This window comes from Pseudomonas sp. 13B_3.2_Bac1 (genome assembly GCF_025466205.1).
Taxonomy (GTDB): domain Bacteria; phylum Pseudomonadota; class Gammaproteobacteria; order Pseudomonadales; family Pseudomonadaceae; genus Aquipseudomonas; species Aquipseudomonas fluorescens_H.
This window is the reverse complement of record NZ_JANLOG010000117.1, coordinates 57,006-114,267: the sequence shown is the minus strand read 5'-3', so window position 1 is coordinate 114,267 and position 57,262 is coordinate 57,006. Positions and strand designations below refer to the sequence as shown.

Here is a 57,262-nt window from a genome sequence, read left to right as displayed (position 1 = left end):
GCTTGCGCAGACGACCCACCGGTACGTTCAGGGTGCCGGTAACCTTGGTCGGGCTCAGCTCCTGCATGCTGATGTCGCGGTTGTTCGGCACCAGTTTGACCCAAGGGTTGTGCTGGCTGATCAGCCCTTCGATGTCGGCGATCGGCACGTCTTTGTTCAGCTTGATGGTCAGCGCCTGGCTGTGGCAACGCATGGCGCCGATGCGCACGCAGATGCCGTCGACCGGGATCGGGCTCTTGAAGCGGCCGAGGATCTTGTTGGTCTCGGCCTGGGCCTTCCACTCTTCGCGGCTCTGGCCGTTCGGCAGTTCCTTGTCGATCCACGGGATCAGGCTGCCGGCCAGCGGTACGCCGAAGTTTTCGGTCGGGTACGCGTCGCTGCGCATGGCTTCGGCCACGCGACGGTCAATGTCGAGGATCGCGCTGGCCGGGTCGGCCAGTTGATCGGCGACAGCGGCGTGAGTCGCGCCCATCTGCTTGATCAGTTCACGCATGTTCTGCGCGCCGGCACCGGAGGCCGCCTGATAAGTCATGGCGCTCATCCACTCGACCAGACCGGCCTCGAACAGACCGCCCAGGCCCATCAGCATCAGGCTGACGGTGCAGTTGCCACCGATGTAGTTCTTGGTGCCCGCGTCCAGTTGCTGGTCGATGACCTTGCGGTTGACCGGGTCGAGAATGATCACCGCGTCATCGTTCATGCGCAGGCTGGACGCCGCGTCGATCCAGTAACCCTGCCAGCCGGCTTCGCGCAGCTTGGGGAATACTTCGCTGGTGTAGTCGCCGCCCTGGCAGGTCAGGATCACGTCGAGGGTTTTCAGCTCTTCAATGCTGTAAGCGTCCTTGAGCGGAGCAATGTCCTTGCCCACGGACGGGCCTTGGCCACCGACATTGGAAGTGGTGAAAAACACCGGCTCGATAAGATCGAAATCCTGCTCTTCCAGCATCCGCTGCATGAGCACGGAACCGACCATGCCGCGCCAACCGATCAGACCTACACGTTTCATCGCAACTACACCTTCTTGAAAAGTGGGCCGCTGCTTTGTATTGAATTTCGCAGCGGGCCCGAGAGATTACAGATTCCGCAGCGCGGCGACTACTGCGTCACCCATTTCCTGCGTTCCGACTTTGGTACAACCGCCCGAATAGATGTCGCCGGTGCGCAAGCCTTGATCCAGCACCACGCTGACGGCTTTCTCGATGGCATCGGCCGCATCGTGCAGATTGAAGCTGTAACGCAGCATCATCGACACCGACAAAATGGTCGCCAACGGGTTGGCAATGCCTTTGCCGGCGATGTCCGGCGCCGAACCGTGGCAAGGCTCGTACATGCCCTTGTTGTTCGAATCCAGCGAGGCCGAGGGCAGCATGCCGATCGATCCGGTAAGCATCGAGGCTTCGTCGGAGAGGATGTCGCCAAACATGTTGTCGGTGACGATCACGTCGAACTGCTTCGGCGCGCGCACCAGTTGCATGGCGGCGTTGTCGACGTACATGTGGCTCAGCTCGACTTCAGGGTAATCCTTGGCGACCTGCTCGACCACTTCACGCCACAGTTGGCTGGATGCCAGCACGTTGGCCTTGTCCACCGAGCAAAGTTTCTTGCCACGGACCATGGCCATGTCGAAACCGACACGGGCGATGCGGCGGATTTCGCTTTCGCTGTACGGCAGGGTGTCGTAGGACTGACGCTCGCCGTTTTCCAGGGTGCGGGTGCCGCGTGGCGCGCCGAAGTAGATGCCACCGGTCAGCTCACGGACGATCAGGATGTCCAGACCGGCAACGATTTCCGGCTTCAGGCTCGAAGCATCAGCCAGTTGCGGGTAGAGGATCGCCGGACGCAGGTTGCCGAACAGGCCCAGTTGCGCACGGATTTTCAGCAGACCACGCTCAGGGCGGATGTCACGCTCGATGGTGTCCCATTTCGGGCCGCCCACTGCGCCCAGCAGGACGGCGTCGGCAGCACGGGCACGGTCGAGGGTTTCGTCGGCCAGTGGCACGCCGTGCTTGTCGATGGCCGCGCCACCGATCACGTCATGGCTCAGCTCGAAGCCCAGGCTGTACTTGTCGTTGGCCAGCTCCAGCACCTTGACCGCTTCGGCCATGATTTCCGGACCAATACCGTCGCCTGGGAGAATCAGAATCTGCTTGCTCATGCTTTCCTCATGTCATCAGTCGGAGCGCCCGCAGGCGCGCCCGGAAAAATTCTTAGCGCTCGGCCCACAGTACCAATACATCTGTACTGAACGAGCCATCGGCATCAATCTCAAAATATTCGCGCACTTCGTTGCCCATCGACTGCTGCAACTGGCGGATCGCCGCGCGCATCACTTCGGGTGTGCGCATGCGCTCGACCCAACTGCTGTATTCCAGACGCAGGCGCTGACGACTGGTGCTGCGGGTATGCAGCCCGGCCTCGCTGACCTGCCGCAGCCACTCGCCGGCGGAATAATCGCGCACGTGGCTGGTGTCGCGCAGCACTTCGACGCTCTGCAGGTAAGTGTCGAACAACGGGCTGCCCGGTGACAACACGTCGATGAACGCTGCCACGCCACCCTGCTTCAGCACCCGCCGCACTTCACGCAGGGCCACCCCGAGGTCGCTCCAATGGTGCGCCGAATAACGGCTGAACACGTAATCGAATTCGCCATCGGCAAACGGCAGGCGCTCGGCGGCGCCGTTGACCGTGGAGATATTGGCAAAACCGCGATCAACGGCTGCGGCGGCGACCACATCGAGCATTTGCTGCGACAGGTCGTAGGCCACCACTTCTTTCACCAGCGGCGCCACATGAAAACTCACATGACCGGCACCGCAACCCAGATCCAGCACCCGAGCCGCGTCCTGCCCCGCCAGTTCAGCCTGGAGCAGCGCAAATTCAGCGCCCTGAGCGTGAACGGCGCTGCTCAGGTAGGCGGCGGCCTGTTCACCGAATTGCTTTTGTACAACCTGGGTGTGCTGGGCGGTGCTGGTCATAGTCATTTCCTGGCATTTGTGTTGTTTGAGCTGCCGCCTTCGCGAGCAAGCCCGCTCCCACATTTGAAATGCATTCCCCTGTGGGAGCGGGCTTGCTCGCGAAGAGGCCAGCCCTCACTACATCAATCTCGAATCAATTATGCGTCGCGAAACAACCACGGCTGGCTCACACGATGCTTGGCTTCAAACGCCGCAATCGCATCGCCGTCCTGCAAGGTCAGGCCGATATCGTCCAGACCATTGAGCAGGCAATGCTTGCGGAACGCGTCGATCTCGAAGCTCAACACCTTGCCATCCGGACGGGTCACGGTCTGCGCCTGCAGATCGATCTGCAACTGGTAGCCCGGATTAGCCTCGACCTGCTTGAACAGCTCATCCACTTCAGCGTCGCTCAAGATGATCGGCAGCAAGCCGTTCTTGAAGCTGTTGTTGAAGAAGATGTCGGCGTAGCTCGGCGCGATGATGCTGCGGAAACCGTATTCTTCCAGCGCCCACGGGGCGTGTTCACGGCTGGAGCCGCACCCGAAGTTCTCACGGGCGAGCAACACGCTGGCGCCTTGATAACGCTCGGCGTTGAGCACGAAGTCCTTGTTCAGCGGGCGCTTGGAGTTGTCCTGATACGGCTGGCCGACATCCAGGTAGCGCCACTCGTCGAACAGGTTCGGGCCGAAACCGGTGCGCTTGATCGACTTCAAGAACTGCTTGGGAATGATCTGGTCGGTGTCGACGTTGGCACGATCCAGAGGCGCGACAAGACCAGTGTGCTGGGTAAAAGCTTTCATGCTGCGCTCCTTTTAGATCAATTCACGAACGTCGATGAAACGACCGTTCACCGCCGCCGCAGCGGCCATGGCCGGGCTCACGAGGTGGGTACGGCCACCGGCGCCCTGACGGCCTTCGAAGTTACGGTTGGAGGTCGAGGCGCAATGCTCGCCGGACTCCAAACGGTCCGGGTTCATCGCCAGGCACATCGAGCAACCCGGCTCACGCCATTCGAAACCGGCTTCGAGGAAGATCTTGTCCAGACCTTCGGCTTCCGCCTGCGCCTTCACCAGACCCGAGCCCGGTACGACGATTGCCTGCTTGATCGTCGAAGCGACTTTGCGACCCTTGGCGATCACTGCCGCAGCGCGCAGGTCTTCGATGCGCGAGTTGGTGCAGGAGCCGATGAACACGCGATCCAGCTGAATGTCGGTGATCGCCTGATTGGCGGTCAAACCCATGTATTTCAAGGCGCGGACGATCGAATCGCGCTTGACCAGATCCATCTCTTTGGCCGGATCCGGCACGTTCTGATCAACGGCCAACACCATTTCAGGCGAAGTGCCCCAGCTGACTTGCGGCTTGATCTGCGCAGCGTCGAGTTCAACTACGGTGTCGAACTTGGCATCAGCGTCGGAAACCAGGTCTTTCCAGGCTTCAACCGCCTGATCCCACTGCGCGCCTTTCGGCGCGAACGGACGGCCCTTGACGTACTCGACGGTTTTTTCATCCGCGGCCACCAGACCGACGCGGGCGCCGGCCTCGATGGACATGTTGCAGATGGTCATGCGGCCTTCGACGGACAGATCGCGAATCGCGCTGCCGGCGAATTCGATGGCATGGCCGTTACCGCCGGCGGTGCCGATCTTGCCGATCACTGCGAGGACGATGTCCTTGGCGGTCACGCCGAACGGCAATTGGCCTTCGACGCGCACCAGCATGTTCTTCATTTTCTTCGCGACCAGGCACTGGGTGGCGAGCACGTGCTCGACCTCGGAAGTGCCGATCCCGTGCGCCAAGGCACCGAAAGCGCCGTGGGTCGAGGTGTGCGAGTCGCCGCAGACCACGGTCATGCCCGGCAAGGTTGCGCCCTGCTCCGGGCTGATCACGTGGACGATGCCCTGACGGATGTCGTTCATCTTGAACTCGACAATGCCGTACTCATCACAGTTGTCATCGAGGGTCTGAACCTGCAAACGCGAGACCTGGTCGGCAATCGCTTCGATGCCGCCCTTGCGCTCGGGCGTGGTCGGTACGTTGTGGTCCGGGGTCGCGATGTTGGCATCGATGCGCCAAGGCTTGCGCCCGGCCAGACGCAGGCCTTCGAAGGCTTGCGGCGAGGTCACTTCGTGGATGATGTGACGATCGATGTAGATCAGCGCCGAGCCATCGTCGCGCTGTTTGACCAAATGCGAATCCCAGAGCTTGTCGTAGAGCGTTTTGCCGGCCATCAGACGGTTCCTCATCAGCTTGTTTCTATGCCTTGGGCTTATCAATAACCCTTTGGCTTGTGAGGCCGATCCTATGGCGTTACATTAAATAACTCAAATTCATATTTTTTATGCTTTGGATAACCAACTGGAATACGAACCATGGATCTGGCCAACCTCAATGCTTTTATCGCTATCGCCGAGACCGGCAGCTTCTCCGGCGCCGGGGAACGCCTGCATCTGACGCAGCCGGCGATCAGCAAACGCATCGCCGGACTGGAGCAACAACTGAAGGTGCGGTTGTTCGATCGACTCGGTCGTGAAGTCGGCCTGACCGAGGCTGGGCGCGCCCTGCTGCCCAGGGCATACCAGATTCTCAACGTGCTGGACGACACCCGCCGCGCCCTGACCAACCTGACCGGCGAAGTCAGCGGCCGGCTGACCCTGGCCACCAGTCACCACATCGGCCTGCACCGCCTGCCGCCACTCTTGAGGGAATTCACCCGTCGCTACCCACAAGTGGCGCTGGATATTCAGTTTCTCGATTCGGAAGTGGCCTACGAGGAAATTCTCCATGGCCGCGCTGAACTGGCAGTCATCACCCTGGCGCCAGAGCCACACACGCTGGTCAAAGCCACGCCGGTGTGGGACGACCCGCTGGATTTTGTGGTGGCGCCGGAGCATTCGCTGATCAGCAACGGCGCGGTGAGTCTGGCGGATATTGCCGGTCATCCGGCGGTTTTTCCCGGAGGCAACACCTTTACTCATCATATTGTCCAACGTTTGTTCGAAGCCCAAGGGCTGACGCCGAACATCGCCATGAGCACCAACTACCTGGAAACCATCAAGATGATGGTCTCCATCGGTCTGGCCTGGAGTGTTCTGCCACGCACCATGCTTGATGAACAGGTCGCGCGCATACCTTTGCCGGGCATACAGCTCAGTCGCCAGCTAGGCTATATCGTGCACACCGAACGGACGCTGTCGAATGCAGCAAGGGCCTTCATGGCTTTGCTGGATGCGCAAATCGATCTGCCAGGGACTCCGGGCTAACTTGTGCTACTCCTACAGAGCCGCTGTCCCTGTGCCTAACGCCACCATCAGCTCAAGGCCCGTTAACAATGCCCAAATCTGTTGACCGAATTCCGCCGATGCCGCGTATTCAGGCCATTGATCCGCGACGTTCCGAGCAGAGCTGGGAGAGTGCGCCGCAATTGCTCGCCGCGCTCAACGGCGCCCGGCTCGGTGCCTGGTATTGGGACATCGAGCGCGGGCAGATCAGTTGGTCCCGGGGCACCCAGGCGCTGTTCGGCTTCGATCCACGGCAACCGCTGCCGCAGGATCTGGAATACCTCGACCTGCTGCCGCCCGAGGACCGGGCGAAAACTGTCAGGGCATTCCACGCGGTGATTGCCGGAGCACCGCTGGAACAGGCGATGCACCACCGTATCCGCTGGCCCGACGGCAGTCTGCACTGGCTGGAAATCAGCGGCAGTCTGCTACCGGACAAACAGGGGCGTCCTCGAATGATCGGGGTGATTCGTGAAATCACCCACCAGCGCCAACGCGAGCAGGCTCTGAGCAGCTCGGAGAAACGTTTCGCCACACTCTTTCACCTGTGCCCGAACATGGTGCTGCTGACGCGCCAGGAAGACGGTCTGATCACCGAGGCCAACCAATATTTCGAAAGCCTGTTCGGTTGGCCGGTACAGAGCGCCATTGGCCGCACCACCCTGGAACTGGGCCTGTGGGTGCACCCGGAGCAACGCGCAGAACTGGTGAAAAGGACCAAGGCCAAGGGCGAACTGATCAGCATGGAAGTGCAGTTCCGCGCCAGCAACGGGCAGATTCATGACGGCATCCTCAGCGCGCAGAAGGTCGAACTCGAAGGCCAGCCGTATCTGCTCAGCACGTTTCTCGACACCACCGAACGCAAAGCCGCCGAACACGCCTTGAAAGACAGCCAGGAACGCCTCGATCTGGCGCTGGACTCGGCGCAGCTGGGCACCTGGGACTGGCACATCCCCAGCGGCATGCTCTATGGCTCGGCACGGGCCGCGCAACTGCACGGGCTGGAGCCGATCCCGTTTCACGAGTCGTTCGAAGAGTTCTTTGAAGGCGTGCCCGGCGAAGAACGCGACAGCATGCGCGACGCCTACCGCAGCCTGCGCGAAGGCCCGGCGGGCAATTATCAGCTGACCTACCGCGTGCAATTGCCGGATGGCAGCTCACGCTATCTGGAAAGCCGCGCCCGCCTCTATCGCGACGAGAACGGCGCGCCGCTGCGCATGGCCGGGACCTTGCTGGACATCACTGATCAGGTCGAGCGCGAGCAACGTCTGGTGGCCTCGGAAGAGAAATTCGCCACGTTGTTCCAGGTCAGCCCCGATCCGATCTGCGTCACGCGCCAGGACAGCGGCGAGTTCATCGAAATCAATAACAGCTTCACCCAGACCTTCGGCTGGAGCGCCGCCGACGTGATCGGCCGCACCGCCGAAGACATCGGCCTGTGGGACGCCTCGGCGAAAAGCCTGCAACGCATCGAGCGGGTGATCCGCGAACAGGGCCTGAGCAATGTCGCGATCATCGTCCAGCACAAGGACGGCCAGTCGCTGACCTGTGTGATTTCCAGCCGACAGATCAGCGTTGGCAATCAGCCGTGCATCGTCACCACTTTGCGCGACATCACCCAGCAGCAGCGCTCCGAAGCCGCACTCAAGGCCAGCGAAGAGAAATTCGCCAAGGCGTTTCACTCCAGCCCCGATGCGATCACCATCACCGAGCGCGACACCGGGCGTTATCTGGAGGTCAACGACGGTTTCTGCCGCCTCACCGGCTATCGCGCGGAAGAAGTGGTGGGCAAAACCGTGTACCAGATCGGCATCTGGGCCGAAGAGAAACAACGCTCGGCGCTGTTTGCCGAACTGCAGATCAAGGGCCGCGTGCATCATCAGGAAATGCTCGGGCGCAACAAGCGCGGCGAACTGCTGACCGTGGAAGTGTCGATCGAACCGATCACCCTCAACGAAACCGCGTGCCTGCTGCTGACCGCCCGGGACGTCAGCCTGCTGAAAAATGCTGAAGCGCAGATCCGTCACCTGGCCTATCACGACCCGCTGACCAATCTGCCCAACCGCGCCCTGCTGATGGATCGCCTGAGCCAGCAGATCGCCCTGCTCAAGCGCCACAATCTGCGCGGCGCGCTGCTGTTCCTCGATCTTGACCACTTCAAGCACATCAACGACTCGCTCGGCCACCCGGTCGGCGACACGGTGCTGAAAATCGTCACTGCGCGGCTTGAAGCCAGCGTGCGCATGGAAGACACGGTGGCACGTCTCGGCGGCGATGAATTCGTGGTGCTGCTCAGCGGTCTGGAAGGCACTCGTAACGAGGTCAGCGCACAAGTGCGGGAACTGGCCGACACCATTCGCGAACTGCTGTCGGAGCCGATGTTCCTCGACGGCCAGCGCCTGCAAGTGACGCCGAGTATCGGCGTGGCACTGATTCCCGATCACGGCTCGACCCCGACCGATCTGCTCAAGCGCGCAGACATTGCCCTGTACCGCGCCAAGGACTCCGGGCGCAACACCACGCAGATGTACCACAACACCATGCAGAAAGCGGCCAGCGAACGGCTGCGCATGGAGACCGATCTGCGTCTGGCGTTGTCCCGTGGCGAATTCAACGTGCACTACCAGCCGCAGGTCGATGCGCGGGACAACCGCATCATCGGCGCCGAAGCCCTGGTGCGCTGGAATCACCCGGAACTCGGCGCGCAATCGCCCACCGAGTTCATCAAGGTGCTGGAAGACAGCGGCCTGATTCTGGAAGTCGGCACCTGGATCCTCGACGAGGCCTGCGAAGCGTTCAAACAGCTGATTGCCTTGAAACTGGTTGACCCGTTCAATTTCAGCCTGTGCGTGAACATCAGCCCACGCCAGTTCCGCCAGAACGACTTCGTCGAACGCATCGAACACAGCATGAGCAGCCACGGCCTGCCCTGCTCGCTACTTAAACTGGAGATCACCGAAGGCATCGTCATCCAGAACCTGGAAGACACCATCAGCAAAATGCGCCGCCTGAAAAAACTCGGCGTGAGCTTCGCCATGGACGATTTCGGCACCGGCTATTCATCGCTGACCTACCTCAAACGCCTGCCGGTGGACACCCTGAAAATCGACCAGTCATTCATCCGCGACGCGACCACCGACCCCAACGACGCCGAGATCATCCGCGCCATCGTCGCCATGGCCCGCAGCCTGGAACTGGAGGTGATTGCCGAAGGCGTGGAGACGCCGGAGCAACTGGCGTTCCTGCAGGGGCTGGGTTGCCATCTGTATCAGGGCTATCTGCACAGTCGGCCGGTGGCGTTGGAGGCGTTGAAAAAGATGCTCGAATGACGAGCACAAAAAAAGGGCGCCGGTGGCGCCCTTCTTTTTTGCTCGGCCTTATTGCAGAGCCGGCTTTTGCGCTCCGCTGATCGGGATGCGCTTGGCTTTCGCTTCTTCCGGGATCACCCGCAACAGGTCGATGCTCAGCAGACCATTGCTCAGATCGGCGGCCTTGATCTCGATGTGATCGGCCAGGCGGAAGGACAGCTTGAAAGCACGCTGGGCAATGCCTTGATGCAGGAAGGTCACGCCCTCGTTGGCATCACGCTTGCCGCCACTGATGGTCAGCACACCCTTCTCGACTTGCAGCTCCAGGTCTTCTTCCTGGAAACCGGCTGCCGCTACGACGATGCGGTATTGATCGTCACCGTGTTTTTCCACGTTGTAGGGTGGGTAGGTGCTGCCTGGCTCGTTGCGCAGCGCGGTTTCGAACAGATCGTTGAAACGGTCGAAACCAACCGAGGAACGGAACAGTGGTGCCAGGGAAAATGCAGTACTCATGGTTCAAATCTCCTGAAAACAATCAGCAAGGTTTTTTGACTCCGCGACCCGAATTCGGCATCGCGTACCCCTTAGATAGGGACCGCCAAAATGATTTCAAGAGATTATTTGAAGATTTTTTTCAGGCCGCTTCGGCGACCGGCAAGCCCAGTAAACGCGAGACTTGATCCGGTTCTGTCTCACGACGCAGCACGGTAAACAGCTCGGTGGCCTCGGGATAATTGCGCGTCAGCATCGCCAGCCATTGCTTCAAGCGACCCGGCGATTGGCGTGCAGTCATCTGCGCCTTGGCTTGCAGCCAGAAGTCCTGAATCAGCGGCAGCAGCTCGGCCCAGCTCATCTCGACCACTTCTTCACCGGCGCGCGCGGCAGCGATCTGCCGGGCCAGATCCGGGCGTGACACCAGACCGCGACCGAGCATGATGTCTTCGACGCCACTGATCTCGCGGCAGCGGCGCCAGTCCTCGACGCTCCAGATATCACCGTTGGCGAACACCGGCACCTTGACCACGTCCTGCACCCGCGGAATCCACTCCCAATGCGCCGGCGGCTTGTAGCCATCGACCTTGGTCCGGGCGTGAACCACGATGTGCTCGGCGCCGCCCTCGGCCAGCGCAGTGGCGCAGACCAGCGAACCGTCCGGGCTGTCGAAGCCCAGGCGCATCTTCGCGGTGACCGGGATATGTGCCGGCACAGCGCGACGCACGTGTTCGACGATGCTGTTGAGCAGTTCCGGCTCCTTGAGCAGCACTGCCCCGCCCCGGGATTTGTTGACGGTCTTGGCCGGGCAGCCGAAGTTCAGGTCGATGACTTCCGAGCCGAGCTCGCAGGCCAGCGCCGCGTTTTCCGCCAGGCACACCGGATCGGAACCCAACAATTGCACACGCAGCGGCACGCCGGAACGGGTGCGGGCGCCGTTGAGCAACTCCGGGCCGAACTTGTGGAAGTAGGCCGGGGTAAGCAACTGATCGTTGATCCGAATGAATTCGGTCACGCACCAGTCGATGCCGCCAACGCGGGTCAGCACGTCGCGCAGGATGTCGTCGACCAGCCCCTCCATGGGCGCCAGGGCAATTTGCATGGGGAAAACACTACTCAGGAAGAAAAAACGTGCCGCAGTTTACTGGATATCGCGCAAATCCGCAGAACAACACTCTTTCCTGTGGGAGCGAGCTTGCTCGCGAAAGCGGTGTATCAGTTGATGCAACCGTCACTGGCCCACCGCTTTCGCGAGCAAGCTCGCTCCAACATTAGAGCTGCACTGTTTCTGGATTTTGGATCGCCGGGCCATAACCCTCGATGAACTCCGCCGGCATGCGCTTGGGCTTGCCGGTAGACAGTTCGATGCAGACGAACGTGGTTTGGGCGCGCAGTAAAGTGGCGTTGTCGCTGGGGCGGATCAGCTGGAAGTGGCGGGTCATTTTCAGGCGCTGATCCCAATCGACGATCCAGGTCGCCAGTTGCAGTTCGTCGCCTTCGTAGGCCGCCGCCAGGTAATCGATTTCGTGGCGCACCACGGCCATCGCCCGGTCCAGGCGCCGGTACTCGACCAGATCCAGCCCCAGCCGCTGCGAGTGGCGCCAGGCGCAGCGTTCGAGCCAGGTCACGTACACCGCGTTGTTCGCGTGGCCCAGCCCGTCGATGTCCTCGGCGCCTACTTGCAGATCAATGGTGAACGGCGTTGCCCGATCCCAGCCCATGCCCCACTCCCGGTCAGATTATTCAACCGGGGCAGTGTAACGGATGTCAGGCCGATTGCCGCGCCTGAAGGCTGCGCCCCGCCAACAGTGATAACACCCCATCAACCACCCGAGGGTCGGCCAGCACTCGCTGGTGGCCGCCGCTTTCCAGGCGCAGCAGACGACTGTCGAACCATGATTCGTGGATCAGTTGCGATTCCTTGACCGAGACGAAGGTGTCGTCCTCGGCATGCACGATCAGGCCCGGCATATCCAGTTGATAGTGCGCGACATCGAGGGTCGCGGCACGCATGCCGACGTCCTGCTCGACCTGGCGGATGAACGCCGAGCGCGCCCGCGGTGGCATGCCGACATAGCGGGCAAAACCGCGCAGCACGCCGAGGATCCGCGCGGGAGCTGCGATGCTGACGAGGGTTTCGGTGCGCAGGCCCAGTTGCACGGCAAGCATGGCGCTGGCGCCGCCCATCGAGTGGCCGATGACGGCTTGAAGAGGTGGCAGTTCCGCAGCGGCTTCGAGCATGGCGCGGGCGAACAGCACGACATTGGCCTCGCGCCCCGGTGAGCGGCCGTGGGCCGGGCCGTCCAGCGCGACAACGGTGTAACCGGCCTCGACCAGCGCGGTGATCAACGCTGCAAACTGCGTGGGTCGCCCTTCCCAGCCGTGCATCAACAGTACCGCCGGTCCCTGGCCCCAGCGCAGCGCCGAAAGGCCGAAACGCAGCGTGATGCGTTCGGCGCTCGCCAGCAGCGGCAGCTCCCAATCGCGCAGCGGCAGCGAACGTGGCGTCATGAACGCCTGACGCATTTTGCTTGCTACCCGTTGCGGTGCAATCCAGCCCAAGGTGCCATTAACGCCACGAACCCACTTCAACGTGTTCATCGCTCTCTCCTCAGGCGAGTTGCCTTCAGGTCAACGCACCGCCGACTTGGCAGCGCGCAGCAATCGATCGGATAAATCGCCCGGGCCCAGCGCGCGTGCCAACGCCAGACCACCCACCATCAACGCCACATCGGCCAGCGCTTTGTCGGTGTCCTCGGGGCTGGACGCCAACTGCGCAATCATCAGTTCCAGGTGTTCGTTCAGCGCGATGCGAAACGACTCCGGCAAACGTCCCAACTCGCCGATCGAAGCCGGAATCGGACACGCGGCGTCGCTGGAATCCCGATGCTTGCGCGACAGGTAGAACGCAGCGACCAGGGCGCGACGCTCTTCGCCGGTCAGCTCGGAGTCCATGTCGGCAATCAAGTCGCGTCGACGTCCCAGCAATTGCTTGAACGCCTCGAGCATCATGGCGTCCTTGCTTTCGAAGTGCGCATAGAAACCTCCGACGGTCAGGCCTGCAGCGCCCATCACTTCGCCCACGCTGGGATCTGCTGGGCCACGCTGGATCAGTGCGGCGCTGGCAGCCTTGAGGATGCGTTCGCGGGTTTGAGCTTTTTTATCGTTCATCGTTGCCTCCGAATATTACGACTAGAATATTATTCGCATAATAATATTCTGCAAGTCGAGGATATGACCGCTGGTCTGAAGCACAGTGTAAGGAAAAAGGAGATTTGGCCAAATGCCAGACAAACAAAAGGGCCATTCAATAATTGAATGACCCTTATAAATCCCGCAGAGCGGGTAATCGTGGCGTCCCCTAGGGGACTCGAACCCCTGTTACCGCCGTGAAAGGGCGGTGTCCTAGGCCACTAGACGAAGGGGACACAAACCCTTCTATACAGCTGATCAGTGCTGAGATCTGATCTGATTCAAGGCCGGTGTGGCCAGACCTTGAACTGTAAATTGGTGGAGCTAAGCGGGATCGAACCGCTGACCTCCTGCATGCCATGCAGGCGCTCTCCCAGCTGAGCTATAGCCCCGGATTTTTCGCCTCGCGGCGGAGTGACATCTTGCAACATCACTTCTGTAAAACTGGCGTCCCCTAGGGGACTCGAACCCCTGTTACCGCCGTGAAAGGGCGGTGTCCTAGGCCACTAGACGAAGGGGACGCAAACCCTTCTATACAACTGATCAACGCTGAGTGTTGATCGCTTCGGAGCCGGTGTGGCCAGGCTTCGAAGTGTAAATTGGTGGAGCTAGACGGGATCGAACCGTCGACCTCTTGCATGCCATGCAAGCGCTCTCCCAGCTGAGCTATAGCCCCTCATCGTTGATGTCATCGCTGAGGACGGGGCGAATCTTAAGGGCGTATCGAAAGCCTGTCAAACTTATTTTTGAAAAATTTCAAAGTTTTTTGTCGGCATAACAATCACTTACCGCCCTCCCCCCGAAAATCCGGGGGAAAAACGCCGAAGGCCGGAATCAAACGATCCCGGCCTTCGGTGGTTACTGCAGAGTCAGACGTGCTCAGGCAATCGCGCCCAGCAGCTTTTCCCACTCTTTGTTTTCTTTCTTCGACACACCGCCCAGCAGATCGATCGCCTGGCGCAGACGGAAACGGGTCAGGTCCGGGCCGAGGATTTCCATTGCATCGAGCACCGACACCGAACTGGCCTGCCCGGTGATCGCGGCAAACATCAGCGGCATCGCGTCACGCAATTTCAGCTCGAGGGATTCGACCACTGCCTGAATCGTTGCGGTGATGTTGTCCTTCTCCCACTGCCGCAGGCTTTCCAGCTTCCACAGGATCAACTGCATCAGCTGACGCACCTGATCACCCGAGAGCTTTTTCGACTCGAACAGCTTGGCATCCGGGTTCACGCCACCGGCAAAGAAGAAGCCGCCCAGCGGTGCAACCTGACTGAAGGTTTCCACGCGACCCTGCACCAGCGGTGCGATCTTCATCATGTATTCGGAGTTGAACGCCCACTTCTGCACGCGTGCGGCGAACTCTTCCACCGGCAGGTCACGCAGCCACTGGCCGTTGAGCCACGACAGTTTCTCGATGTCGAAGATCGGCCCGCCGAGCGACACGCGCTTGAGGTCGAAGTTGTCGACCATTTCCTGCAGCGAGAACTTCTCGCGCTCGTCCGGCATCGACCAGCCCATGCGACCGAGGTAGTTGAGCATCGCTTCCGGCATGAAGCCCATGCGCTCGTAGAACGTCACCGAGGTCGGGTTCTTGCGCTTGGACAGCTTGCTCTTGTCCGGGTTACGCAGCAGCGGCATGTAGCACAGCTCCGGCTGCTCCCAGCCGAAGTATTCGTACAGCAGAATCAGTTTCGGCGCCGATGGCAGCCATTCTTCGCCGCGCAGCACGTGGGTGATGCCCATCAGGTGGTCGTCGACCACGTTGGCGAGGAAGTACGTCGGCAAGCCGTCGGTCTTCATCAGCACTTGCATGTCCATGCGATCCCACGGGATCTCGACATCGCCACGCAGCATGTCCGGCACCACGCAGACGCCTTCGGTCGGCACTTTCATGCGGATCACGTGCGGTTCGCCAGCCGCCAGGCGGGCCGCGACTTCTTCCTTCGACAGCAGCAGCGCGCGGCCGTCGTAACGCGGGGTTTCGCCACGCGCCATTTGTTCGGCGCGCATCTGGTCCAGTTCTTCAGCGGTGCAGAAGCATGGGAACGCATGGCCCATGTCGACCAGTTGCTGGCAATACTTCTGATAGATATCGCCACGCTCGCTCTGCCGGTACGGACCGTGCGGGCCGCCAACGTCCGGGCCTTCGCTCCAGTCGATCCCCAGCCAGCGCAGGGCGTCGAAGATCTGCTGCTCGGACTCGCGGGTCGAACGCAACTGGTCGGTGTCTTCGATGCGCAGGATGAACTCACCGCCATGCTGCTTGGCAAAGCAGTAGTTGAACAATGCGATGTAAGCGGTACCTACGTGGGGGTCCCCGGTAGGCGATGGCGCGATGCGAGTGCGGACGGTGGTCATGGCATGTCTCGAAAAGAATGAAAAGCAAAGAACAATCAAGCCGCGAATGGTAACAGGCGACACCCGCCCCGCTCCAGCGGACAGGGCATTTAAGCCAAGTTTGCGTCTGTAACGCCCATAGACCGTGGTGACGGGCCGAATATCAGCCATTGGCATTTACCGTTTATCGGCTGTATGCCAGATTCAGCCGCAGAGAACTTTCCTTACAATTCCTCGACTACAGTTTGCCTCATGCCTGCCCAACTCAAGCGTCGCCTGTTTATTTTCCTGCTGCTGGTTCTGTTGATTGCCGGGGGCTTCTTCGCCCATTGGTTTTTCAAGGGCCGGTTTTATGAAAGCACTGATAACGCCTATGTCCAGGGCGAGATCACCCGCGTTTCCAGCCAATTGAGCGCACGCATCGACGAAGTGCTGGTGCAGGACAACCAGCATGTGGAAAAGGGCCAGTTGCTGGTGCGCCTAGAACCCGCTGATTTCCGCCTGGCCGTCGATCGCGCCAATGCCGCCCTCGCCACTCGCGAAGCTGAGCGTTTGCAGGCACAGAGCAAGTTGACTCAGCAGGCCAGTCTGATCGCCTCCAGTGACGCACAAGTCGCCGCATCGCAGGCCACGCTGGGCCGCTCGCAGGTCGACTTGTCGCGCGCCGAAACCCTGCGCAAACCCGGTTACGTTTCCGAGGAGCGGGTGACCACCCTCTCCGCTGACGCCCATATCGCCCGCTCGCAAGTGGCCAAGGCCCAGGCCGATGCACAGAGCCAGCGCCAGCAGGTCAACGCACTCACCGCCGAGATCAAACGCCTCGACGCGCAGATCGCCAACGCCCGCGCTGATCTGGCGCAAGCCGAACTCAACCTGACCCGCAGCGAAATCCACGCGCCGATCAGCGGCCTGGTCGGCCAGCGTGCCGCACGCAATGGCCAAGTGGTGCAGGCTGGCGCGTATCTGCTGTCGATCGTCCCCGATGAAGACATCTGGGTGCAGGCCAACTTCAAGGAAACTCAGATCGGCCGCATGCTCCCCGGACAAAAAGCCGAGCTGACCTTCGACGCCTACAGTGACACGCCGATCGAAGCACGGGTCGACAGCCTGTTCGCCGCCTCCGGTGCGCAGTTCAGCCTGCTGCCGCCGGACAACGCCACCGGCAACTTCACCAAAGTCGTGCAGCGGATTCCGGTGAAACTGACGTTCAAGGCCGACAACCCGCTGCACGGCGAGATCCGCCCGGGCATGTCGGTCACCGCCACCGTGAATATCAAAGACGCCCCAGACAATGGCCGGTGATTCGCTGATCCGCCCGGTCGGCGAACCGACCCGGCGGGACTGGATCGCGGTGATGAGCGTGATGCTCGGCGCCTTCATGGCAGTGCTCGACATTCAGATCACCAACTCTTCGCTCAAGGACATCCAGGGCGCGCTGTCGGCGACGCTGGAAGAAGGCTCGTGGATTTCCACCTCGTACCTGGTCGCGGAAATCATCATGATCCCGCTGACCGCGTGGCTGGTGCAGCTGCTCTCAGCGCGACGCTTGGCGGTATGGGTGTCGCTGGGTTTCCTGGTGTCATCGCTGCTGTGCTCGATGGCCTGGAGCCTCGAAAGCATGATCGTCTTTCGCGCCATGCAGGGTTTCACCGGCGGCGCGCTGATTCCGCTGGCGTTCACCCTGACGCTGATCAAACTCCCCGAACACCACCGCGCCAAAGGCATGGCGATGTTCGCCATGACCGCGACCTTCGCCCCCTCCATCGGCCCGACACTCGGCGGCTGGCTCACGGAAAACTGGGGCTGGGAATACATTTTCTACATCAACATCCCGCCGGGGCTGATCATGATCGCCGGGCTGATGTACGGGCTGGAAAAGAAGGAAGCGCACTGGGAACTGCTGAAAAGCACCGACTACACCGGGATTCTCACACTGGGTGTCGGCCTCGGTTGTCTGCAGGTTTTTCTTGAAGAGGGCCACCGCAAGGACTGGCTCGAATCGAACCTGATCGTGACCTTGGGCAGCGTTGCCCTGCTGAGCCTGATCACCTTCGTCATCGTGCAGATTTCCAAACCCAATCCGCTGATCAACCTCGGCATTCTGCGCAATCGCAACTTCGGCCTGTCGAGCATTTCCAGCCTCGGCATGGGCGTCGGCTTGTATGGCTCGATTTATCTGCTGCCGCTGTACCTGGCGCAGATCCAGAACTACAACGCCCTGCAGATCGGTGAAGTGATCATGTGGATGGGCGTGCCGCAGCTGTTCCTGATTCCGCTGGTGCCGAAGCTGATGAAGTTCGTGTCGCCGAAGTGGCTGTGCACCCTTGGCTTTGGCTTGTTCGGGCTGGCGAGTTTTTCTTCGGGGGTGCTCAACCCGGATTTCGCCGGGCCGCAGTTCAATCAGATCCAGATCATCCGCGCGCTGGGTCAGCCGCTGATCATGGTCACCATTTCGCTGATCGCCACGGCGTACATCCTGCCGCAGGACGCGGGGTCGGCGTCGAGCCTGTTCAACATCCTGCGCAACCTGGGTGGTGCGATCGGCATTGCCCTGCTCGCCACGCTTTTGGATGCGCGGACCAAGACCTACTTCGATTATCTGCGTGAGTCGATTGTGCCGACCAACCCGCAAGTGGCCGAACGCATGGCCTCAATGACCGACCGGTTTGGCAGCGACACCGCGGCGCTGGGCAAGATGAGCGAGATCGTGCATCAGCAGGCGCTGATCATGGCCTATAACGATGCGTTTCACTTTGTCGGGATTGCGCTGGGGATCAGCATGCTGGCGATTTTGTTGACCAAAAAATTGCCGGCGGGGTTGAAGGCTGGGGAAGCTCACTGATTTTTGTGGTGTCTGGACCGGCCTCTTCGCGAGCAAGCCCGCTCCCACAAGTTTCTTTGGTGATCACACATTTTGTGTACACCATCAATCCCTGTGGGAGCGGGCTTGCTCGCGAAGAGGCCCGGTCAGACGATGAAGATCAAACCGCCAACAGCCGCTCGCGAAGTTTGGCAATCTCATCGCGCATCTGCGCCGCCGCCTCAAACTCCAGATCCCGCGCCAGTTGATACATCTTCTCTTCCAGCGCCCGAATGCGCTTGGTGATTTCGCTCGGCGAGCGCAGTTCGGCTTCGTACTTGGCGCTTTCTTCGGCAGCCTTGGCCATGCCCTTGCGCTTCTTGCTGCGCGAGCCGGGCACGGTGGCGCCTTCCATGATGTCGGCGACGTCCTTGAACACACCCTTCGGGGTGATTCCGTTTTCCAGGTTGAAGGCGATCTGCTTATCGCGACGACGCTCGGTCTCGCCAATCGCCCGCTCCATCGAGCCAGTGATGCGATCGGCGTAGAGAATCGCCCGGCCATTGAGGTTCCGCGCCGCCCGGCCGATGGTCTGGATCAGCGAGCGCTCGGAACGCAGGAAGCCTTCCTTATCCGCGTCGAGAATCGCCACCAGCGACACTTCCGGCATGTCCAGACCTTCACGCAGCAGGTTGATCCCCACCAGCACATCGAAGGTGCCCAGACGCAGATCACGAATGATCTCGACCCGCTCGACCGTGTCGATGTCCGAGTGCAGATAACGCACGCGCACACCGTGGTCGGCGAGGTAATCGGTGAGGTCTTCGGCCATGCGTTTGGTCAGCGTGGTGACCAGCACCCGCTCCTCGACCGCCACGCGTTTGGTGATTTCCGAGAGCAAGTCGTCAACCTGGGTCAGCGCCGGGCGCACTTCAACCTGCGGGTCGACCAGACCGGTCGGACGCACCACTTGCTCGACCACGCGCCCGGCATGCTCGGCCTCGTAGTTGCCCGGGGTCGCCGAGACGAAAATCGTCTGCGGGCTCACCCCTTCCCACTCGTCAAAACGCATCGGCCGGTTGTCCAGTGCCGAAGGCAAGCGGAAGCCGTATTCGACCAGGGTTTCCTTACGCGAACGGTCACCCTTATACATCGCGCCGACTTGCGGCACGCTGACGTGGGATTCGTCGATCACCAGCAAGGCGTCGGCCGGCAGATAGTCATACAGCGTCGGCGGCGCGGCACCGGCCGGGCGCCCGGACAGGTAGCGCGAGTAGTTTTCGATGCCGTTGCAGTAACCCAGTTCGAGGATCATTTCCAGGTCGAAACGGGTGCGCTGTTCAAGGCGCTGGGCCTCGACCAGTTTGTTGTTGCTGCGCAGGTATTCGAGGCGCTCCTGCAACTCGACTTTGATGTGCTCGATGGCGTCGAGCAGGGTCTCGCGCGGCGTCACGTAGTGACTCTTCGGGTAAAACGTGAAGCGCGGCATCTTGCGGATGACTTCGCCGGTCAGCGGGTCGAACGCGGAAATGCTCTCGACCTCGTCATCGAACAGCTCGATGCGGATCGCTTCCAGATCGGATTCCGCCGGATAGATGTCGATCACATCGCCGCGCACCCGGAACGTCGCCCGGGCAAAATCCATGTCGTTGCGGGTGTATTGCAGATCGGCCAGACGCCGCAGCAAGGCGCGCTGATCGAGTTTGTCACCGCGATCGACGTGCAGCACCATCTTCAAATAGGTTTCCGGGCTACCCAGACCGTAGATGCACGACACCGTGGTGACGATGATCGCGTCTTTGCGCTCGAGCAACGCCTTGGTCGCGGACAGGCGCATCTGCTCGATGTGGTCGTTGATCGACGCGTCCTTCTCGATGAAGGTGTCGGACGACGGCACATAGGCTTCGGGCTGGTAGTAGTCGTAGTAGGAAACGAAATACTCGACCGCGTTGTTCGGGAAGAACGCCTTGAACTCGCCATACAGCTGCGCGGCAAGAGTCTTGTTCGGCGCCAGCACCAGGGTCGGGCGCTGAACCTGCGAGATGACATTGGCGATGCTGAAGGTCTTGCCCGAGCCGGTCACACCGAGCAGCGTCTGGTGCGCCAGCCCAGCCTCGATGCCCTCCACCAATTGGCGGATGGCTTCAGGCTGATCGCCGGCGGGCTCGAAGCGGGTGACTAGCTGGAATTCGGACATACACACCTCTGGGATCGCGGCTCGCGCAGAAAACAGCCGAGCCACGGGGATGACCGCAAACGACCGTTGTCGCCCAAGGAAAAACGAAGATTGTGCTCAATGTGGAGCCGATTGCCTCGCCTTTCAAGGCAAACGTCCTACATCCGGTAAAGTCTCTGACAGAGTCAATCGACTAACGGTCAAGAAATAATCGGAAAAACTTGCCTGAAAAGCTTAATCGCCTGTCGCCATTGCTCAGTGATGGCCTCTATACTAGCTCCCCGTTTGTGCACCGCTCTAGTGCATTCGGCTGGAGCGCGACACGTCCCTCCACTCTCCATTCAGAGCCGCCGTAATAATGAGCCTGTTCTCCGCTGTCGAAATGGCACCCCGCGATCCAATCCTGGGCCTCAACGAAGCATTCAACGCCGATACCCGGACCACCAAGGTCAACCTGGGTGTAGGTGTTTACTGCAACGAAGAGGGGCGAATTCCCCTGCTGCGCGCGGTGATCGAAGCCGAAACCATTCGCGCTGCTCAGCACGCCTCCCGTGGCTACCTGCCGATCGACGGCATCGCGGCCTACGACCAGGCGGTGCAAAAGCTGCTGTTCGGTAACGACTCGCCGCTGATCGCTGCCGGTCGCATCGTCACCACTCAGGCTGTCGGCGGTACCGGCGCACTGAAAATCGGTGCCGACTTCCTCAAGCAACTGCTGCCGAACGCCGTCGTGGCGATCAGCGACCCGAGCTGGGAAAACCACCGCGCGCTGTTCGAAACCGCTGGTTTCCCGGTGCAGAACTACCGTTACTACGACGCCGCCACCCACGACGTGAACCGTGCCGGCATGCTCGAAGACCTCAACGCCCTGCCGAACGGCTCGATCGTGGTGCTGCACGCCTGCTGCCACAACCCGACCGGCGTCGACCTGAGCCCGGCTGACTGGAAAAACGTTCTGGAAGCGGTCAAGGCCAAAGGTCACGTGCCGTTCCTCGACATGGCTTACCAGGGTTTCGGCGACGGCATCGACGAAGACGCGGCGGCTGTGCGCCTGTTCGCTGAATCGGGCCTGACTTTCTTCGTCTCGAGTTCGTTCTCCAAGTCGTTCTCGCTGTACGGCGAGCGCGTTGGCGCCCTGTCGATCGTCAGCGAATCGAAAGAAGAAAGCGCGCGCGTGCTGTCGCAGGTCAAGCGTGTGATCCGCACCAACTACTCCAACCCGCCGACCCACGGTGCAAGCATCGTCGCCGCCGTGCTGAACAGCCCGGAACTGCGCGCGCAGTGGGAAGCGGAACTGGCAGAAATGCGTCTGCGCATTCGCGGCATGCGCGAGCAGATGGTTGCTCTGCTGGCCGAGAAAGCCCCGCAGCGTGACTTCAGCTTCGTCGGCCGTCAGCGCGGCATGTTCTCCTACTCCGGCCTGACCACCGAACAGGTGCACCGCCTGCGTAACGAGTTCGGCATCTACGCCCTGGACACCGGCCGCATCTGCGTCGCGGCACTGAACCAGAGCAACATCAAAGCGGTCACGGATGCGATCGTTCAGGTCATCTGATTGCGCCTGGCAATGAAAAACGGGAAGCCTTGGGGCTTCCCGTTTTTTATTTGTCCGAAGGAATGCAACATTCCCTCTAAACTGCACACAAATCTGAATTGTGGGAGCGGGCTTGCTCGCGAAAGCGGTGTATCAGCCAAAGATCATGGCGACTGACCCGACGCTTTCGCGAGCAAGCCCGCTCCCACAGGTTTCGTATATATCCAGGAATTCTGTGAGAACCCAAATGAAAAACGACAACCTGCGCGCCGACCGAGACGATCTGGATGACTTCATCCCTCGCACCACGGCCAAGCGCGACAAGAGCCTGGTGCTGCAAGTCGCAGCGGGCGTGTTCCTTGGTGGCCTGGCCTTGTGGCTGGTGCAACTGGCCGCCACCGCGGCTTATGCCAAGCTGATGCTCGGCACCATCACTTTCGGCGGTTAAGCCAGTTCCGTCGCACGTTGACTGGCTGCGTCGTCATAGGCGACGTACAGCGATTCGGCGATCTGGCTTTTGATTGCCTTGGTGCTTTCCAGGCCGAGCACGAAACCTTCGGCCTTGCCGCCGGCGCGGTTCAACTCCTCAGCGGTGCTGGCCTGGGTAATCGCGTCGAAGAGTTTCTCGGCGTGCGGGCCGACGCCTTTGGGCAGGCTGATTTGCGCGATGCTCATACGAACACCTCGCGTGAAGGAGAAATCAGAACGGTTTGAATCATGGCGCGTACCTTTTGGCGAATGGCCGGCAGCGCGTGTGACCACTTCCGGGCAGCCATGGTAGACCTGTGAGGCGGTTCTGGTAATCGCTAATCGCTGACAAAGCACCGTCCGTCCTGCTCAAACCAGAAATTTTATATCCCGTGCTTGACTTCTCTTTTTGAATCAGTAACATACGCACCAATTCCGCAATAGCTCAGTTGGTAGAGCAAATGACTGTTAATCATTGGGTCCCTGGTTCGAGTCCAGGTTGTGGAGCCAAATAGCAAAGCCCCTGAATCGAAAGATTCAGGGGCTTTTTTGTGGGCGATGGAAAATCTGCTGCGAAACGAAAAGGGCCGATCTGTCTCACAACAGATCGGCCCTTTTCATGCATTCAGCGATCAGACGTGTTCGCTGCTCTTCACTTGGGGCTTCGGCGTACCGTGACCGTGGTCATGATCGGCATCGACCTCGATCACCGGCACTTCCTTGCCATCGCAATCATGCAGCTTGCCGTCGCTGAAGTAATCGCCTTCACGCAGCGCCGCCAGGTCGCGATAACGCAGGGTGCGCTCTTCTGCAGCGGCGAACACCGACTGCTGATCCGAGTTGCCGGCAGTGAAGTGGTTGAAGGTCAGGTTCAGCACAATCGCCATGATCGCCGACGAGCTGATGCCCGAGTGGAAAATGGTCGCGAACCAGCTCGGGAAATGATCGTAGAAGTTCGGTGCGGCAATCGGGATCATGCCGAAGCCGATCGAGGTGGCGACGATGATCAGGTTGACGTTGTTGCGGTAATCGACCTTCGACAGCGTGCGAATCCCGCTCGCCGCCACCGTCCCGAACAGCACGATACCGGCGCCGCCCAGCACCGAAGTCGGCACCGCCGCGATCACCCGGCCCATGAACGGCAGCAGGCCGAGAATCACCAGAAAGATCCCCCCGGTGGCCACCACATAACGGCTCTTGATCCCGGTCACCGCCACCAGCCCGACGTTCTGCGCGAACGCGCTCTGAGTGAACGAACCGAAGATCGGCGCAAACATGCTCGACAGCATGTCCGCGCGCAGGCCGTTGCCCAGGCGTTTGGAGTCGACTTTGGTGCCGATGATCTCACCGACCGCGAGAATGTCCGCCGAGGTTTCCACCAGGGTCACCATGACCACGATGCACATCGACAGGATCGCGGCGAAGTGGAAGGTCGGCATGCCGAAGTGAAACGGCGTCGGAAAGCCGAACATCGGCCCTTGGGCGACACCGGAGAAATCCGCCATGCCGAGGAACACCGCGAGAATCGTGCCGATCACCATGGCCAACAGGATCGACAGACGCGAGATGGTCGAGCTGCCGACCTTGCTCAACAGCAACACCAGCACCAGCGTCACCGCCGCCAGACCGATGTTCTGCATGCTGCCGAAGTCCGGCGCATGGCTGTTGCCACCCATGGCCCAACGCGCGGCCACCGGCATCAGCGTCAGACCGATGGTAGTGATCACGATGCCGGTTACCAGCGGTGGGAAAAACTTGGTGATTCGCGAGAACACCGGGGTGATCAGCAAGCCGATCAACGACGCGGCAATCACCGCGCCCAGCACAGACTGGAAGCCGCCCTCCCCGCCACTGCTGACGATCGCGACCATGGTCGCCACACCGGAGAACGACACACCCTGCACCAGCGGCAACTGACAGCCAAAAAACGGTAGACCCAGGGTTTGCAGCAGTGTCGCCAGCCCCCCCGCAAACAATGAAGCAGCAATCAACAAACCAATGTCCGCCGGCGACAGCCCGGCCGCCTGGCCGATGATCAGCGGCACCGCAACGATACCGCCGTACATGGTCAGAACATGTTGCAGGCCGTAAGCCATATTCGCGCCGACCCCGAGATTTTCGTCCTCGGGCCGTTGGTGTGAAACATGGGGCGTTTTCATGTGGGGGGTTCCCTGGTTTTTGTTATGCGCACACTGTATTCAATACTCGTGACAAATGTCCATAGAGTTGTATACAACTTATCGGTCACATAATGGATAGGTAGCCACCCAAGCTTCTATCTCGCCCCCCCCATCTCCCACAAATCCGGCAACACATCCCCTCCTGCCCCCGGTTTTTATCGCACTAGGCTGAAGTGTTCATGGCGACCAGCGGTGTATCGGCGCTGTTTTTTATACATATAAAGTATGCATAATGAAGTCATTCGAAATTCAGTACGACAAAAGCAAGAACGCAGCCAACAAACTCAAGCATAGAGGCGTCAGCCTTGCCGAGACCGAGCCGGTCTTTCATGACGAACGCGCGCTGACGATCGAGGACAACGACCATGACGAACAGCGCTGGATCACCCTCGGTCTCGATGGCAAAGGACGTTTGCTGGTGGTTGCGTACAGTTATCGCGAAGCCAACGTCGTACGAATCATTTCTGCACGTGTCGCCACACCGAGCGAGCGTTGCGCTTATTTTCTGGAGGCTTGAACGATGAAAGACGAATACGACTTCTCGCAGGGCAAACGCGGAGCCTTGGCGCCCACCAAGGGCAAGACCCGCATCACCATCATGCTCGATGACGCGGTCATCGAAGCTGCCCGCAGCGTGGCGGAAAACGAAGGGTTCGGTTATCAGACCGTGATCAATAACACCCTGCGCCATGCCCTGCTGGAGGCTGGCAGCAAAAAGCAGGAAGCCGAGCCGCCCCACTCCGGGCAATTCAAGAAAGGCATCACCGCCGCCGACCTCAAGAGTCTGGAAAAAAAGCTGTCGGCGGCGGTCGGGGAAATCCGCCGGGTACTGGAACCGGAGGCCAAGCCCTGAGATCAGGCCGGTACGAGCATCCTCGCCAGCGACTGGCGCACATGCGGCTGGTCAGGCACGCGCAGGCCGAATTCCTGCTCCAGCACTTCAAGCAGTTCAGCGACATCCGCCACCTCGCGTCGCTCGCTGGCGGCGCCCATATGATGAATCGCGAAACTGCTGTTGTTCAGGGTCCGGCGCCAGCCATCGCCGGTGCGCGCAACCATCAGCCGCTGAGCAAACGGTGATTCCGGATGAGTCGATACGTACCAGTTGCCGAGGGTGTAATCGATGTCTTCCTGGCGTTGCAGATCAAACAGGTACATCGCGCGCCATTCACCGGCGACATTGGCGCGCAGCATGTAGCCATCGGCCTGTTTCTCGATGCGATAGGACTCGTGCGGCGTCGCCTGTTCAGCCTCGGTATCAAGCAGCAGCGGCGCGGTCGGCACCATACCGCCAAAGCCGACGTCGGTGATGTAGCGCTCGCCATTGATGATTACCAGGCTCAAGCGATGGGTACGCGCCGTCCACGTGCCTTCGGGCTGCGCCAGCACAACACGCCCGGAGATGCCACGGGCGTCGAAGCCCAGCTCCAGCAATAACGCCAGAAACAGATTGTTCAGTTCGTAGCAGTAACCGCCACGGCCACCGTGGAGAACCTTTTGTTCGACCGACGCCAGATCGATCAGCACCGGTGCACCCGTGATCGTCGAAAGATTCTCGAAGGGAAAGATGCCGGTATGGCGCAACTGCAACTGCCGCAGGGTTTCCAGCGTCGGTGCCGGTGGGGCATCGAAGCCCAGGTGTTGCAGGTACAACGTCGGATTCGCCAGACGTGGCTCGCTCATTGCTCAGTCCTTTTGCATGTGGCCGCGGATCGTTGCGCCGCTGGCCGACATGTATACGGGATCGGGCGCCGATTCCGACAATTGATTTCGCCAATCAACGTTACCGACGTTTGCGCGAACCGATGCGAATCCAGGTCGGCGCATGGTCGCTGGCGTGCGGTTCGTTGCGCACCCAGGCGTCTACCCCGGCCTCATGCAAGTACGGACTGAGTGCCGGGTTGAGCAGCAGATGATCGATGCGCAGACCAGAGTTGGTTTGCCAATGCTGACGGAAGTAATCCCAGAACGTGTAGAGGCGATCGTCGGGATACAGATGGCGCAGCGAATCAGTCCAGCCCTGATCAAGCAGCCGTTGATAACACTCGCGGCTTTCGGGTTGCAGCAGCGCGTCCTTGAGCCACGAGCGGGTGTTGTAGATGTCCATGTCGGTGGGCACCACGTTGTAATCGCCAGCGAGCACCACCGGATGATCGCTGCTTTGCAGATCCTTGGCGTAGCGGATCAAGCGCTCGAACCAGGCCAGTTTGTAGTCGAACTTCGGCCCCGGCTGCGGGTTGCCGTTAGGCAGGTACAGGCAGCCGACCAATATCCCGTGCACCGCCGCTTCCAGATAACGACTGTGCTTGTCCTCGGGATCGCCCGGCAGGCCGCGGCGGCTCTCCAGCGGTTGCGCATCACGGGCGAGGATCGCCACCCCGTTCCATGACGCCTGACCGTGCCAGATCGCGCCATAACCGGCGGCTTCAAGTTCAGCTACCGGAAACGCACTGTCGACTAACTTGAGTTCCTGCAGGCACGCGATGTCCGGTTGTTCGCGCTTGAGCCACTCCAGCAGGTTCGGCAAGCGTGCGCGTAGGCCGTTGACGTTGAACGTGGCGATCCGCAGGTTTTTCATCGTCCAGACTCCGGCGACAAGGTGTGAAAATTGTGACTCTGTAGCGGCGACGGTGGTTGCATCGGATCAACCGGCTGCGGCGTAATAGGCGCTCGCCACTGCCCCAAACTGCCGAGACCTGCTCCCATGCTCACCACGCTGCAAGGCCCGCGCATCCTCCTGCGCCCGCTTCAGTACATCGACGCCGACGCCCTGCTCCAGGCCGCCGCTGACGGCGAACTGTGGAACCTCACCGTCACCGTGGTGCCTTCGGCGAGCACCATCGACAGCTACCTGAAGAAGGCCCTGGACGGCCGCGACGCCGGCACGGTCATGCCGTTTGTGATTGTGTTGAAGGATAGCGGCGAAGTCATCGGCTCGACCCGGTTCTGGAAGATCGACCCGCTCAATCGCAAGCTGGAAATCGGCAGCAGCTGGATTTCGGAGCGCTGGCAGAAATCCTTCGTCAACACCGAAGCCAAATACCTGATGTTGCGCCACGCCTTCGAGGTGCTCGACAGCGTGCGAGTGCAGTTCACCACCGACGAGAACAACCAGAAGTCGCGCAACGCGATTCTGCACCTCGGAGCGCAACAGGAAGGCATCGTGCGCCACGAGCGGATCATGCCGGATGGGCGCAAGCGCAACTCGGTGCGCTTCAGCATCATCGATGACGAGTGGCCGCAGGTGCGGCAGGTGCTGGAGCAGAAACTGGCGGACGACCGACAATGAGGCTGAACAACCGCTCGTCAGCCAATCGGCACCAACGGGCAAAAGTGTAAGACCAAAGTCAGGTAACCGACCCCTTTTGGAGACGTACCATGACTACACGCACACTCACCTCGTTGTTGCTCGCCGGCCTGCTCGCCGCCACCTCGGCTGCCAGCTTCGCGGCGAACGACAGTTCTGGCACATCGAGTACCAACCCCGACGTCAACAAAAGCACGCCTAAGCCGCCGGACAACACCCCGGGTGCGCCTGCCGGCAGTAACGGCGCTGGTAGCCCTGGTTCTGGCAATGGCACCGGCACCAACGGCGGCGCCATGGGTTCGGGCTCCGGCGCGGGCGGCGGCACAGGCGCGGCCGGGGGTGGAACCGGCGGCGCGGGCGGTGGCTCGGGCAGCTGAACGAACCGCCGTTACGGCTGGTAATAGGACCTGTGTGTGAGGGGGCTGGCTCCCTCACCCCTGTTGAAGCGTCAAAACCTCAGCGATCCGAGCGCATCAATTCGGCAAAACCGGTATCCAGCGACAACACCGCAGCGCGGTTGCGTCCGGCATTTTTCGCCTGATACAACGCCGCGTCAGCACGCTGGATAAACACCTCCAGGCTGTCATTGCCGCTGGGAATAAACGAGTAACAGCCCAGACTTACCGTCAGATATCCGGTCGGCGAGCCGCTGTGGGTGATGCGTTTGTCCATCACGCTGCGGCGGATCTGCCCGGCAATCGCCAGCGCGCCGTTGATGTCGGTGTCCGGCAACAGCACCGCAAACTCCTCACCACCGTAACGCACCGCCAGGTCAGACTTGCGCTGGGTACAATTTTTCAGCACCTGCGCCACCTGCGTCAGGCAATGATCGCCCGCCACATGACCGTAGGCATCGTTGTAGCGCTTGAAGAAATCGATATCGAGCATGATCAGACCGACCGGACTCGACTGGCGTGCGCCGCGGGCAAATTCGATCTCCAGCGAACGCTCGAACAGCCGCCGGTTTGCCAGCCCTGTCAGGCTGTCGTGGGTAGCGATCTGCTCCAGTGCCCGCTGCGCCTTGCGCAGGTTTTTCTCGATACGCTCGCCGTCGCGCACCTGATGAATGAACACCCAGCCGAACAGGCCGACGCCAAGAATCACCAGCGCCACAATCACGCTGGACTGAAAGGCCCGCTCATACCAACCCTTGAGAATCGTATCGCGCGATGACGCCGCCGCGACCACCAGCGGATACGACGCCAATTGCCGGTAGCCGTACAGACGCACCACGCCATCGACCACCGACTTGATCATCGCGGTACCGGCCGGGGCTTCGGGCAGCAGCTTCTGGTAAATCCTGCCTTTGGCCAGCGACGAACCGATCAGGCCTTCGTCGAACGGCCGCCGCGCCAGCAACGTGCCGTCCTTGAGGCCGAGAAACATGATGCCGTTGTCATCGAGGCTGAAGCTTTTGAAGAACCGGTCGAAGTACGCCATCTTGATCCCGGCCATCAGCACGCCCTGGAAATTGCCGGCGCGGTCGTTGATGCGTTTCGAGATCGGGATGATCCACTCGCCATTCTCGCGGCTGCGAATCGCCGGGCCGATGTGCGCCACGGAGGAAACGTTCTGCTGGTGAAACTTGAAGTACTCGCGGTCGGCCACACCATTGCCACGGGGCAGATCCGTAAATGACGTGATCACCCACTGACCGTCGCGATCGAACAGGAACATGCCGTGCAACTGTTCCAGTTGTTGCACCCGACGCGCGAAGGTTTTTTGCAGACGTGGTCGTTGCGCGGCGCCGTAACCATCGTCCTCGACCCAATCGACCAGGCTGGTGAGCACCAGATCGGCGGCCAGAAACGTGTCTTCGGCCTGCTGCGCCATGGCCCGGGTCAGGTTGGAAGAAGCGATCTGCGCGCTCGCGAGATCCTGGCGTCGGGTCTGCTCAAGTTGCAGATAAAGCAAGCCGGACAGGCACAGGCACACCGCAACGATGAACAGCGCTGCCGCCTTGCGCAGCGGCAGGCGTTTAAGCGTGCCGGGAGTCTGATGCAGATCGTGAATGGGGATTGGCAAAAACGTGTCCTGGGCAGGTACGACAGGGGCCGCAGCCCGAAACCCTTACTTTTCGTGAGCGTAGCCCACAGGGATGCGCACAGCAAACCCGCCGCGCCAACACATGCCCGCCCCGTTGTATCGGCGCGCGAGGGATTTGGATGACCTCCGCACGTCGATTTATTTTCAGTTGTGGTTTTGCGGGTGATCGCCCTCGCGTATCTGCGTAGGGCAATCGCGCAGTGCACCGATGACGGCTATCGGGGTTTGTTGATTTCCCGCAGCAAATCCGCAACCGGCAGGTTCATGGTGTTTGAGTAGTAGGGTTTGTAGCCGTACGCGGTGACGACGACTTTGCAGGGGATTTGTTGTTTACCAAGCAGAAGGGCATTCAATTCCTGTACTGAGAGATCCTCTTGCGAAGTACCGTTATTTTGGGTCTGTCGCAAAAAAGCACTCGTCATATAGTTGAATTTACCGCCTGCCTGACTGGTTTCTTCCACCTCAATCAGTCCGTAAGCCGAGTACCTGAATCGGTTAGTGATGGAAAAATTCTGATCATCACCAAGCGGACACTCAAACATCGTCGACGCTGCGCCCTTCCCCATACCTCTTCCGAACAAATCCAAAAGATTTACATCCGAGTCGTAATGAATTTTGTAAAGCAGACCAATACTTTCCCTTTCCACTGACAGAAAGTTGAGATTCGCAGGAGGCACTGTGTGATCTTTGGCACATGACGAGCACAATATGGCTAACAGAAGAACAGACAATCTTTTCATCAGCGATTGCTCTCTCGAATTGACTCGAACATCAAATCACTTGCCGATTTTCCTTCAACGACAGGTCGGGTAAACATCGCTGGAGCATTAGCGTGGTTCGTATCCATGGTGACATTAATGTCAGGCCCGCACAGCACTTGCCATTTTTCCCCGAAATCCGCCACCGAGTCGGACTGGTCTGGCTTGGAAGGCATAGCTTTAATGTTTACCCAGAAATCAGCCATCGGTGTTGGCTTATCTCCGTAGATATCGGATCCCAGCCACACCAAAGTACCTTCACCTACGGGGTCGAGCGTAACGAGCATGTTGATCCTGTAACCCCACTCCGACATTACACTGGTCAAATGCGCGCCGTTCCATCCCCCAAGGCTGTGTCCGACAATGTAGATTGGACAAGACTTGTAGGGAATTATGTTGAGAACATTTTTTTGGATGTCCTTCTTTCCCCGAACCTCGTTATACCCAAGCCATTGGGATTTATATTTTCCTAGTTTGGTCAGGTCCAGATTACGTTTGTCGAAACCGGTCATGGCCTGGTTCACGTTCCCGAACGGCCCCGAAAAATAATAACTTTCCTTATCCCCTGCGCCGCCAATAAAAAACACAATCGCCTTGGTACTCTCCACCGGCACAGGCTTGTCACTGACATCCTTCTTATCCGTCAGCGCATGTTCCTTGTGCAGCTTGTAATTGTTGCCTTTCGCGCACGTTACTGTTTCAGCGGCCATGCCTCACTCCTCCAAAAACAGCTTGATGGTTTCAGGCAGGTGCGAGCTGACTTCGTGGGTGAACCCGTTAGCGTCAGACACCCCGTGTTCCAGACGCCCGTCTGCACGCTGGATCACGTAGGGATGATTGATCATGGGCTCACCGGTCACGTCATTGACCAGTTTCAACTTGTCTGTGAAATGCACCGGCATTGGCAGCAGACCACTGAAAGGCGCCGCTGTTACTGTGTCACCGATGATAACCGTGCCTGACCCACCAATGACCACATTGCCGTGCCCCCCGGTGCTGTCCAGGGTCGCGGCGTTTAAGCCATTGATAAAAACTGTTGAGGAAACGCCGCCAGTAATGGGGCTACCGCATGCTGATTTATCAGTCATTCGTGCAGCCGCCAAGCCGTCGAAATTCACATTCGGCGAGCCACTGGCGATCGGATTAGTGCCATGCCCCGGGAGTGGGCAGGCGGTTGGGTCGGTGACGCGGGCGGCGGGTTTTCCGCTCATGAACAGCTCCTTGCAGTGTTGCGGGTCATCCTTTGGGGGGCGCAAGCATGCGTGAATTTTCCGGGTGCTTCAAACCTTCAGGCAAAAAAAAGGCGCCTGCTTGGGCGCCCTTTCCTGTTCGTGAAACCGCTCACATCAACGCGATGGCGGTACCCGAATATCCCCCGCCCGGCACTGGGTCTTCACGCCCTTGCCGCACGCGCCGAACTGCAGATCCTTGCCCATGCACACCCGCACTTCCGAGAGTTCCGGGCCGCTGCAGATCACCGCGATGCCATCCGCCGGGATCCCCGGGTTGGCCTTGCGGAACAGGTCGGCGATTTCCTGGGCTTCGAAGTAGTACGAGGAACTGAACGGTTGCAGCTCTTGCGGGATTTTCACCGCGCCGACCGCTTTGTCCGCTTCGTCCAGATAACCCATCGCGCCCAGGCCGCTGCAGGTGCCGTGCTTGGACCATTCGTGGTCAAGCAGTTTCTTGGTCGGGAACAGCGTCAGGCCTTTGGTCGTTTCCGCCGCCGACAACGTGGTCAGCGGTGGGCAGGACTCCGGCCAGCCGCCATTGGCGTATTGCGGCCACAGACCATGCAGCACGAAACCGTAGCCCTTGCCGGAACATTGCACGTCGTCCTTGTGTGTCAGGCAAAAGGTCGGCGACCAGGACAGCGTCAGCAGGTAGTAATCGAACTGCCCCGCCACCGCTTCCGTTTGCACCTTGCTGGCGTTCGACTGACGCGCCGAACTGAGGCCGATGCTACCGACCGTCAGCGCAATCACTGCCAAAATTGTAAACAGCTTTTTCATCTACCCGCTCCTTGGGACGCCTGCGTCCGTGGTTTTCGATCCTGACCAGACTTGGCCAGCGCTGATTTCGACATGCTTGTGTTGCAAGCGCATGACGCAAGGCAACGCCGTACGCCGTTGAAAGGTCTACGATTAACAGGCAGACATCAAACCAAGGGATCCGAAATGAGTAAAGCAGACGAACTCGCCGCCAAACTCAAGCAAACACGGCACACCCATGCGGATGCCGCGCTGGAGATCGATTGCTGGCCGGCGCAGGTCTACGATCTGTACCACCGCATCGAGGGCTGGCTGCAGCCAGTCACCGAAGTCGGCCTGAAAATCCGCCGCAATCCGACCCACGTTTGCGAAAGCTCACCCGATGGCGACAGCCACGATTACGCGATCGACCAACTGGTGATCGAAGCCAATCAACAAACCCTGACATTTGATCCCATCGCCCGGTTTACCGAGGACGGCGCCGGCCGCGTACAGATCACCCTGCCCGAGCGCAACACTTATCTGCTGCGCACCGTCGATGAACATCACGAAAGCCATTGGTGGTTGCAAACGGTGGAAACCGGTCAGGAGCTGGATGCGATTGCCCTGACGGAGAACAACCTGTTGCAGGTGGTGCAGGAAGGTCTGGCCCTCTGACCGCGAGCTACCCATAGGGATCAGCGCCGGGAACGTGTTTAACTTCTCACTCCGATCCCTTTGAAGCCCGACAGATATGCCCATCAATAAAAAACTGCTCTTGCTCGGTTCATTGCTCGCACTGAATTTTAGCGCTCAGGCCGCCGAGCAACCGTCACACCTCGACACCGTCCAGCAACAAGGCCAACTGCGCGTCTGCACCACTGGCGACTACAAGCCCTACACCTTCAAACGCAGCGACGGCGACTTCGAGGGTATCGACATCGCCATGGCGCGCTCGCTGGCCGACAGCCTCGGGGTGAAAGTCGAGTGGGTGCAAACCACCTGGAAAACCCTGATGCCGGACATGCAGGCCGGCAAGTGCGACATCGGCATGGGCGGCATTTCGGTGACGCTGGAGCGGCAGAAGAAAGCCTACTTCAGCAACACCCTCGACAGCGACGGCAAGATCCCGCTGGTGCGTTGTGCCGATCAGTCCAAGTACCAGACCATCGAACAGATCAACCAGCCCAACGTACGCCTGGTTGAACCGGCGGGCGGCACCAACGAAGCCTTCGTCCACGCCTTCCTGCCCAAGGCGCAACTGGCGCTGCACGACAACGTGACGATCTTCCAGCAACTGCTCGATAACAAGGCCGACGTGATGATCACCGACGCCTCGGAAGCGCTGTATCAGCAGAAACTCAAACCGGGTTTGTGCGCGGTGAATCCGCACCAGTACATGCAGTACGGCGAAAAGGCCTATCTGCTGCCGCGCGATGACATCAGCTGGAAACTGTACGTGGACCAGTGGCTGCACCTGAGCAAAGTCACTGGCAGTTATCAGAAGGTCATTGGTGAGTGGCTGGCGCTGCCGCAGTAATCTTCCAGGCACAAACATTTGTGGCGAGGGAGCTTGCTCCCGCTGGGCTGCGCAGCAGACCTTCTTTTTGGGGGGCGCTGCGCGCCCCAGCGGGAGCAAGCTCCCTCGCCACAGGCTCAGCCTCGATTTTGATCAATCGTCGTGCAACATCCCGGAGCTGTACTGGTTCAAGCTGCTACCAATACTGTTACCACCGAATTTGAGGGTCGTTGCATTTGTGCGACCCTCCGGCGATTGGCAATCCGAGGAGAAACAACTGGTGGTGGTCAGCCCACCGGAGCCCGAACAGGCACTCAATACCGAGACAGCTGCAGCGATCAACAGCACTTTGACGACATTGGTGCGCATGGTACGGCTCCCCTTGGGATGATCTTGTGCAAGCATCGTAGGCCTTCGCCGCACCCGGCAAGATGAAACTTTGCCGATCGACAGCACGGGTTCAGGTTCGCCTCAAATCGGCTGCCACGCCTGCGCAGGAATCTGCGCCATCGCCTCAAACGCCGGTTTGGCGAACCAGAAACCCTGCATCAGATAAATCCCGCAATCGGCGAGAAAATCCCGCTCCTCGGGGTGCTCGATGCCCTCGGCAATCACCTCGACGCCCAACTCGGCACACATGCCCACCACGCCACGCACAATCGCCTGGCGTACGCGGTCGCGATGGATATCGCGAATCAGCGCCATGTCCAGTTTGATCAGGTCCGGCTGAAAGTCCGCCAGCAGATTCAGCCCGGAATACCCCGCACCGAAGTCATCAATGGCGGTCTTGAACCCGAACTCGCGGTATTCGCGCAAGATGTTCATCAAGTGTTTGTTGCTTTCGACGTGCTCGCCCTCGACCGCTTCGAAGATCAGTCGATCAAGCGGGAACGCATGTGCGCGGGCCGCCTCCAGCGTGCTGCGAATGCACATGTCCGGGCGATACACCGCGTTGGGCAGGAAATTGATCGAGAGAAACCCGGTGAGCCCCAACTGCGCAGCCGTGGAGATCGCACGCACGCGGCACAGTTGATCGAAGCGATAGCGGTTCTGGTCATCGACCTGCTCCAGCACCGACAGCGCACCCTCGCCCTGCACGCCCCGGACCAACGCCTCGTGGGCGAAGGTCGATTGATCACGCACATCCACAATCGGCTGGAAAGCAAAGGAGAACGCCATATCGGCCTCGCCTTTTTGCCGGCATCCTTGGCACCCCCCGCTGGGCTGGGGGAAAACGGGAATATTGGTCATGACGCCCCCTGAGAGCGGGTTGTAACCTTCCATGGCCCAGAAAATAACAGCACGGACCGGATGGCCGCCGCTCGGCGGCCCCCACTTATACACGCTGACCGGTCAGGCCAGCCCAAGTTCATCTCAAAACGCCATCAGATTCGAAAATGCGATGTCATGCGCTGCAGGTCCTGCCCCAGCGACGCCAGTTCAATAGTCGCGGCAGCACTTTCTTCGCTGGCGACGGCCGACTGATCGGCCACATCGCGCACACTGACGATGCTGCGATTAATCTCATCGGCCACCGCGCTTTGCTGCTCGGCGGCGGCGGAAATCTGCAGGCTCATTTGCTGGATCGTGCCGATCGAATGGTTGATCTCGGTAATCGCCTGCTCGGCCTTCTGCGCCAGCACCACGGTGTCCAGGGTGCGCTCGCGGCTGGATGTCATCAGTGTAGATGCCGCTTGCGTGCCCTGTTGCAGGGTGACAATCAGCGCTTCGATTTCCTTGGTCGAATCCTGCGTGCGCTGCGCCAGCGACCGCACTTCATCGGCAACCACCGCAAAACCACGGCCCTGCTCTCCCGCCCGCGCCGCTTCAATCGCCGCGTTCAGCGCCAGTAAGTTGGTCTGCTCGGCGACTGCCTTGATCACATCGATGACCTTGCCGATCTGCTCACTGTCCTGGGACAGCACGTTCATCGCCGCACCCAAGTCTTCGATCGCCACCGACAATTCGCTGATCTGCACGGTCGCCTGCTTGACCACCGCACTGCCGTGACGCGCCTGCTGATCGGCCAGGGTCGCAGCGGCGGATGCGTCCGTGGTATTGCGCGCCACCTCCTGCACCGTCGAAGCCATTTCGTGCATCGCCGTGGCGACCTGATCCACCTCGACTTTCTGCTGACGCACACCGGCGCTGGTCTGCTCGCTCATCGCCGAGAGCTTCTCTGCCGACGTCGAAATATGCGTGACACCGTTACCGATCCCCTGCACCAGCGTGTTCAGGCTTTGCGCCATGTCCTGCATCGCGTTTTGCAGATCGCCCAACTCATCCTTGCGGCTGGATTTGGCTTGCACCGTCAGATCGCCCTTGGCAATCCGTCGCGCCAGTTCCACCGTCAGCGCCAGCGGCCCGGTGATCTGCCGCGAGATCAGCACCGAAGCAAACAGACCGACCACCAGCGCCAGCACCGTCAGCACTGCAATCTGTATAAACGCACGCTGTTGATCGTCCCGCGCCAGACGTTGCTGAGTGTCCATCAGGCCGGTCATGATGCTGTCCATCGCCTGGCTCTGCTGATCCACCTGCTGACGCAGGCTCTGCTTCTGCTCGAACAGCGCGGCGACCTCGACCAGCACCTCACGATAACGGCGCATGCCGGCCTGCGCCTCTTCAAGCTGACTCGACAGGGCCGCCGGCAAACCGCTGCGCGCCTTACTCATGTCGGCCAGAAACGCATCGGTGGTGTCCAGCAGCACCTTCTTGTTGGCCTCGCTCGGCACAGCGATATAACGCCGCAACATCAGCCGAAACATCGTCATGCCATTGCGCAGATCCGCCACGGTGCGCAAGTCCGCCACCCGCGCGCTATCAGCAGACGCCAGCGCACTGGCCGTGGTGCTCTCGAACATCCTGTTGAAGGTCTCGGCGTACTTGTCCGACATCGCCCCCAGCGGTTTCAACGCATCGCTGGTCGCCTTGTCCGCCTCGATCAAGCGCTTGACCCGCTGATCGTAAGCCAACGTGGTGTCCTGCAACTGCTTCAAGGCCTGCTGGTTTTCCGCCCGCGTCAGGGTCTGCAGCGCCTTGGCGATCAGCCCCTGCAACACCGTCAGCTGCGACTGATAAGACTCGGCAAACGCCGCATCCGCCGCCGCTTCGTACTGCTTCTCCGACAGCCGCATGTCCTGCGACGCATCGTTGAGCGTGCCGATCAGACGCGTTGTGTCCAGGCGATCCACCAGCACATTACTGCTGCTATAGCCAATGAAGGCCACCGCCCCCACCGCCAGCAAAAGAACGCCAAACCCGGCCCCCAACTTTCGGGAAACCTTGATGTTGCCCAGGAAATTCGATGCTTCTGCCATGTTCAGCCTCTAACGCCCTGACGCGATTCAGCGTCAGGCACAAAAAGTAGATCTCTGATAACCGGAGTTACCACTCATATTCGGGGTCGTCGTCCTGGGCGAAATACGGGCAGCTTCCACTGACCCGGCTGCAAATAGCCGATGCGAAAACCGTTTTGACGGCCCACGCACCGGCGGACAAATCCAGGACTCAAGCTGGATTTATCGTTTCAGCAAAGGTGTTGGGAACGGATGCTATAAACTTTGGGAAAAGTTGTACAACTTTATATTTTTGTACAAGCAGTGAACTTTTTCGTGCGCATGATGACGCATTGCCATCATTCTTTGTGGCATATCGCTATTGCTGCGAAAACAGGCTGAAAACCGCCATTTTGAGAGGTTGTTTTGCGCATCGACAGAACGCCCTCCACGACCACGACCTCGCCGCTCGCCACGGAGGGCAGCGATCTATGCCTTGAGCTCGACGTTATCCAACGCCTGATTCACCGCCAGCTCCCCCAACATCACCACCTGCGCAATGCCCAACAGCGTCTTACGGCGCGAGACATCCAGCAACGCGGCGAAATCGTTGAGCATGGTCGTGGCGGAACCCAGGGATTCACTGGCGTTGGCGAGCAGGGATTCGGTGTCGTAGGCCGGGTTGGCGAGGAACATCGGTTTGGATTGATCACCGCTGGCCATGATCTGGCTGGCCGGGGTGAGGTAGTGATCGAGGGCGCGCTCGGCGGCTTCGTGGAGTTTGCGGGAATCGAGGGATTCGTAGGGGGATGCGGGGTCGGATTCGGGTGGATTCGGTGTTGGTTTGAACATGGTGTAACTCCTGACGGATAAACGAAAAGGAGCCATCACTCTCGCTACCAAACGAAGGGTGGAGGCCATACGCAGGTTGGTAGACCGGTCGTCAGGAACCCCGGCGCATCCGAAGACGCCCCGCGCATGACCACCATAAAACGAAGACGAGAAACGCCTTCGCAAGACAGTAGGCTTGTGCTTCTGACGGAGGCGGGCTACCAAACCCGATCACTGGTTTTCAGTGACGTAGGGACGATAGAACCCGCGAGCTAGACGCACAAGCCGGCGGATTCTGTCTTAGGTGTAGGGGGAGGCGCAAGGTGGTGTAGGGCATGGATGGTGACGCCGATACGTTTTTAAACAAGCTTAGATTTACTTAGTCATCTGGGGCGTTTACAGCCGCCCGCCCTTTGTTCCAGCACCGAGATTGACTGCCTGATAGAATGTCCCATGGACCGCATTTTCATAGAAAAGCGGAGCAGACAAATGTCGCTCGTGCTCCAAGACCAATACGCCAAAGCTACTCATACGGAAGCTCTTGTTCTCCAAGGTTCTGTTATCGCTTTCACGCTAAGGACCTTCCCAAAAAACCTGACTTAATACCGTTCGTAGAAAAAAGCGATTTTCGTTCCTGCTTTTGGCATCGACACACCGTTCACAGCAATGCGAGGACGCCATCGAGCAGAACAGAATACTGGTTGATGAAGTTTTGCTACGATCGTGGACGCGACCTGGAAGCTTTGGGGAAGCGTCATGCGAGGGATTGGCAGGCTTTTGTCGTATGGGAGTGCGAGCAAAAAATATGAACGTCCTCGCCACTATGCTAAGGGCGTTTCTAAATGATTAAAAAGGCCCGAAGCCTTCTTGGGATGAGACTGCATTAAATGAAATACACGCTTGCCGAATTCTTTTGTGGTTGCGGGGGCACCTCTCGCGGCTTTACTCGCTCGGGTCGATTCAATGTTGTGCTTGGCAATGATGTGAAGGCCGAGGCACTCAGAACCTTTGCTTACAATCACCAGAATGACGATGTTCCCCCCATCACAATTCGCGAAGATATTCGCACGCTAGAAATTTCTCAGATCCATAATGCCATGAAGGAGCGCGGAGTTGAACCGGGTGATTTAGACTGCATGATTGGCGGGCCGCCTTGTCAAGGTTTTTCCCAAATGCGGCGAGTCGAGCATCGAGAAAAGGGAAAAATCGTAAAACTTAGCGGGTACAGTAAACTGGCTCATGACCCGCGCAACGACTTAGTATTGCGTTACCTGGAAGTGGCGGAGGCGCTGCGCCCAAAGTTTCTAGTCATCGAAAACGTTCCGCAGATGCTAAACCACGGCTTTGAAGGCAGGCTTGGCAAGCTCTCCGAAATCGTTATTGAAATGCTGGAAAAAGACCTTGGCTATAAGGTGGAAGTCGCTGTATTGAATGCTGCAGACTATGGTGTTCCTCAGTTACGCGAGCGCGCCATCTTCATCGCCAGTTCAATTGGTAACGCATCGCTCCCCCCCGCGACACACGCCGACCCTTCCAAACCGCATTTACTGGCACAAGGCCGTTTGCCATGGGTAACTGTGGGCGATGCAATACGAGATCTGCCATTACCCTCTGACAAATTGGATGAGATAGGTGGTATGGGGCTGGATCTTTATACCGCCCCCCCGAGCATATATGCAGCGGCCATGCGTACTTCGTCCTCATTTCCCTATAACCACGTCACTCGCTCCTACAAGCAAGCGATACTAAACATCATTAGGGAAATGCGTCCTGGTCAAACATGGGACGCAGAGAGCAAACGCATGCGCGCCAGCTATGACCTCGCCATTGATAAACTTGCGAGTGAGCAAGGGATCTCTAGCACAGTTGCTCGTGACCTGTTAGAAGAGTCCGGCCAGCTGAACCCCGTCTTCTACAAGAATTACTACTCGAGCGCATATACTCGATTAGCCTGGGATGCACCTGCTCTGACCATTACGGCCAACGCGAACTTCCTTGGTTCCGGGCGATACTCTCATCCCGAAGCGCTTCGCGGTATCACCATGCGCGAGGCTGCCAGACTTCAGTCCTTCGATGACGACTTCCGCTTCATCACTTCCGACAATGAGCACTTGGACAGCACTCGCACAGGGATAGGCATGGACATGATTGGCGAAGCTGTACCGCCTGGATTGGCGCAAGCCATCGCAGAACACTTGGCGACTGAGCTCGATGCGCACCGTTCGGGTCTTCAACGGCAAGAACAAGCAAAAGTCGTCTACGCCTAAAACAAAAGGGTCCTAAATGCCTCTCTCCAATGATCAAGCTAAAGAGCTGGCGCACGACGCTGTAGATATTTTCCGAACAACACCCACACTTCAAGTTTCCCGCTGACGTAATTTGGCAAAATCCACCGCCAGACATTCAATCCCAATTACCGCTCGCCCACATCAGCCAAAGCGGCTGATGTGGATGGTCTATTGGAAAAAACGGAGCTCTGGCCGAAGCCCAACCTGAAACGCGTTACGTTAGCTCGACAGCGGCGTATCGATTCGGTCCAAGCTTCGTACGCTGCGCAACTCCAACTACTCCGCTTCTGTTGCCAATTCAACTCGAGCCAGCAACCTATTGATTCGTCTCTAATCGAAGATCGAGTTGGAAAGCCACGTATTTTCTGTCGCGGAACTCGCCAACTTTTACCCATCAATGATGGTTAGCCCGCAGGTAATCCCGTCCGGTATTTCGAGCATGGGCAAGAGTTTACCATCACGAAAACTCGCAAAACACTCGGGCGCTGAGTTCAAGGTATATCTGGTTTAGCCACAATGGCCTGACGACAGCGACCTGTTCGGCTATGTACCGACACTTTCTCCCCCCAGCTTATTGAGGGAACACTTACTATCCGCATAGTAAAAGCTAGAGAAAACCCAACACCCTGACGATCATGCAGCGGGTCACCTAATCAGAGCGGAAAGCCAAAAGGCGCCCCGAGGGATTCATCCGAAAGACTTAGCTAACTAACTCGATAGGCAACCTACCAAACCACGAAGGAGAGCGACAAGCTGAGAAATGGGAGGCAGAATTCCACATTGCTCGTGCAGTGCACATAGATCGAATACGCATGAACGGGCAATATGCCATCTCTGGGTTGTGCTAGGGGGATGAGATCCCTTAGGATCACTTACCCCCCCAACTCATCAAGGACACGAAGCAGTCGAGCTTCCAAGATCCAATAAAAGGATGGAGTATCAATGCACAGTTTCTACGATCGTCTAAAAGCAGAACGCAACGATAGCAAGCCTCTGACTGAGTGCATTCATAACGTAGTCGAAAAACTTACCGCTAGCGGAACGTCTATGGATCAGCCTGGGATGCTCCTAGGTAAGATCCAATCCGGTAAGACTGGTGGATTTCTTGGAATCATTGCTAGAGCCTTTGATCATGACTATCAAATTGCATTGGTACTTACAAAGGGCACTAAAACGCTTGCACAACAGACAGTAAGTCGAATCAGCAGCGATTTCAAAACTTTCATTGATGACGAACAAATAATCATATTTGACATCATGAATCTACCAAAGCTAACCCGCCCAGATCTTAAGAAAAAAATTATTATAGTTGCAAAAAAAGAAATAAAAAACCTAGAACGGGTAATAACATTCTTCAGTAATTACCCCGCACTGAGAAATGAAAAAGTACTACTTGTTGACGATGAAGCTGACATGGCAAGCGTACGCTTTGCAAAAAAGAAAGGACAACCGGATCTAGAGCAGGGCGCAATAGCGTTGCAGTTAGATAATTTGAGACGACAAGTCCCAAAAATTTCGTTCCTTCAGGTTACCGCCACACCTTATGCCTTGTATCTTCAACCAGAGTCTTACGACCCGTTTGTGTACCTCGCCAAAAAGCCGCAATTCACTGAACTACTCCCAATTCACTCAGCCTACGTGGGAGGCGACCATTACTTTGGCGATCACGGCACCAATGACTACAGAAGCAAATTATTCATTGAAGTTCCTGAATCCGAACAAAATGCCCTACGTCCGAAACACGCCAAATCTGTAGAAGTTAAGGACATCTGGACCACAGAAAGTATCAGTACATTAAGGCGCGCTGTTCTTTCCTTCTTGCTGGGAACAACCATTCGACGCCAGCAACAAAAGAACAAAAATGAAAAACAGTGCAAGTACTCGATGATCATTCATAACGACACCCAGCGTTCCGCACACGACTTACAAGAGAAAAACGTAAATAATGTAATCACGGCTTTCGAGTCCGCTGCTGCGTCTGACACTGTAGAATTCAAAAAATTATATAAGCTGTGCTTAGAGGATCTAGCTGAGTCAGTTCAGTGGCAAAGCGGCGAGACGATCGATAGCGTGGCAACGTATACCGAATTAAAGAAGTTACTCGCAGACGGCCATCATTTAGTGCAAGTCGTCAACTCAGACTCACAGGTAGCTTCATTACTAGATCCAGCTACTGCGGAATTACACCTTCGAGTCCATGCAAATATTTTTATTGGTGGAAGCTTGCTGGATCGAGGAATTACTATCCCTTCTCTTATTTCTTTCTTTTACGGAAGGAATCCAAAGAGAATGCAGGCAGACACTGTACTTCAGCATTCACGAATGTACGGAGCCCGACCTGAAAAAGATCTAGCGGTCACTCGTTTCTACACATCGCTATCAGTATTTACGCGATTGAAGATGATTCATCACTCCGACACCGCGCTACGCGATGCGTTTGATGAAAAAGGAGAGCATTCGTCTATAATTTTTATCGAAAACAATTCTAAATCTGGAATTACTCCTTGTTCTCCAAGCAAGGTGGCGATGAGCGAAGTGATTTCGGTTAGGCCAGCCGGTTATTTACTCCCTCAAGGTTTTAATACAAAAAGCGGCACTACCGCGGCTGCAGCTTTATCGAAACTAGATCATTCGCTTGATCAATATAAAGATAAAGCCGCTTTTTCTGAAATATCCGTTGAAGAAGCGTTGAGCCTTATCTCGACTGCTCAAAAATCGATTACCCTTGATCCAGCAAGCAGATTTCAGTGGGATGCAATGAGTGGCCTGGCAAGGTATTACAGTAAAAATTCGGGCGGCAAAGTAAAAATCTTGGTTGCTACAAAACGGAAGATCAGTTTTAAATCGAAAGACAAAACCGGTGAATCCATAGTTGGTGCTGGGCCTTTCAGAAAATTGCTGGCAGATACAAGAACAGCACCAGCATTAGTATTTTTGAGACAGGAAGGTCCTGACTGGAAGGGAAACATGCCATTTTGGTGGCCTGTGTTAGTGGCTCCTACCGATACTAGTACTTGTCTCTACGCCTCATAACAGCCAGGGGTAGCGGGTTTACCGGCTCCCCCTCAAACCAACCAATAGCGCTTGGATTAAATAGTCACTTATACAACTATGATTTACCCCTTAAAGCTGACAGACCTTCTTTCACGTCATCAAGCCACTTCCAATCATCGTAAGCCTCTCCACACCTTCGGAGATGTGTGTATCTGCGCAGAGAGTTCCAATCCCTGTACCCTGAACGCTTGCAACTCTTGGAATATCCCAATCCATCTCAAAAAGTCGACTGACTCCTTCATGCCGTAAGTCATGGAAATGCAGATCCTCAATGCCTAACAACGGACAAACCCGAGTGAGGACGCCGACACCGACTTGCCGTTGTAGGGGAAGATTTCCTTTTCCGTTTTCGGCATGGTCTGAATGATCGCCCAGGCCTCATCAGACAAATGGCACCACACGTTATTGCCAATTTTCTGCCTTGGTTTTTTCATGTCCCGCACCAAAACCGCCTGGCGGGCGCAGTCGAGATCATCCCAGCGTATCCGCGTGATTTCTTCCTGCCGACGCGTCGAGAAGATCGCAAAGGCGATCAGCTTCGGCATGTCGATTTGGGCTTTGCGCCGCGTCTGCATCTCAAAGAAATGCTTCCTCAGCTTGTCCAGCTCTTCCAACGTCGGCCGACGGTTGCGTTACTTGCTTTTGCTGACCACGCCCAACCTGCGCAGCACTTTGCGGGCGTCCGGCATGGCCAGCGGATCCACCTCATAACCCCAAGCCGGCCGCGCCACCGACAACACCATCCCCAGGTGCGACAAATCGTTCGCGACTGTCTGCGCCTGGACGCCGCCACCCTCCTTGCTCATTCGCCACTGCGCGAACTCCACCAGCTTCTGACTACTCAGCGCCACGTCGTCGAGCTCGCCCAACCAAGTTTCCTTGATCGCCTTCAGCGTCGCGTTCTTGGTTTTGCCCAGCGGCCGGATCTTCTCGTACTCGTGCAGATACTGCTCGATCATCTTCCTGATCGTTTTACGGTTTGCGCACTCAATAGCACCTAGTTCAGCCAGCTCCGTCTCACGCCATTTGATCCGCGCTTGGGCGACCTGCTTACGGTCGAAGGTTTGGCTTTCCTGCTAAACTGTGCGCCCGTCCCGATTGATCCGTATCTGCGCCGTAGGCCGTCGAGTTGTCCTTGCGCTTGCGTGATGTGATCGTGCCCATTTCCAGTTGCTACATTGCCGAATGTCGGTTGCTACATTGTAGCAACCGACTTCAGAAATCATAGAAAAATGGGTAAAAACCGCTGTATAAAAGATCAGTATCAATGAATTTCGAAAAACCTGAAGCGCCCGTAAACACTAGCCACGCCCGCTCCGAGCCGTCTCGTCGCTTCAGTGTGGCCCCGATGATGGATTGGACGGATAGGCATTGCAGGTACTTCCTACGCATCCTGTCGAAGAACGCCCTGCTCTACACCGAGATGGTCACCACCGGCGCTCTCCTCAACGGCGATCACGAACGTTTCCTCCGTCACAACGAAGCCGAGCACCCGCTGGCGCTGCAGCTCGGCGGTAGCGTTCCGCTGGATCTGGCCGCGTGCGCGCGCATGGCGCAGGAGCATGGTTACGACGAGGTGAATCTGAATGTTGGCTGCCCGAGTGATCGGGTGCAGAACAATATGATCGGTGCGTGCCTGATGGGGCATCCGCAGTTGGTGGCGGATTGTGTGAAGGCGATGCGCGATGCGGTGTCGATTCCGGTGACGGTGAAGCATCGGATCGGGATCAATGGGCGGGACAGTTACGCCGAGTTGTGTGATTTCGTCGGTACGGTGCGGGATGCCGGGTGTACCAGTTTTACCGTGCATGCGCGGATTGCGATTCTGGAGGGCTTGTCGCCGAAGGAGAATCGCGACATTCCGCCGTTGCGGTATGACGTGGCGGCCCAGTTGAAGGCGGATTTTCCGGAGCTGGAGATTGTGCTGAACGGCGGGATCAAGACGATGGAGGCCTGCCATGAGCATTTGCAGACCTTTGACGGTGTGATGCTCGGGCGTGAGGCTTATCACAATCCGTATTTGCTGGCGGAGGTCGATCAGCAATTGTTCGGCAGCAGCGCGCCGGTGATCAGCCGTGCTGAGGCGCTGGCGCAGTTGCGGCCGTATATTGCCGAGCATTTGCAGGCGGGCGGAGCGATGCATCACATCACCCGGCATGTGCTGGGTTTGGGCACCGGGTTCCCGGGGGCGCGTAAATTCCGCCAGTTGTTGTCGGTGGATATTCACAAGGCCAAGGATCCGCTGGCGTTGCTGGATCAGGCCGGCGAGTTGCTGCAAGGCCGTTGATAGATGGTTTGAATGTGCGGGCAACGAATGAGCGTTGCTCGGAGTTTTTATGTGCTGACAGGATGTCTTTTGTTTATGCCCGCGTTTCGCTGTGTTTCGTTCAAGCGTTTTATCCCCCTCGCTCTACTCGCCACCGCCTCTGCCAGTACTCACGCCCACTGCGATTTCATTTGTGGCGCGGGTGAGGAAAGCCCTTTGCAGATCACGCAGTTCACCGGTTTGATGGTGGCGACGACGGTGTTGTCGCCGTTCTACGCAACCTCCAAAGTTTCCGGTCTCAATAAACGTATTTACTCGCCAGAGGAAATCGAAGCGGCGCGCTATTACCTCGCCAGCGACGGCATGCTGCAAGCCGCGTATTTCACATCAGCCTTGCAGCGCTACCGCCAAGAGTCGCCCAACTTGAAGTTGAACGACCTCGCGGTTGCTACATTGATCAGCAGTCAGTGATCACGCCGCCGCTTCCGTCCAGTTAACCCAGCCAAACACCCACGTCGCCAGAATCAACAAGCCAAACGCGATCCGATACCAGGCGAACGCGGCGTAGCTGTGGTTGGCGATGAATTTGAGCAGGCCGCGCACGGCGATCATGGCGAAGATGAAGGCGATGACGAAACCGAGGGCGAACACCGGCAGGTCGCTGGCCTGGAACAGGTCGCGGTATTTGTAGCCGGAGTACACGGCGGCGCCGACCATGGTCGGCATGGCGAGGAAAAACGAGAACTCTGTGGCGGCTTTCCGGGACAAGCCGAACAATAAACCGCCGATGATGGTCGAGCCCGAGCGCGACGTGCCGGGGATCATTGCCAGGCATTGCACGAAACCGATCTTCAACGCGTCTGACCAGCGCATGTCGTCGACGTGATCGACGCTCACCACATGGTTGCGCTGTTCGGCCCACAACATGACGACGCCGCCCACCACCAAGGCCATGGCCACGGTGATCGGGTTAAACAGGTATTGATGGATTTTGTCAGCGAACAGTACCCCGAGGACCACCGCCGGCAGGAAGGCGATCAGCAGGTTGAGGGTGAAACGTTGCGCATTGCGTTGGGTGGGCAGTCCTTTGACGATGTCGAAGATCTTCGGGCGGAACTCCCAGACTACGGCCAGGATTGCCCCCAGTTGAATAATGATGTTGAACGCCATCGCGCGTTCGCCGCCGAAGTCCAGCAAGTCGGCGACGATGATCTGGTGGCCGGTACTGGAGATCGGCAAGAACTCGGTCAGGCCTTCCACTGCGCCTAAAATCAACACCTGGATGAAGGTCCAGAAATCCATTAATCCTCCGTCAGAGCGCTCTTGATGAGCGACCGGTCAACTGTATTCAGGAATTGAGTATCTGAAGTTAAACAATCGGTATAACGCGACACCCATTGCCTGATCAGGCGACGGAGAATATGTCTTATCAAAAGACACACTCAAGCCATGTTAATAATCGTCCGCCTACGAACCGCTCGAAAAATATTTAGGCATTTAGTAGAAAAAAGTTGGATCAGCCAATAAAGTGTGATCAAGCTCACACTATCTCACGATCACGGACAGTGGCAATTGGACATGAATAAAGCCGTGGCCATAGATTCAAAATAGTGGCACAATTCCACATTGCCACCATGTAACGACTAGTTCACAGCCCCGAGAAAATCAACTAAAAGCTTGAAATGCTTAATTATTGTTAGAAAACTCGGGAGCCACGTCTAAAAATCGCGTGAATGTTACCAATTGTCAGTCACAGATGAGAACCGGTGCTTTAACATCCCGATGTCAGCACCTAATTCGAGTCAATGCATGATGCTCTCAGGGAACTTGGCGACTAGAAGTCCGCGCCCGACAAACGACGTACCCGGTGTTCTCACTCTGGGCCGAACCTGTGGCGTGGCCGAACATTTTAGAGCGCTGGTCGCAAAGCACGTACGCACTGATATGGCACTTGAGGCCAGTTCGTACACTAGTTCATTTAAGCACAATGAACTTTCTGGTTCGTATCGAGCCATCTTCATCGTTATCGACACTCCGCAAGCGCTGGAAGACAATCTTGCGCTGATCGAGAACCTGCGCACCAATAACTTGAAGCCGATCATTTGCGCGGTCATTACCGGTCGCGGCGCGTTCAACAAGATCAAGTATTTCCTGGCCGGGGCCGACTTCTGTATCAAACTCAACACCCTTTCCGACGAGGGCGACGAGTTGCTCGGTGAGTTCTTCAACAGTGAAGAATGGCAGCGGGATATCAACCTCACACTCGACCCTACGCGCATCTGCCTGCTGGGCGGCACCAGCCAGAAACTCGACATCTCGTTTGCCGAGATGAAGATCCTGGAAGCCTTTGCGCAGACCAGCAATCACATTCTCAGCCATGATGAAATCGCCAGCATCATGGGGCTCAATACCAATTTCTACGACCCGAGGGCGCTGGAAAAATCCATCAGCCGCTTGCGTGGAAAAATCAAGGACATGTATGGTACGAACGCGATTCAGAGCATCCGCGGCTACGGCTATCGCCTGATGCGGGGTCTGATATCGACTGCCTGACTCTCGGGCAGCCATCCTCTTTGCATACTTACGAAGGATCGTCATATGCAACCATACCGCTCTAGTTGTACTTCATACCTAATTATAATCAAGCAATTGAATGAGCACGGCTACACCGAACCATAACAATAAACTTAACAACATAGCAGCAGAACGAGTGGAATTTATCGAGGCCATTTTGGGCCCAGACCCTGCCTGTCGGTTACTTCCAAGGAAGTTATTGCTCGCCTGCCGATTTATCTTTTCGCCCATTTTGGTGCACATTTTAGGAGAGAGACATGGAAACTAGTACAACCCTCCCAAGAAAATATTTTGTCGTCGTGACCAACAGTACAACGTCGCAGCGTGAACTTGAGAGCATTCTGTCCAGCGAGCGCTTCAATTCGTTTGGCACGTCTCAGGCACAAATGTTTATTGAAGGTGCTACTTCGCCCTCTTCCACCCCGATGCTGATGGAGTTTTCTTACCCAAGCGGCACTCGGAAAAACGTCGCCCGCACGATTGAACACGATACCCAGCGCATACTGGCCACCCTCGAATCGGAATGGCTCGCCGCACAATCGGCAAACCCGTTTCACCAATCTCCGACAATGAACGCGGACACCGCCCACCCGACTTCAGCCAATGAAGACGGCACACCGTGCAACGAAACCTGGCATCTGGACAACGATCAGGGCGCTCTGGTCAAGGAAGGCGTCGAGATCAGCCTTACCGGACTGGAAACCGCACTGGTGCGCAAAATGCTCCATCACGAGGAACGTGTAGTCAGTCGTGATGACCTGATCCTCAGCATCGGCCGCGAGCCGGAGCAATATCGTGGCCTGGAGATGTGCCTGAGTCGCCTGCAGGACAAGTTCAAAAGCGCGAGTAATGGTGAGCGTCTGTTTCGTGCCGTAAGAAACCGCGGTTATTGCCTCATCCAGGAAATCGTTGCATAAACACGTACGATATCCACGAACAAAACAAACAGAAAACAGTGCGATTACAAAAACAACAAGAGCACTCTGTTTGACTTCACCTCCCTGGTAATAATAGCTCCCTGCCTCCACCCCTCCTACAGTAACAAACACAACATAATTTATTCACCTCCTGCTCTGCGACCTTTTCTAACAACCTTGTATTTGATTATTAAAAAGTTGGCACTGTGCCATCTTGTTAGAACTCGTCAGACACCCTCTCCGACAATAACTTAGTCTATTGATTGACGACAGTTCGGCCTATCGACGTTGTTACCTCAGGACACTCGTCCAATAACAACAACAAGCCTATCTAGCAACTCGGACTTCAACTGTCGAAACCTGAATGGACGTTTTTCTGGGGATATCTCATGGAACTTTCTCTACGGATCAATCGAAATAACGGCCTCAAGGGACTTACCTTCTGGGGCCAATGGGCATTGGCGCAGGCTTTCATTGTTGCGTTGTTATTCATACTGGCTGAACGGCACACAGGCACCGTCGAGTTCTATTACCGCATGTGCGCGACACTGGCGGTACTGGCCTCGGTGCCGGCGTATACGTTCAGCGGCGTGTATCGCAAGCAGGACAATTACCTGACCGGGCTCGGACGTTTGTTCATGGGCTGGTCGATGACCATGGTGGCGCTGGCTTGCATCGCGTTCGTGTGCAAGGCCGACGAGGTGTTCTCCCGCGAGGTGACGCTGAGTTGGGCGGTGTACGGCTTCCTCGGTCAGGCGTTGCTGTACGCACCGTTGCACGCCTTTTCCAAGTACTACCAGCGCTCCCGCACCAGCGCGCAGAAGACGTTGATCGTTGGTACCGGCGAGCTGGCACTGGGTCTGGCGAAGAAGATCAGTCAGGTGGAAAACCTGCCGTTGGTAGGCCTGGTGAGCAATGGCCCGACACCGAATCTGGATTCGGATGCACCGCGTGTGGTCGGTGATCAGGAAGATTTGCTCGAGCTGATCAAAGACCATGACATCCGCCGTTTGTACATCACCCTGCCGCTGGCCGAAGCTGCGAAAATCGAAGCGATGTACGTCGATTTGCTCGGCGCCAACGTCGATGTGGTCTGGGTGCCGGACTTGAACAGTCTGACCCTGCTCAATCACTCGGTGAAGGTCGTGGACGGTCTGCCGGCGATCTGCCTCAACGAAAGCCCGCTGACCAGCCGCCCTACTGCTGCGCTGAGCAAGAGCCTGTTGGAAAAAGGCGTGGCGTTGCTGGCGATAATCCTGTTGAGTCCGATGCTGCTGTTCATTGCGTTGGCAGTGAAGATCAACTCGCCGGGCCCGGTGTTCTTCAAGCAGGATCGCCACGGCTGGAACGGCAAGGTGATTCAGGTGTGGAAATTCCGCTCGATGCGCGTGCACGATGACCGCGAAGTGGTTCAGGCCAGCCGCAATGACACGCGTATTACTGCGGTCGGGCGCTTCATCCGCCGCACTTCGCTGGACGAGCTGCCGCAGTTGTTCAACGTGCTGCAGGGGCAAATGGCGTTGGTCGGTCCACGTCCGCACGCGGTGGCGCACAACAACTACTACTCGGGGAAAATCCTCGCGTACATGGCTCGTCATCGAATCAAACCGGGTATTACCGGGCTGGCACAGATCAGCGGCTGCCGTGGCGAGACCGACACCATCGACAAAATGCAGCGCCGCGTCGAGATGGACCTGCATTACATCAACAACTGGTCGTTGTGGCTGGATCTGAAGATCCTGGTGAAGACGCCGTTTACGTTGTTGTCGAAAGATATTTATTGATGGACTGGTGACAAGCCAGGCGATACCGCAAGGGGACGAAAGTCCCCTTTTTTGTGGGCGGGATTTGGGTAGTGGATCAGGCTGTTGCGATGGTGGCAGTGCCGGCGCCTTCGCGGGCAAGCCCGCTCCCACAGGGTCCGGCGGCGTTCACTCAAATCGGGCACACCACAAAATCACTGTGGGAGCTTGCCTGCAAGCGATAGCGGTGGATCAGGCAACATGGATTTTGAATGGACTGGCGCCTTCGCGAGCAGGCTCGCTCCTACAGGGATCGGGGTATGGATCAGGTATTCGGTTCACCCCGAACCACTGTGGGAGCGTGGCTTGCCCGCGAAAGCGGTGGGTCAGGCAGCGCAGATGTTGAATGTGCCGACGCCTTCGCGAGCAAGCCCGCTCCCACAGGGGATCTCGGTATGGATCGAGATATCCGCTTCACCCCAATCTACTGTGGGAGCGTGGCTTGCCCGCGAAAGCGGTGGGTCAGGCTGCACAGATGTTGAATGGGGCCGACGCCTTCGCGAGCAAGCCCGCTCCCACAGGTCTCAAGGGGTTTTCGGGATTACTCGGTAATCTTCGAGAAGTTGCGGTAGAACATGTCGCCCTCGCGGCTATCGGTCATCGAGTGCAGCTGGAAGCTGCGATTGAGCCTGGCGCCGCCGTCACGGGTCAGGGGGGCCCAGACCAGGTTGGCGCGGCGCATGGTCGACATGCTCATCATTTCGTCGAACGGGATCGACAGGTAGAGGCCTTTGTCGAAACTGCCTTCGCCATACTCGGCACTGCCGGCGGTGGTGATCGTGGCCCAGGCGCCGAAGCGCACGCCGTTGAAGAACTCGCGAGAGATGTCGAGCGTGCCGCCCCAGTCGCCGGCCAGGTAGCGACCGACGCTGACCGCCGCCAGCGTGTCGTACGGCAAGTCGGTGTAGCCGGTGATGTGCCCGGTCCAGACCGAATAGTCGCGCAGGCCAAAACCCTGGTCGAACTCGCGCTGGCGCACATAGTTCAGATCCGCCCCCACCGACCAGCGCTCCCCGGTCGGACGGAACAACACCTCACCGCCGACGCCGGCAAACATCGACTCCAGATAACCACCGTAGACCATGCCATACAGGTCTTTGTCCAACTGCTCGGCATGGCTGACCTGGAACAACGGCATGGTCACTTCCGAGGTGGTCAGGTACTGACGCAAATCGGTACGCACCCGCGGCAGACCGCTCGGCGCATCGTAGGTGAACTTGTCGAAGTTGTTCACCAGGTTGGCACTGACCAGCCCGCTCCACCAGGTGTTGCGGTTGAAGCGGTACTCGGCGTCCGCATCGGCACTCAATTGATAGAGCAAACCATCCGGGCCGCCGACGTTTTGCTTGAATCCCAGACCGACGCCATAGCTGAAATGCTGCGGCGCTTCGCTGTAGAGGGTTTTCTCGTTGTGCGGCATCGCCGGGTTGATCTCGGTGGTGCGGTGCAACGACTCCAGCGGCTCCTCATTGTTGATCACTTCGCGGAAGGTCTGGCGCGGCACGCTGGTCTCTTCCAGCGGCAGGTCATAACGCTTGTTGACCACGGTGAACCAATTGATGTCGTCATTCACACTGTTGTCGAGAATCCGGCTCGCGCGGCCAACGGCCTTGGACGAATGGAAGTAGCGCTGCTGCTCGCCGTAGACGATCAGCTCGGAATCACGCTGACTGATGCGCTCGACCTTGTACCCGGCATTTTGCTGCAAGCGTTGCGACACGTCGGCCCAGTTGACCTGTTCCAGCGGCGTGATCGGCATCTTCGCCGGCAGCGGTTCAGGCGTCGGATCGTAGGTCTTGGCCGGCGCCTTGCGGCTGACGAAATTGGTATGGAACGTGATGCCGAACATCGCCGTGTTGCCCCGCTCCCACGCCGCGCTGACGTCCACCGAATCCGCCACCTTGAACACCGCGCCGAAGTTGATCGGCGAGTCTTGCTTGATCACGTTGTCCTTCGGCTCGTGCTTGTAATCGTTGCCTTCGTATTCGAGTTTCAGGCTGAGTCGATCCCACGGTGTCTGATAGCTCACACCACCGAAGAACGACGGCTTGCCACGGAAGTACGAACCGGCGTTGACGTCACCGGTGCCTTCCAGGGCCGGACGGGTCTTGAAGCGATCGTCGAGGTAGCCCAGCGGGTTGTCGAGGTCGCCACGATTACCGAGATACCCCCAGGCAATGCCGGCGCTGAAATCGAAATTATCAAAGCGCTTGTTGGCGACGAAATATTCGCTGGCGAACAAGCCGGTACCGCCAATGTCTCGGAAGCCCAAAGCGACATCAGGGGCCCAGTGGGTTTCCTGCCACAGCCGGACTTTGGCATCGACCGCCTTGTCCTTATAGCTCTGGCTGCCGCTCATCGACTCCGGCCCGTACGGGCGGTTGGTGATGGCGGTGTAGCGGAACGAGCCTTCGAGCCAGTCCAGTGGCTGCAGCGACACGCTGTAGCGGCTGTAAGGCTCGGTGCGGTTGGCGTTGACGCTCAGCTCGCCGGCCGGGGCCATGCGTGCGGTCGGCGTCTGCAACAGACCGGTGCCACCGAAATCATTCTGGGTAATACGCGGCTCGGCATGCACCAGACCGCACGGCAATAACAACACAGCTGCAACACGTAACTTCAACGAACCACCTCAGCCAGCTGCGTGGCAATCAATTCGGCCAACTGCTGATTCAGTTCAGGAACAGGCGGATCCAGATCATCATTTTTCACCGGCACCAGAATCTTGCTGCCGGCCACGGGAAACTGCCCGCTCTCGCGATTCCAATGCGCGATACCCACGCGCCGGACTGCACCATTGGGCTGGATCAGCCACAGGTAATCGGCCTCGGCATCGTCCAGCGGCGTGCATCTTTCCAGGTACTCGCGCGCCTCCAGCAGAGGCTGATAAGGCAGGTGACAGGTTTCGGCGACGGCGCCCAATACCTGTACCTCGTCGACCCGTTTCGGGTAGATCAGCCGATCACCATCGTCGAGACGAATGTTGCGCGCAAAACCGACTTCCACCGCGACCGGATCAAGATCCGCGACCTGGCGCCCGGTGACCGGCATCTGCCGCACCTGCTCGGCCAGGCGCAACGCCAGCGCCGCGCGACTCGGGCGGTCAAACAACGAAGCCATGCGTTGCAGCACATCGAGATCGAACAACACGCCGGCCTTGAGCCGGGCCTGCTGTTCCAGCAACGACTGGCGCAGCAACTCGCCGGCCAGCCAGTAACCTTCGGCATTCGGTACGGCCACGCTGATCACGTCGAGCAAGCGCCCGCCCGGCGGCAATTCCACCGGCCCCGGGTTGGCGACATCGCCACTGACCGTGACCGCTGCCTGACTGACGCCGCTGAGCAACAGCAAACCCGCCGAGAACCTCCGTAAGCGCTTCATGGCAGGTGCCTGCGATCGGGGGTCAATTGCACGATGCGCACGCGCATTTGCGCGGTCAGTTGCTGCTCGCTCTGCAGGATGAAACCGTCCACAGGATCGACCCAGTAATGGTTGGTCGCGCGCAGGCCGATGGCCGGGACGTCGATACGTTCGTCAACACGCAGCACGGTGTATTGCTTGTCGAGAATGTCCAGGGTTTGCGTGGATCGGCGGGAGAACCGGCTGTTGACGATCAAGCCAACCTCCTGGCCCTTGTACAGGTCGATCCAGCGCTGACTGGTGAAACCATCGGCGACTTGATGCAGGCCGCGTTTGAACGGCGCGTTGTCGGCCAACCGCGTGCCGTCCAGATCGCCCTCGACGCCGAGGCCAATGGTGCGCACGGCGAGGCCGTCACGCAGCAGCAACACCTGTTTGCCGGAAGCGACCCAGAACTGCAGATCATCACGCTCACGCACCAGCGCCAGCACCCCGGAGCCGGAGGGCGTGGTCAGTTTGACTTGCGGATACTTGACCTCGGCCACCTGGGCCGCGCTCACGTCCAGCTCATCCGGGCCGATCACCGCCGACTTGAGGTTGCGCACCGAAGCGGTCATCAGCGGGTTACAGCCACACAACATCAAGGCCGCCATCAGGCAGACGCCAACTTTCAAGGTTTTCACGGTCGGCCTTATTTGCTGTTGTTACTGAATTCGCTCCAGTTCTTCGCAGCGGAAGCCCCGGTCCCGACAATCGATGCCGACGGCACCAGTTGGCTGATGAAGCGGTTCCAGCGCGTGACGTTGGCCGGGCCGACGTACACCACATCCTGGGGACGCACTTCAAAGTGCGAAGCGAGTGCCATGGCGGTCGGCGACTGGGCTTCCAGTTGATAGATCTTCGCCGGCTCGACATCGAGGTTTTCCACCCCGCGAATCACGTACACCGCGTTGCCGTTGGAAGTGGTCTGACTCAGACCGCCGACCGAACCGAGCACGTCGGAGAGGTTCATCGTCGCGGTCTTGAAGCTCAGCGCACGGGGCTGATTGACTTCGCCCATGACGTAGATGCGCTTGTTGTCGTTGTACGGCAGGTACAACTGATCGCCGCCCTTGAGGAAGACGTGCTGCAACTCGGAGTCCTGCTGGTTGAGCGAGTCGAGATTGAGCGGATACACCCGGCCATTGCGGGTCAGCAACAGGCCCGACAGGTCAGCGTTATTGGTGTCGATACCGGCAGTACCGAGGGCTTCGACCACGCTCAACGGGTTGGTGGAAATCGGCTGCGGACCGGCCTTGGCCACGGCGCCCGAGACCACTACTTTCTGACTGGCGAAACGCAGCACCGCGACATCCACTTGCGGCTCGGCGATGAACGCCGACAGTCGGGATTCGATGTCCGCACGCAACTGTTGAATAGTCTTGCCGGCCGCCTGCACTTCCTTGATGAACGGGTAGTACAGCGTGCCATCGGAGCGCACCAATCGACCGTTGGCGTCGATCTGCTGTTGTGCCCCCGATGGCGCGGTCAGCTCCGGGTGATCCCAGACCGTGATGTACAGCACATCGTTGCTGCCGATGCGGTATTCCGCCGGCGTCGCCAACAATTCCGCCGGCACCGTCTCACGCTTTTGCGTGGCGCGGGTCATCGAGATCAGCTTGGGCGTGATCGGAATCAGCTCGACCCGACTGCTTTCGCTGGCGCCCTGGCGCGTGATGTCGCCGGTGCTCAGGTATTGGCCGGGGGAAAACATGCAACCTTGCAAAGCGATACTTGCCAACAGCAAAAGAGAAAAACTACGAGTCATAATGGCACTACGCTATTCAAGGGCGAATCTAAAAACAAAGTCACCCGACTTGCGTCGGGCGACCCTGTACTGCACTAACAAATGTTCCTGTTAGTTGTGCGTGCCGGTTGTACCGGTGGTACCCGTAGTACCGGTGGTACCGCCGTTGGCACTTCCACCACTGTTGGACGCCGCCACTGCACTGGCAACCATTGCCGTACTGGCAGCAGGCGCGGTAGAAGCCGCGACACTGCCAGATACATTGGTCACCGCAGTAAGCGGCGCTTCAGCAGCGGACGCCCAGTTGCTCAACATCGTCAACAGGGCAATCGCCATCACTTTTTTCATATCAACTCCTTTCTAACATTCGGCCTGTTAAAAACCGGCCTGTGTTAGCGGTGGTAGCGTTCAAGTCCGCAAAATGCGCGAACAAGATCCGTCGCTCTTTCACAGTCTTACCCAACTGATAAAAGTCGAACGGCAGGTTTATATCTACGGACTTGCAAAAGGCATTTCCAGCGTATTTTCCCGACGATATCTAACACCTGACCGAAACTAACATTCAGTATTAGAACGACATCATTCGAGATAACCGCGCGGATGATTGGATTGCCAGCGCCAAGTGTCGGTGACCATGTCCTGCAAACTGCGCGTGGCTTTCCAGCCGAGCTCTTTGGCAGCCTTGGAAGCGTCGGCCCAGCTCTCGGCAATGTCACCGCTGCGACGCGGCATCACCCGGTACGGCACTGGTCGCCCGCTGGCCTGTTCGAAGGCATGCAGC

At 58.3% G+C, this 57,262-nt stretch carries 51 protein-coding genes, 5 tRNA genes and 2 pseudogenes (2 of these 58 only partly in view); 20 read left to right on the top strand and 38 right to left on the bottom strand.

Going from position 1 to position 57,262, the window contains the following annotated elements; all coding sequences use genetic code 11:
• The 5 genes from asd to leuC form a co-directional block, all read right to left on the bottom strand.
• Positions 1-1,006 carry the 5' portion of an aspartate-semialdehyde dehydrogenase gene (gene asd / locus NTD85_RS19775; RefSeq protein WP_003226428.1) on the bottom strand. The gene continues 107 nt to the left of window position 1, outside the view, so the window shows 1,006 of its 1,113 coding nt (coding positions 1-1,006); it begins with the start codon at positions 1,004-1,006; the stop codon falls past the left edge of the window.
• Between the two features lie 66 nt (positions 1,007-1,072).
• Positions 1,073-2,155 carry a 3-isopropylmalate dehydrogenase gene (leuB, locus tag NTD85_RS19770; protein ID WP_262142987.1) on the bottom strand — a complete coding sequence of 361 codons (1,083 nt, stop codon included), beginning with the start codon at positions 2,153-2,155 and terminating at the stop codon, positions 1,073-1,075.
• 52 nt (positions 2,156-2,207) lie between these two features.
• Positions 2,208-2,975 carry a class I SAM-dependent methyltransferase gene (locus tag NTD85_RS19765; protein WP_262142986.1) on the bottom strand — a complete coding sequence of 256 codons (768 nt, stop codon included), beginning with the start codon at positions 2,973-2,975 and terminating at the stop codon, positions 2,208-2,210.
• 137 nt (positions 2,976-3,112) lie between these two features.
• Positions 3,113-3,757 (bottom strand): 3-isopropylmalate dehydratase small subunit, encoded by a 645-nt coding sequence (leuD, locus tag NTD85_RS19760; RefSeq protein ID WP_103484400.1) that lies wholly within the window; start codon positions 3,755-3,757, stop codon positions 3,113-3,115.
• Positions 3,758-3,769: 12 nt separating this feature from the next.
• Positions 3,770-5,188 carry a 3-isopropylmalate dehydratase large subunit gene (gene leuC / locus NTD85_RS19755; RefSeq protein WP_095136733.1) on the bottom strand — a complete coding sequence of 473 codons (1,419 nt, stop codon included), beginning with the start codon at positions 5,186-5,188 and terminating at the stop codon, positions 3,770-3,772.
• 141 nt (positions 5,189-5,329) lie between these two features.
• Here leuC and NTD85_RS19750 point away from each other — a divergent pair, with 141 nt between their 5' ends.
• Together NTD85_RS19750 and NTD85_RS19745 are read left to right on the top strand one after the other, a co-directional pair.
• Positions 5,330-6,220, top strand: a complete 891-nt coding sequence (locus tag NTD85_RS19750) for a LysR family transcriptional regulator (protein ID WP_007969232.1) — start codon at positions 5,330-5,332, stop codon at positions 6,218-6,220.
• 68 nt (positions 6,221-6,288) lie between these two features.
• Entirely contained in the window at positions 6,289-9,567 is a 3,279-nt protein-coding gene (locus tag NTD85_RS19745) for a PAS domain S-box protein (protein ID WP_003226438.1), read from the top strand.
• 48 nt (positions 9,568-9,615) lie between these two features.
• Here the strand turns inward: NTD85_RS19745 and NTD85_RS19740 are convergent, their stop codons facing one another.
• The 10 genes from NTD85_RS19740 to gltX all read right to left on the bottom strand — a co-directional run bounded on the left by NTD85_RS19740 (position 9,616) and on the right by gltX (position 15,591).
• On the bottom strand, positions 9,616-10,059 hold the full coding sequence (locus NTD85_RS19740) for an Hsp20 family protein (RefSeq protein ID WP_003226440.1): 444 nt from the start codon (positions 10,057-10,059) through the stop codon (positions 9,616-9,618).
• Positions 10,060-10,180: 121 nt separating this feature from the next.
• The gene (locus tag NTD85_RS19735) at positions 10,181-11,140 is read right to left on the bottom strand and encodes a tRNA dihydrouridine synthase (RefSeq protein ID WP_003226441.1); all 960 of its coding nucleotides are present in this window, start codon (positions 11,138-11,140) and stop codon (positions 10,181-10,183) included.
• Between the two features lie 169 nt (positions 11,141-11,309).
• Positions 11,310-11,759 (bottom strand): acyl-CoA thioesterase, encoded by a 450-nt coding sequence (locus NTD85_RS19730; protein WP_103520446.1) that lies wholly within the window; start codon positions 11,757-11,759, stop codon positions 11,310-11,312.
• 46 nt (positions 11,760-11,805) lie between these two features.
• Positions 11,806-12,639 carry an alpha/beta fold hydrolase gene (locus NTD85_RS19725; RefSeq protein WP_003226446.1) on the bottom strand — a complete coding sequence of 278 codons (834 nt, stop codon included), beginning with the start codon at positions 12,637-12,639 and terminating at the stop codon, positions 11,806-11,808.
• Between the two features lie 30 nt (positions 12,640-12,669).
• Positions 12,670-13,209, bottom strand: a complete 540-nt coding sequence (locus NTD85_RS19720; protein ID WP_045122549.1) for a TetR/AcrR family transcriptional regulator — start codon at positions 13,207-13,209, stop codon at positions 12,670-12,672.
• A gap of 181 nt (positions 13,210-13,390) precedes the next feature.
• Positions 13,391-13,466, bottom strand: a tRNA-Glu gene (locus NTD85_RS19715).
• A gap of 80 nt (positions 13,467-13,546) precedes the next feature.
• Positions 13,547-13,622 (bottom strand) — tRNA-Ala (locus tag NTD85_RS19710).
• 53 nt (positions 13,623-13,675) lie between these two features.
• Positions 13,676-13,751, bottom strand: a tRNA-Glu gene (locus NTD85_RS19705).
• Positions 13,752-13,830: 79 nt separating this feature from the next.
• A tRNA-Ala gene (locus NTD85_RS19700) sits at positions 13,831-13,906 on the bottom strand.
• Positions 13,907-14,109: 203 nt separating this feature from the next.
• Positions 14,110-15,591: a glutamate--tRNA ligase gene (gltX, locus tag NTD85_RS19695; protein WP_103484287.1), complete on the bottom strand. Its 1,482-nt coding sequence runs from the start codon at positions 15,589-15,591 to the stop codon at positions 14,110-14,112.
• A 231-nt stretch (positions 15,592-15,822) separates the two neighbouring features.
• Between gltX and NTD85_RS19690 the strand changes: the two genes are divergently transcribed.
• A complete protein-coding gene (locus NTD85_RS19690; RefSeq protein ID WP_262142985.1) occupies positions 15,823-16,872 on the top strand; it encodes an HlyD family secretion protein in 1,050 nt (349 codons plus the stop codon).
• A gap of 49 nt (positions 16,873-16,921) precedes the next feature.
• Entirely contained in the window at positions 16,922-18,412 is a 1,491-nt protein-coding gene (locus NTD85_RS19685) for an MDR family MFS transporter (protein ID WP_262143058.1), read from the top strand.
• A gap of 139 nt (positions 18,413-18,551) precedes the next feature.
• On the opposite strand, the gene uvrB is transcribed toward NTD85_RS19685, so the two are convergent.
• Positions 18,552-20,567 carry an excinuclease ABC subunit UvrB gene (uvrB, locus tag NTD85_RS19680; RefSeq protein ID WP_003226454.1) on the bottom strand — a complete coding sequence of 672 codons (2,016 nt, stop codon included), beginning with the start codon at positions 20,565-20,567 and terminating at the stop codon, positions 18,552-18,554.
• Between the two features lie 337 nt (positions 20,568-20,904).
• Between uvrB and NTD85_RS19675 the strand changes: the two genes are divergently transcribed.
• Together NTD85_RS19675 and NTD85_RS19670 are read left to right on the top strand one after the other, a co-directional pair.
• Positions 20,905-22,101 carry an amino acid aminotransferase gene (locus tag NTD85_RS19675; protein WP_262142984.1) on the top strand — a complete coding sequence of 399 codons (1,197 nt, stop codon included), beginning with the start codon at positions 20,905-20,907 and terminating at the stop codon, positions 22,099-22,101.
• Between the two features lie 226 nt (positions 22,102-22,327).
• Entirely contained in the window at positions 22,328-22,528 is a 201-nt protein-coding gene (locus NTD85_RS19670) for a hypothetical protein (protein WP_003226457.1), read from the top strand.
• Here NTD85_RS19670 and NTD85_RS19665 read toward each other — a convergent pair.
• Positions 22,525-22,755, bottom strand: a complete 231-nt coding sequence (locus NTD85_RS19665; RefSeq protein ID WP_007943502.1) for a hypothetical protein — start codon at positions 22,753-22,755, stop codon at positions 22,525-22,527. The two genes, NTD85_RS19670 and NTD85_RS19665, sit on opposite strands and share 4 nt — an antisense overlap.
• A gap of 227 nt (positions 22,756-22,982) precedes the next feature.
• On the opposite strand from NTD85_RS19665, the gene NTD85_RS19660 reads away from it, so the two are divergent.
• Positions 22,983-23,058: transfer RNA gene (locus NTD85_RS19660), tRNA-Asn, on the top strand.
• A 122-nt stretch (positions 23,059-23,180) separates the two neighbouring features.
• Here NTD85_RS19660 and NTD85_RS19655 read toward each other — a convergent pair.
• Positions 23,181-24,707 (bottom strand): nucleobase:cation symporter-2 family protein, encoded by a 1,527-nt coding sequence (locus NTD85_RS19655; protein ID WP_262142983.1) that lies wholly within the window; start codon positions 24,705-24,707, stop codon positions 23,181-23,183.
• A gap of 253 nt (positions 24,708-24,960) precedes the next feature.
• Here NTD85_RS19655 and NTD85_RS19650 point away from each other — a divergent pair, with 253 nt between their 5' ends.
• Both NTD85_RS19650 and NTD85_RS19645 read left to right on the top strand, forming a co-directional pair.
• Positions 24,961-25,245: a BrnT family toxin gene (locus NTD85_RS19650; RefSeq protein WP_095668807.1), complete on the top strand. Its 285-nt coding sequence runs from the start codon at positions 24,961-24,963 to the stop codon at positions 25,243-25,245.
• A gap of 3 nt (positions 25,246-25,248) precedes the next feature.
• Complete coding sequence (locus NTD85_RS19645; protein ID WP_262142982.1) at positions 25,249-25,581, top strand: BrnA antitoxin family protein; 333 nt, start codon at positions 25,249-25,251, stop codon at positions 25,579-25,581.
• A 2-nt stretch (positions 25,582-25,583) separates the two neighbouring features.
• Here the strand turns inward: NTD85_RS19645 and NTD85_RS19640 are convergent, their stop codons facing one another.
• Positions 25,584-26,411, bottom strand: a complete 828-nt coding sequence (locus NTD85_RS19640) for an arylamine N-acetyltransferase family protein (protein ID WP_262142981.1) — start codon at positions 26,409-26,411, stop codon at positions 25,584-25,586.
• 100 nt (positions 26,412-26,511) lie between these two features.
• Positions 26,512-27,306 carry an exodeoxyribonuclease III gene (gene xth / locus NTD85_RS19635; RefSeq protein ID WP_262142980.1) on the bottom strand — a complete coding sequence of 265 codons (795 nt, stop codon included), beginning with the start codon at positions 27,304-27,306 and terminating at the stop codon, positions 26,512-26,514.
• Between the two features lie 126 nt (positions 27,307-27,432).
• Here xth and NTD85_RS19630 point away from each other — a divergent pair, with 126 nt between their 5' ends.
• Positions 27,433-28,017: a GNAT family N-acetyltransferase gene (locus NTD85_RS19630; RefSeq protein ID WP_262142979.1), complete on the top strand. Its 585-nt coding sequence runs from the start codon at positions 27,433-27,435 to the stop codon at positions 28,015-28,017.
• Positions 28,018-28,106: 89 nt separating this feature from the next.
• A complete protein-coding gene (locus NTD85_RS19625) occupies positions 28,107-28,412 on the top strand; it encodes a hypothetical protein (protein ID WP_003226473.1) in 306 nt (101 codons plus the stop codon).
• Positions 28,413-28,491: 79 nt separating this feature from the next.
• Here the strand turns inward: NTD85_RS19625 and NTD85_RS19620 are convergent, their stop codons facing one another.
• The 5 genes from NTD85_RS19620 to NTD85_RS19600 form a co-directional block, all read right to left on the bottom strand.
• Positions 28,492-30,060, bottom strand: a complete 1,569-nt coding sequence (locus NTD85_RS19620) for a sensor domain-containing diguanylate cyclase (protein ID WP_262142978.1) — start codon at positions 30,058-30,060, stop codon at positions 28,492-28,494.
• Positions 30,061-30,296: 236 nt separating this feature from the next.
• Positions 30,297-30,821, bottom strand: a complete 525-nt coding sequence (locus NTD85_RS19615; protein ID WP_201137114.1) for a hypothetical protein — start codon at positions 30,819-30,821, stop codon at positions 30,297-30,299.
• The gene (locus NTD85_RS19610) at positions 30,821-31,549 is read right to left on the bottom strand and encodes an alpha/beta hydrolase (protein WP_262142977.1); all 729 of its coding nucleotides are present in this window, start codon (positions 31,547-31,549) and stop codon (positions 30,821-30,823) included. Before NTD85_RS19610 ends, NTD85_RS19615 begins: the two co-directional genes overlap by 1 nt.
• A 3-nt stretch (positions 31,550-31,552) precedes the next feature.
• On the bottom strand, positions 31,553-32,050 hold the full coding sequence (locus NTD85_RS19605; RefSeq protein WP_003226482.1) for a PAAR domain-containing protein: 498 nt from the start codon (positions 32,048-32,050) through the stop codon (positions 31,553-31,555).
• A gap of 135 nt (positions 32,051-32,185) precedes the next feature.
• Positions 32,186-32,851, bottom strand: a complete 666-nt coding sequence (locus NTD85_RS19600; RefSeq protein ID WP_103520379.1) for a ribonuclease T2 — start codon at positions 32,849-32,851, stop codon at positions 32,186-32,188.
• A 165-nt stretch (positions 32,852-33,016) separates the two neighbouring features.
• On the opposite strand from NTD85_RS19600, the gene NTD85_RS19595 reads away from it, so the two are divergent.
• Complete coding sequence (locus tag NTD85_RS19595; RefSeq protein ID WP_262142976.1) at positions 33,017-33,487, top strand: hypothetical protein; 471 nt, start codon at positions 33,017-33,019, stop codon at positions 33,485-33,487.
• Between the two features lie 76 nt (positions 33,488-33,563).
• Positions 33,564-34,349 carry a transporter substrate-binding domain-containing protein gene (locus tag NTD85_RS19590; RefSeq protein ID WP_262142975.1) on the top strand — a complete coding sequence of 262 codons (786 nt, stop codon included), beginning with the start codon at positions 33,564-33,566 and terminating at the stop codon, positions 34,347-34,349.
• Between the two features lie 132 nt (positions 34,350-34,481).
• Here NTD85_RS19590 and NTD85_RS19585 read toward each other — a convergent pair whose 3' ends face one another.
• The 5 genes and pseudogenes from NTD85_RS19585 to NTD85_RS19570 form a co-directional block, all read right to left on the bottom strand.
• The gene (locus NTD85_RS19585) at positions 34,482-34,697 is read right to left on the bottom strand and encodes a hypothetical protein (protein ID WP_081794889.1); all 216 of its coding nucleotides are present in this window, start codon (positions 34,695-34,697) and stop codon (positions 34,482-34,484) included.
• 102 nt (positions 34,698-34,799) lie between these two features.
• Complete coding sequence (locus tag NTD85_RS19580) at positions 34,800-35,579, bottom strand: EAL domain-containing protein (RefSeq protein ID WP_045122551.1); 780 nt, start codon at positions 35,577-35,579, stop codon at positions 34,800-34,802.
• Between the two features lie 134 nt (positions 35,580-35,713).
• A complete protein-coding gene (locus NTD85_RS27790) occupies positions 35,714-36,493 on the bottom strand; it encodes a methyl-accepting chemotaxis protein (protein WP_410017543.1) in 780 nt (259 codons plus the stop codon).
• A 78-nt stretch (positions 36,494-36,571) separates the two neighbouring features.
• Positions 36,572-37,648, bottom strand: a pseudogene (locus NTD85_RS27785) (methyl-accepting chemotaxis protein); the annotation flags it as partial.
• A gap of 447 nt (positions 37,649-38,095) precedes the next feature.
• Positions 38,096-38,458: a DUF6124 family protein gene (locus NTD85_RS19570; RefSeq protein ID WP_262142973.1), complete on the bottom strand. Its 363-nt coding sequence runs from the start codon at positions 38,456-38,458 to the stop codon at positions 38,096-38,098.
• Positions 38,459-39,324: 866 nt separating this feature from the next.
• On the opposite strand from NTD85_RS19570, the gene NTD85_RS19565 reads away from it, so the two are divergent.
• The gene (locus NTD85_RS19565; protein WP_262142972.1) at positions 39,325-40,704 is read left to right on the top strand and encodes a DNA cytosine methyltransferase; all 1,380 of its coding nucleotides are present in this window, start codon (positions 39,325-39,327) and stop codon (positions 40,702-40,704) included.
• Between the two features lie 963 nt (positions 40,705-41,667).
• Positions 41,668-43,758 carry a Z1 domain-containing protein gene (locus NTD85_RS19560; protein WP_262142971.1) on the top strand — a complete coding sequence of 697 codons (2,091 nt, stop codon included), beginning with the start codon at positions 41,668-41,670 and terminating at the stop codon, positions 43,756-43,758.
• A 76-nt stretch (positions 43,759-43,834) separates the two neighbouring features.
• On the opposite strand, the pseudogene NTD85_RS19555 reads toward NTD85_RS19560, so the two are convergent.
• Positions 43,835-44,943: pseudogene (locus tag NTD85_RS19555) on the bottom strand (tyrosine-type recombinase/integrase).
• A 103-nt stretch (positions 44,944-45,046) separates the two neighbouring features.
• On the opposite strand from NTD85_RS19555, the gene dusA reads away from it, so the two are divergent.
• Both dusA and NTD85_RS19545 read left to right on the top strand, forming a co-directional pair.
• Complete coding sequence (gene dusA / locus NTD85_RS19550) at positions 45,047-46,066, top strand: tRNA dihydrouridine(20/20a) synthase DusA (RefSeq protein ID WP_262142970.1); 1,020 nt, start codon at positions 45,047-45,049, stop codon at positions 46,064-46,066.
• A 75-nt stretch (positions 46,067-46,141) separates the two neighbouring features.
• Complete coding sequence (locus tag NTD85_RS19545; RefSeq protein ID WP_262142969.1) at positions 46,142-46,516, top strand: DUF2388 domain-containing protein; 375 nt, start codon at positions 46,142-46,144, stop codon at positions 46,514-46,516.
• Here the strand turns inward: NTD85_RS19545 and NTD85_RS19540 are convergent, their stop codons facing one another.
• Positions 46,517-47,347: an undecaprenyl-diphosphate phosphatase gene (locus tag NTD85_RS19540; protein ID WP_103520638.1), complete on the bottom strand. Its 831-nt coding sequence runs from the start codon at positions 47,345-47,347 to the stop codon at positions 46,517-46,519.
• Positions 47,348-47,854: 507 nt separating this feature from the next.
• Here NTD85_RS19540 and NTD85_RS19535 point away from each other — a divergent pair.
• The 3 genes from NTD85_RS19535 to NTD85_RS19525 all read left to right on the top strand — a co-directional run bounded on the left by NTD85_RS19535 (position 47,855) and on the right by NTD85_RS19525 (position 51,320).
• Positions 47,855-48,598, top strand: coding sequence for a winged helix-turn-helix domain-containing protein (locus NTD85_RS19535; protein ID WP_262142968.1), 744 nt, complete (start codon positions 47,855-47,857; stop codon positions 48,596-48,598).
• A 278-nt stretch (positions 48,599-48,876) separates the two neighbouring features.
• On the top strand, positions 48,877-49,536 hold the full coding sequence (locus NTD85_RS19530) for a transcriptional regulator (RefSeq protein ID WP_262142967.1): 660 nt from the start codon (positions 48,877-48,879) through the stop codon (positions 49,534-49,536).
• Positions 49,537-49,925: 389 nt separating this feature from the next.
• Positions 49,926-51,320 (top strand): undecaprenyl-phosphate glucose phosphotransferase, encoded by a 1,395-nt coding sequence (locus NTD85_RS19525; protein ID WP_262142966.1) that lies wholly within the window; start codon positions 49,926-49,928, stop codon positions 51,318-51,320.
• Positions 51,321-51,879: 559 nt separating this feature from the next.
• On the opposite strand, the gene NTD85_RS19520 is transcribed toward NTD85_RS19525, so the two are convergent.
• The 6 genes from NTD85_RS19520 to galE all read right to left on the bottom strand — a co-directional run.
• Positions 51,880-53,958 (bottom strand): YjbH domain-containing protein, encoded by a 2,079-nt coding sequence (locus NTD85_RS19520; protein ID WP_262142965.1) that lies wholly within the window; start codon positions 53,956-53,958, stop codon positions 51,880-51,882.
• On the bottom strand, positions 53,955-54,716 hold the full coding sequence (locus tag NTD85_RS19515) for a capsule biosynthesis GfcC family protein (protein WP_262142964.1): 762 nt from the start codon (positions 54,714-54,716) through the stop codon (positions 53,955-53,957). The genes NTD85_RS19520 and NTD85_RS19515 overlap by 4 nt, the downstream gene beginning before the upstream one ends.
• Positions 54,713-55,378, bottom strand: a complete 666-nt coding sequence (locus NTD85_RS19510; protein WP_103484263.1) for a YjbF family lipoprotein — start codon at positions 55,376-55,378, stop codon at positions 54,713-54,715. Before NTD85_RS19510 ends, NTD85_RS19515 begins: the two co-directional genes overlap by 4 nt.
• 8 nt (positions 55,379-55,386) lie before the next feature.
• Entirely contained in the window at positions 55,387-56,448 is a 1,062-nt protein-coding gene (locus tag NTD85_RS19505; protein WP_262142963.1) for a polysaccharide biosynthesis/export family protein, read from the bottom strand.
• Between the two features lie 144 nt (positions 56,449-56,592).
• Positions 56,593-56,829: a hypothetical protein gene (locus tag NTD85_RS19500; protein WP_003226528.1), complete on the bottom strand. Its 237-nt coding sequence runs from the start codon at positions 56,827-56,829 to the stop codon at positions 56,593-56,595.
• Between the two features lie 231 nt (positions 56,830-57,060).
• Positions 57,061-57,262, bottom strand: the final stretch of a protein-coding gene (gene galE / locus NTD85_RS19495; protein ID WP_201137007.1) for a UDP-glucose 4-epimerase GalE. 815 nt of this gene lie beyond the right edge of the window; only the last 202 of its 1,017 coding nucleotides appear in the window; its start codon lies off the right edge, out of view — the gene reads right to left on this strand; its stop codon occupies positions 57,061-57,063.

Bases quoted from the DNA above. Each gene is read 5' to 3' on its own strand.
- leuB (WP_262142987.1), bottom strand. From the start codon at position 2,155: ATGAGCAAGCAGATTCTGATTCTCCCAGGCGACGGTATTGGTCCGGAA.
- NTD85_RS19765 (WP_262142986.1), bottom strand. From the start codon at position 2,975: ATGACCAGCACCGCCCAGCACACCCAGGTTGTACAAAAGCAATTCGGT.
- leuD (WP_103484400.1), bottom strand. From the start codon at position 3,757: ATGAAAGCTTTTACCCAGCACACTGGTCTTGTCGCGCCTCTGGATCGT.
- leuC (WP_095136733.1), bottom strand. From the start codon at position 5,188: ATGGCCGGCAAAACGCTCTACGACAAGCTCTGGGATTCGCATTTGGTC.
- NTD85_RS19750 (WP_007969232.1), top strand. From the start codon at position 5,330: ATGGATCTGGCCAACCTCAATGCTTTTATCGCTATCGCCGAGACCGGC.
- NTD85_RS19745 (WP_003226438.1), top strand. From the start codon at position 6,289: ATGCCCAAATCTGTTGACCGAATTCCGCCGATGCCGCGTATTCAGGCC.
- NTD85_RS19740 (WP_003226440.1), bottom strand. From the start codon at position 10,059: ATGAGTACTGCATTTTCCCTGGCACCACTGTTCCGTTCCTCGGTTGGT.
- NTD85_RS19735 (WP_003226441.1), bottom strand. From the start codon at position 11,140: ATGCAAATTGCCCTGGCGCCCATGGAGGGGCTGGTCGACGACATCCTG.
- NTD85_RS19730 (WP_103520446.1), bottom strand. From the start codon at position 11,759: ATGGGCTGGGATCGGGCAACGCCGTTCACCATTGATCTGCAAGTAGGC.
- NTD85_RS19725 (WP_003226446.1), bottom strand. From the start codon at position 12,639: ATGAACACGTTGAAGTGGGTTCGTGGCGTTAATGGCACCTTGGGCTGG.
- NTD85_RS19720 (WP_045122549.1), bottom strand. From the start codon at position 13,209: ATGAACGATAAAAAAGCTCAAACCCGCGAACGCATCCTCAAGGCTGCC.
- gltX (WP_103484287.1), bottom strand. From the start codon at position 15,591: ATGACCACCGTCCGCACTCGCATCGCGCCATCGCCTACCGGGGACCCC.
- NTD85_RS19690 (WP_262142985.1), top strand. From the start codon at position 15,823: ATGCCTGCCCAACTCAAGCGTCGCCTGTTTATTTTCCTGCTGCTGGTT.
- uvrB (WP_003226454.1), bottom strand. From the start codon at position 20,567: ATGTCCGAATTCCAGCTAGTCACCCGCTTCGAGCCCGCCGGCGATCAG.
- NTD85_RS19675 (WP_262142984.1), top strand. From the start codon at position 20,905: ATGAGCCTGTTCTCCGCTGTCGAAATGGCACCCCGCGATCCAATCCTG.
- NTD85_RS19670 (WP_003226457.1), top strand. From the start codon at position 22,328: ATGAAAAACGACAACCTGCGCGCCGACCGAGACGATCTGGATGACTTC.
- NTD85_RS19665 (WP_007943502.1), bottom strand. From the start codon at position 22,755: ATGAGCATCGCGCAAATCAGCCTGCCCAAAGGCGTCGGCCCGCACGCC.
- NTD85_RS19655 (WP_262142983.1), bottom strand. From the start codon at position 24,707: ATGAAAACGCCCCATGTTTCACACCAACGGCCCGAGGACGAAAATCTC.
- NTD85_RS19650 (WP_095668807.1), top strand. From the start codon at position 24,961: ATGAAGTCATTCGAAATTCAGTACGACAAAAGCAAGAACGCAGCCAAC.
- NTD85_RS19645 (WP_262142982.1), top strand. From the start codon at position 25,249: ATGAAAGACGAATACGACTTCTCGCAGGGCAAACGCGGAGCCTTGGCG.
- NTD85_RS19640 (WP_262142981.1), bottom strand. From the start codon at position 26,411: ATGAGCGAGCCACGTCTGGCGAATCCGACGTTGTACCTGCAACACCTG.
- xth (WP_262142980.1), bottom strand. From the start codon at position 27,306: ATGAAAAACCTGCGGATCGCCACGTTCAACGTCAACGGCCTACGCGCA.
- NTD85_RS19630 (WP_262142979.1), top strand. From the start codon at position 27,433: ATGCTCACCACGCTGCAAGGCCCGCGCATCCTCCTGCGCCCGCTTCAG.
- NTD85_RS19625 (WP_003226473.1), top strand. From the start codon at position 28,107: ATGACTACACGCACACTCACCTCGTTGTTGCTCGCCGGCCTGCTCGCC.
- NTD85_RS19615 (WP_201137114.1), bottom strand. From the start codon at position 30,821: ATGAAAAGATTGTCTGTTCTTCTGTTAGCCATATTGTGCTCGTCATGT.
- NTD85_RS19610 (WP_262142977.1), bottom strand. From the start codon at position 31,549: ATGGCCGCTGAAACAGTAACGTGCGCGAAAGGCAACAATTACAAGCTG.
- NTD85_RS19605 (WP_003226482.1), bottom strand. From the start codon at position 32,050: ATGAGCGGAAAACCCGCCGCCCGCGTCACCGACCCAACCGCCTGCCCA.
- NTD85_RS19600 (WP_103520379.1), bottom strand. From the start codon at position 32,851: ATGAAAAAGCTGTTTACAATTTTGGCAGTGATTGCGCTGACGGTCGGT.
- NTD85_RS19595 (WP_262142976.1), top strand. From the start codon at position 33,017: ATGAGTAAAGCAGACGAACTCGCCGCCAAACTCAAGCAAACACGGCAC.
- NTD85_RS19590 (WP_262142975.1), top strand. From the start codon at position 33,564: ATGCCCATCAATAAAAAACTGCTCTTGCTCGGTTCATTGCTCGCACTG.
- NTD85_RS19585 (WP_081794889.1), bottom strand. From the start codon at position 34,697: ATGCGCACCAATGTCGTCAAAGTGCTGTTGATCGCTGCAGCTGTCTCG.
- NTD85_RS19580 (WP_045122551.1), bottom strand. From the start codon at position 35,579: ATGACCAATATTCCCGTTTTCCCCCAGCCCAGCGGGGGGTGCCAAGGA.
- NTD85_RS27790 (WP_410017543.1), bottom strand. From the start codon at position 36,493: ATGAGCGAGCAGACCAGCGCCGGTGTGCGTCAGCAGAAAGTCGAGGTG.
- NTD85_RS19570 (WP_262142973.1), bottom strand. From the start codon at position 38,458: ATGTTCAAACCAACACCGAATCCACCCGAATCCGACCCCGCATCCCCC.
- NTD85_RS19565 (WP_262142972.1), top strand. From the start codon at position 39,325: ATGAAATACACGCTTGCCGAATTCTTTTGTGGTTGCGGGGGCACCTCT.
- NTD85_RS19560 (WP_262142971.1), top strand. From the start codon at position 41,668: ATGCACAGTTTCTACGATCGTCTAAAAGCAGAACGCAACGATAGCAAG.
- dusA (WP_262142970.1), top strand. From the start codon at position 45,047: ATGAATTTCGAAAAACCTGAAGCGCCCGTAAACACTAGCCACGCCCGC.
- NTD85_RS19545 (WP_262142969.1), top strand. From the start codon at position 46,142: ATGCCCGCGTTTCGCTGTGTTTCGTTCAAGCGTTTTATCCCCCTCGCT.
- NTD85_RS19540 (WP_103520638.1), bottom strand. From the start codon at position 47,347: ATGGATTTCTGGACCTTCATCCAGGTGTTGATTTTAGGCGCAGTGGAA.
- NTD85_RS19535 (WP_262142968.1), top strand. From the start codon at position 47,855: ATGATGCTCTCAGGGAACTTGGCGACTAGAAGTCCGCGCCCGACAAAC.
- NTD85_RS19530 (WP_262142967.1), top strand. From the start codon at position 48,877: ATGGAAACTAGTACAACCCTCCCAAGAAAATATTTTGTCGTCGTGACC.
- NTD85_RS19525 (WP_262142966.1), top strand. From the start codon at position 49,926: ATGGAACTTTCTCTACGGATCAATCGAAATAACGGCCTCAAGGGACTT.
- NTD85_RS19515 (WP_262142964.1), bottom strand. From the start codon at position 54,716: ATGAAGCGCTTACGGAGGTTCTCGGCGGGTTTGCTGTTGCTCAGCGGC.
- NTD85_RS19505 (WP_262142963.1), bottom strand. From the start codon at position 56,448: ATGTTTTCCCCCGGCCAATACCTGAGCACCGGCGACATCACGCGCCAG.
- NTD85_RS19500 (WP_003226528.1), bottom strand. From the start codon at position 56,829: ATGAAAAAAGTGATGGCGATTGCCCTGTTGACGATGTTGAGCAACTGG.